Below are 57,299 nucleotides of genomic sequence, written 5' to 3' on the forward strand. Positions count from 1 at the left end.
GCAGCTTGGGTACCGCAGGACGTTGCCGGCCTCGTCGATGAAGCAGCCCAGGGCCTTGGCCAGCGGCTTGCCGGTCTTCTCGAACCGGTCCTCTGCTGCGTGGATGATCGAGGCGATGATCGAGGTGAACAGGGGACCGTACCGCGCCGCGTTCGACGGCGAGGCGACCAGGCAGACGGTGCCGTTCTCGTCCAGGAGCTGCTCGGGGCTGAAGTCCGTGCGCTCCGCGACGACCCGGACGTCCCTGTTGCGGTAAACGGCGGCGACCACATTCAACGTGAACTGGACACTGCCGGCGCCGTCTTCATGGAGCTTCAGCCACGGCTGGGCGTAGTCCATGGCGACCTCGGGGTAGTCCGGTTCGAGGATCGCGCGGACGTGGTCGACGGCGTCCCGGCCGAGCGCGAGCCACTCCCGGAATGCGCGGATGCCGCCCTTGGAGATGTTCGCTGCGAGAAGCAGGCCCGCGAGGATGGCGCGGGCCTGCGCGATCCAGGGTTCGGAGCGCGGGTCGTAGTGCTGCTGGGCGGCGTCCGCCATCCACTCCGCCATGCGCTCGGCGGAATCGGCGTCACACGCGTAGTCCACCGGCGACCAGTGGGCGGTCGTCCGCCCGCCGGGCAGGCCGGCGGGCGCGATGACCCAGACTGGGCCGAGAGTCCGGCGGCTGTTGTAGATGGCCTCCAGGTCGGCGGCCTTGGTGGTGGTGAGAACGCACGGCCCCTGCCACTCGGCTGCGTTGCCGAGCAGGAGTCCGGTCGTTTTCGCCGAGCCGGGCGGGCCGAAGGCGATGGCCGACCCGCTGCGCTCGATCACGGCTACGATTTTGTTGGTGTGCTGGCCGCGGCCGGCCGTGATGCGGTCTGGCCGCTCCTGCGGGTTCTCCGGCACGGCCATCTCCAGCTCGGTTTTCCTGCCGCCCCACCGGGCGCCGCCCGCCGGGGGCTTGCGGCCGCCGAAGGCCCGGAGCACGACGGCCACCGCACTGATCAGCAGGATGAGGAGCAGGACGGCCACGATCCAGAATGCCCATGTCGGCGGCGCGGGATCGTAGGCGGCGCCGGGTCCCCGGCTGATGGTCAGGAGGATCGTCTCGGGCACGCTTCTCGTGGGACTTGCCCACCCACGGCCGGTCATCAGCCCGGCCAGCGGCGCGGCCGCGAGCAGGATGGCGCTCGTTCCGATGACGACGCCGGCGCCGATCGCGGCCAGGAGGGTGTTGTCGTCCACGCCCTTGCTGTCGGCCATCTAGAGCACCATCCTCTCGTCAGTCTCGAACAGTGTCTTTTCGGTGCTGGACAACAGGAGCTGGACGGCGTGCGAACCACCGCCGCGGCCCACTTTCCACAGGGCGCGACCACGCTGGCCGGCGCCCCAGCTGCCGATCAGCTCGCACTCGGCGTCGGTGAGGCCGATCGCCTCGCGTGTGATAGCCAGCGGACGGGTGTCCTGCGCCAGTTGGATCCGTGTCTCGCAGGAGGCGATGAGGTCCTTGGCGATGGACACGGCTTCCGACCCGGCCGCGCCGACGCTCTCGAAGTCGCTCAGGCGATGGGTGGCCAGCAGCTGGATGGTGCCGGTCGCACGGGACAGGCGCAGGTCCGCGTCGATCTTCTTGACCATTGCGGCGCCGCCGGATCGCATCTGCCGCCACAGTTCATCCCGGACCACGATCCACGGCCGCTCTCCCGGCCGGTCGATCGCCGACTGCGCCCAGGAGGAGACACACGTGAGCACCATGGCCACGGTTTCGTCGCCGTACTGCTCCAGCGCCGAGATGTCGACGCTCTGGATCGGGGCGTTCCAGTCCAGACCGATGCTCGTGGTCTCATCGAACAGGCCGCCCAGATGCCCGGTGATCATTCCGCCGAGAGCGCTGCGCAGGGACTCCATGCGCTCCCGGGCCAGCTGGATGTCTCCGTCCCGTACGCGCAGTTCCCGCGCCATGGCCTCGGTGGGGTCGCGCAGCTTGTCGTAGACCAGGGGGAGAGTGGGCACGCTCAGATGCGTCTGCCCATGCAACTGGCCGGTGACCTCGCGGACAGCGACATCGAGGCACTCTTCCTCCTGCGGCCGCAGGTTGCGGCGGAGCTGGAGTTCGAGCAGGGCCTTCAGCAGTGTCAGCCGCCTGCGGTGGATCTCCTTGAGCCGGGCCTGAAGGACGGCGTGGTTGCGGATCTTTTCCAGGTCGTAACCGAGCGGACCGGCATCCAGGGGGTTGAGCCGGCCCGGCAGGCCGGGGCCGAGCCGGACCGGCTCGACCCCGAGGTGCTCGCACAAAGCACGGTACTCGCCCTTCACATCGCCTGCGACGAGCGTGCGGTGTCCCAGCGCCATCATGCGAAAGCACAGTGCCTTGATGTGCGCCGACTTTCCGGAGCCGGGGATGCCGGTCACCATCACGTTCGGGTTCGTGCACAGGCCCTCGCTCACCCAGACGGCCGGGTGCGCGGAAAATGCCTGCATGGTCAGTGTGTTCCAGCCGATGTAGACGCCGACCGGCGGCAGGGACGACGCGTGCAGGAACGGGTAGATGCCCGAGGCCCGGTCGGTGTCGGCCCGGAAGACCTCCGCCTTCGCCAGGGAGGCGACCCGTCCCGCGAACGGCTGGCTCCAGCCCTTGCGGGGCGCGATCCGCATCGCCGCCTCGGGGCTTTCCAGCAGGCGCAAGCGCCGCTGCTCGCGGGCGGACAGCTGTTTGGGCTTCGGCCGGTCCTGTGCTTCGTCGAGGAAGTCGGTCAGCCGGGAAGACCGCAGTCTGGTGTCGTCGGTGTCCTTGCGGCCGAAGGGGAGTGCCATCAGATCCCCACCCGCCGGTTGGGCAGACCCTGCCCCAGCGGCAGGGCCGCGATGGCGAAGGCATCGTCCTGGGCACCCCAGGCCCGGCGGATCTCCAGGCCGGCGGACGAGGCGTCCGCCTGGAGTTCCGCACAGGCGGTCTCCAGCTCCCCCAGATCGGTTACGGTTACGGCGATCAGGGCCGTGAACCGGACGACGCCGTGGCCGCTCGCGCGAGCGACGTCCTGCGCCCGTGCGGTCATCGCCTCGCGGCGCTCGTCTTCACTCTCCGCCCGGCCCGTCTTGGCCCGCAGCTTCCTCTGCGCTTCCCGCTTGGTCTTCTCCCGCGCCAGTTCCTGGCGGGCCTTTGCGGGGCCGATCGGCTCGTAGACGAGGGTCAGCGACCGCCGCGCGTTCGCCCGGGGCCGCAGCAGGGGTTGGAGGAAGGTCGCGTAAACCTCCGACTGCGGGAATCTCCGGACCTGGTAGCTGACGGTCCAGGCGCCGTCATGGCGGTACAGGCCCCATCCTGCTTCCGTGGCGGCCGGGCCGGCGAGTTCGGGGTCGACCCCCTTGGGGGCGCCCTGCCAGTTGGGGGCTTCCGCCGCGGTGTTGCGGGCGGAGAGGGCCAGCTGGGCTTCCGGGTCGAAGGCCGTGCGGATCACCTGGGCGACACCCCGCGGGGTGAGCCACTCCACGACCTGGAGCCCGGCGCTGGACAGCGAGCTCGACATCGCGTTGATCTCCCGTACGAGAACGGCGGCCGCTCCGATCTGTCCGCCGCCGGCGCCTTTGATGGCGAGCCGGGCGCGTGCTGCCGACAGCGTGATGGCCAGGTAGGTTTCGCGTTTGGTCGCGGCCGGCCCTGCTCCTTCCATCAGGTCGTCGAGGGCCTGCACGGCCGCGGGCGGGGCGTCGGGGGAGATGTGACGCTCAGTCCATGAGCGCAGGGCCGCTCCGTCGTCCGGGAGGGAGCGCTGGTGGACGGAGATACGGGTGATCGCGCCGTCTTCCTTGCAGTGGCTGCGCAGGAATGCGGCCCAGCCCTGGACGCGCGCGTTCTGCCGCTCGGTGTCGATCAGAGCCAGGCCGGGGAACGTCACCCGGCAGATGGCCGTGTAGGTGTTCTCGGCCGGTGCGGGGTTGTGCATGATGCCGATCTGACCGCCCAGCCCGTCGGGAGCCTCCAGCAGGTGCAGCCGGGCCAGTCGGCCAGGCAGGTCCATGGGCTGGCTGCCGTCCTTGGCCCGGGGCGCGAACAGCCCGCTGAAGAACAGGTTGCGCTGGGTTGCCACTGCGATCTGATGCCTAACTGCGAGGATGATCCACTCGTCTGCCGACAGGCCGAGGACCCGGCCGTATGCCAGCGCGAGCAGGAGGAACGACACGGGCAAGGCGATGAACGCCGAGCTCCAGGAGTGGGTGTAGAAGGGGCTGACCGCGATGATCGCGGCGGCTGCCACGAGGGCGAAGCCGAGACCGCTCAGGTTGCCGATGAAACCCGAGCGCTCCGATTGCCATCCGCTGTAGAGAGCGGGTTCGGTCTGGGACACAGGTCATCAACTTTTCGATGGGGGCTGGGCGGGGGGCTGCTGTGGCGGCCGGGCCGCTGTCTGCTGTGGCGGTCGGGCCGGTACCTGTGGCGGGGGTTCGCTCTCCTGCGTGGGGGACGGATCGGCCGGCCGGGAAGGCGGCGACGCAGGGGTGTCGCTGCCAGTGCGGGGCGGTACCACCACGTGACGGCCGCCCTGGGCGCCGTGGCCCAGGCCCGCGTTCGCCGCAGCGTTCTGGAACGTGCCCTCGCTGATGTCCTTGCCGACGGCGGCGAGTTGCAGGCCGGTCCCGACGACGCCGCCGGCCTTGCTCATGAAGGAACCGCTTGCACGTCCTTTCATGGCCTTGGACCAGAAGCCGCCGCCTGCGGATCCGCCGTCGGCCGAGGCCGACGTCTCGCCTTCGAGCGCCTTGGTGTAGTTGGCGCCGCCGCCGACCATGCCTGCCCCGCTCAGGCTGGGCTGGTTGCCGCCGAAGAGGGTGCCGACCGAGCTGCCGATGCTGCTGATCATCCCGGAGGCCGCCGACGTTCCGTCGCCGTTGCTGGTGATCACGATGAACTTCGCCAGGACAGGCCAGCTGAACGCCGCGACGACGAACACGATCAGGCCGACGATCACGTTGCGGACGCCCTCACCGCTGGCCATGGCGGAGAACCCGATCGAGAAGCAGATGACGACCACCGGCTTCATGAGGATGAGCGAGATCAGGGCGTTGCGGGCCTTGGGCCACCACTCCTTGGTGGCGTCGGACATCTGTCCGGCCAGTGCCAGGGGCATCATCGTGACCAGGATCATGATTCCGGCCTGGCGGATCAGCATCTCCATCCACAGTGCACCGATCGCCAGGATGCACAGGATCGAGATCACGATGACAAAACCGACGGAAGCCGGAGCCATGCCGCTGCCCGTGATCAGCGCTGCCCCGGCGGTGCCGCCGGCTCCCGTTCCGACCAGTCCTGAGAAGAGGGTGCCGAGCTGGGTCTCCATCGCCTTGCTGGCGTCACCGGACGTGGTTCCGCCGCCGTCGAAGGAGTAGTTGATCAGCGCTGTCGACAGGCTGTCGCTCCAGTTGAGCGCCACCTGCGTTGCGAAAAGGTAGACGCTCAGGATCGCCGCCCACTTGGCCAGGCCGACGATGGCGGTGGCAGCGGGGCCGCCGCGATGAGACACGGCCACCTTTGCGAACTGCACCAGGAGCAGGAAGGTGGCGACGACGAGCGACAGCCCCCAGCTGATGCCCAGTACGGGGCTGATGCCCGCTTCCGCCAGGTTGATGCTGGAAATGGCGTTGAACGCTTCAGCGAACTGCTTCAGTAGCCAGACCACTGAGTGGCCGAGGGCTGCGGCCGCCTCCTGCAGAGCGTTCGCCGCCGCCTCGCTGATCTTGCCCATCACCCAGTCGATGGGTGTCTTCGCAGGAGGCGGCCACTTGCCGTTCGCCTCCTCCTTGCACTGGGCGAAGGACTTACCGTCCTTTTTGACACACTTGGTGAGGTAATCCTTGATCTTCTCGTAATTGGGCTGGTTCTTGTCGGCCTTCGCCAGCCACCGGTTCAGCTCGTTGAGCTCGAACTTCTCTGCTTCCTCGGGCACGCCCTCGCTGACGCAGCTCGTCGTGCCGTCCTGCGGGAAGTCCTCGCAGTCGACCGGCGCGCGGCAGTTCTTCCGCGTCGCCGCGTTCGGGTCGTCCTGGTCGCAGTATTCGCCCGTCTTGGTGTTGATCCCCCAGCGGTGGTCATTCAGGTTCGCGGGCAAGGGGTCCGGCGGCTTGGCGCCGGCGAGGGCTATCGACGTCCCCGACGCCATGAGGACGAGCACCGCCGCGAGCAGAGTCGCCAGCCGGGCCAGTGCCCTAGCCATCGGAGACCTCCCGCCAGCCTGCCGCCCAGGCGTACTCGCTCGCGGGGTCGTAGGCGACCGGGCCCTTGACCCTGGAGGCGTACTTCGCCTCGGTGGTGACTTTCCAGTCGCCGCTGTCCCACTTCAGGATCAGGTGCGTGGTCTCGTCCCGCAGGGGGCTGTCGTCGGCGCCCTTGTCACGGACCGAGGCATAGCGGTCGTAGACCATCCACACGTCGACCACGTCGCCGGTCCGCTCCAGCGATCTCGTCAGGACGGCCTTGACGGAGGTGGTGAAGGTGACGTTGTCCGGGCTTCCGCCCGAGGGCGGAAGCCCGACTGCCTCCCTGAGCTTGCGGACGTCGCTGACGCCCTGGTCGACGGTCGCCGGCGAGTCCTTGGCGGCGATGGCGCTCCACTGTCTGCGGGCGGTCACGTCGTCCAGGAGATCGAGGTCCTCCCAGTACGACACGGCGGCCGACGTCGCACCGAGCGAGGAGTGCTCGAACCCGGTGCCGATGCCGTCGGTGTGCTTGGCCGCCTTCAGCAACGGCACCCGGCGACTGGTAGCCGGTGTGTACTTCTTGTCCCGCGGAGCCGCCGAGGAAGTCCCGGGTGCGGCACTGGGCGAGGCCTTCCCCTCTGCCCGTCCGGAGGTGTCGCCGTCATCGAAGGCCGTGACGGCGAGAACGCCACCGACGGCCAGGGCCGCGACGATCGCGGCCCCGCCAACCGCCAGCCGGAGCTTGGCCCGGCGGGCCTTGCTCTCGTAGTCCGCCATCACGAGCCCTTCGCCATGCTGTAGAGGCCCAAGACCAGACCCGAGGTCACGGCGATGCCGATCGCGGCGAGTCCGGACGAGACGATGGCGGCCTTGCCGCGCGCGGCGAGTGTTGGCCGCTCGGAGTTGTGGCCGATCGCGATCATGGCCCAGCCGGACAGACCGCCCAGCACGCACCCGGACAGGCCGCCGCCTGCGGTGTACCCGAGGATCTCGCCGGTGGGCGTCTTCAGCGCGTCCGGCAGAGTCGGTGTGAAGTCGGGGACGGCCGGCCCGCCAGCGGCGAGGGTCAGGACGTCATGCATGGACTGGAGCAGCTGGCTCATGTGAGTACCCCTTCAGGAGCGGGTTGGTTGGGGGAAACAGAAGCTGCGGGGGCATCGGGCAGGGCCGCAGGCACCGGAGCGGCGGGCAGGGGGTGACCCCAGGCGCGGTGAGCGGCGTCCAGCACGGCCGCGGCCAGCGCGGCGCCCGCTTCGTAGGTGCGACGGCCAAGGCGGTCGGCCTGGGCCATCCCGTGGCCGCGTACATGCGAGTCGAACGGCACCGTCACCACGGCGGACACCTGGGGCTGGAGCATCGTCGCGGCCGCCTTCACCGGCGGAGGCAGACGTCCCTCTCCCGGCACCGACAGGGCTACCACGGTGCGCTGGAGCGGGAGGCCCTCGGCGGAGGCGGCCTTCACGGCCGTCTGGAGAGCAGCCACGCCCGGGCCGGTCGCCAGCGCGCACAGCACCGGCACCGCGAAGGGCAGGGAACACCAGGCAGCGGTCTGGCCGGTGCGTCGGCCGGCGCGCGCGGTGACGATGTCGTGAGCGACCGGATGGGTGGTGTCGGCCACCACCGCTTGCCAGCCTCCCCCTGAGGCGAGCTGGTACCAAGCGGCCGGGGCCGAGGGAAGGGACAACTGCCCGTGATGCCATTCCTGATGGTCGGTCAGCACGTGCCAGTTCCCGCCGGGCCCAGGCAGTTCCGAGGCGGCAGCCTGCACCTGAGCCCGGGTGAACGGCTCGTCCGGAGGGAGCGAGGCGAGCCCGGCACCCGGCTTGGCCGGCCAGGCGGGCCAGGGCGAGGCGAGCCGCGGGGCGGTGTCGAGCACGATGGCGCTGCCCGCCGTGCTCAGCGAGGCCGCCAGAAGACCGGAGACCGTCGACCGCCCGCTGCCGCCGGACGCCCCCAACACCGGAACGAGCACTCGTGATTGGCCGGGCAACGTCACGGCCGGTTGGAATTTCGTAGCCAACGCTCCCCCGCATTGCAACTGTAATCACTGCGACGGTCACACGATGTGAACACGTGTTTGAGAGTCTATGCCGGGCAGACGACACTCCAGTGGTGCCCCTGAGGTGGGGGTTCTGTCAATTCCTTTATGTACCGAGCCAGTTGTGTAGTACGTGCGGCTTAGCGACCTTTTATCCTGTTCTGTTGCGCCTCGGGTGGGTGACGTCCATGTGATCGCCCTTACTTCCTTCGGGACCGGAAATGGCATGTGGCAAGGTGGCGTTCAGTCGTCCGGGGGGACGTCGGCCGCTTGCTGAGCGCAACGGACCCATGCGCGCACAGCAAGACGACGGCCACAGCGGAACACGGGCTCATGGGGGAATGGCTTGAACGTCAAACGGGGGATCGCACTCCTGGCGGCGGTCTTCATCATGAGCCCCGTGGCCCTCGGCCTCGGGATCGTCCTGCTCGTCGCGTCCGTCGGAAACGACGGCAACGGTGGCGGCGGCGACTTCGCCCTGAGCAGCGGCGCCCTCCGCGTGGGCAAGGACTTCGTCCCCGCCCGGTACGCGGGCCTGATAGAGAAGGCCGCCTCCAGTTGCGATGCTGGCCTGCCCGCTGGTGTCCTCGCCGCTCAGCTGATGCAGGAGAGCCACTTCAACCCCGAGGCTGTCTCCAGGGACCCGCGTACCGGACGGCCCATCGCCTACGGCATCGCGCAGTTCATACCCAGCACCTGGGCCGACGAAGGGGTCGACGGCAACGGTGACGGCGTGAAGAACGTCAAGGATCCCGAGGACGCCATCCCGGCGCAGGGACGGATGATGTGCAAGCTGCTCAAGAAGGCCAAGAAGCACCCCGGTTACAACGGCTCCCCGATCGAACTGGCCTTGGCGGGATACAACGCCGGCTGGGGAGCGGTCGACAGGTACAAGGGCGTCCCCCCGCCCTCCTTCGCCGACCGCCAGACCTACGACTACGTCCGCATCATCATGTCGAACGTCGAGAAGCTCACCGCGCCGGACACCTCCGGCGACCCGGAGACCTCGGGCCAATGGAGCCTGCCAGTGAACGCCTCCCTCGGCACGCCTTACCACCAGCAGGGCGGCGCCTGGTCCAGCGGTTACCACACCGGCGTCGACTTCCTGGCCTCCAGCGGGACACCGGTCCATGCCATAGGGCCCGGCAAGGTGGTGACGGCCGGATGGGGCGGTGCCTACGGCAACCAGGTCGTCATCCGGCACCCCGACGGCATGTACAGCCAGTACGCCCACCTGAGCAAAGTCCGGATCTCCGCCGGCGATACCGTCAGCGGCGGTCAGGTCATCGGCCTCTCAGGCGCCACAGGCAACGCGTTCGGCCCGCATCTGCACTTCGAGATCCGCACCGGCCCCGAGTACGGCAGCGACGTGAACCCGCTGCCCTACCTGCGGAAAAAGGGCCTCGGCGTGTGAGGCCGCCTACCTCTGACAGCGCCAACGAACAAGGAACGCCCATGCACGAGGAGCACTTCCGCCCCTGGGGACACGTGTCCCCGGACTTCTGGGCCACCGTCGACAGCACCCGTGGGGGCGGCGAGCGCCCCGAGGCCGCCCCGCGGCAGGCCGTTCCCGCCGAGAGCCAACCGCCTCCCTCGCCGGAGCCCGGCGACCACGGCCAGGACCAGGACGTTCCCGAGGCCGCCAAGCCGGCCGCTCAGAAGTCCGGCCAGGCCGTGGCGGCAGACCTCCCGCCGGGATTCCACGAGCGTATCTTTGCGGTCACCTCCGCGTTCAACCGCCCGGAGGACCGCCACGGACTCGCTCTCGCCGGCATCGAGGCGGAAAAGCTGGACGAGGAGCTAACCGAGCTGTACGGGCAGCACCACACCTACACGATCAACGTGCGCGAACTGCGCGGCTGGCTCGCGTACCTGTCAGGTGACGCGGGCACCGCCGCACGCTGGTACCTGCACACCACCGGGCTCCAGATCCAGGTGCACGGACCGGCTCATGCCCAGACGCAGGGCTCCGTCCGGCGTGCCGTTCACACCTGGCAGCAGGTCACCAACCCCGCCGACATCGTCGGGATCGGCACTGGGCTCGTCCAGGTCGTTGCCGCAGTTCTCGGCCCCGAGAGCGAGGCCGCCCGGTTCGTACAGAACCGGCTCAAGCAGACACCGCAGCCTCAGCGGTAGCCCACCCCCTGCTGAACTCCACGAGAGCCCCCGGCTTGCCGGGGGCTCTCTGCCGTGTGGCGCGAATCTGCTGTCATGCCACACGAGCCCTTGACGCTTGTTGGGAAACCCCTACATGATTTGTTGGGAAACCCCGACAAGAGTGAGGAGTGATTGTGACGACGTACGACCCCAGCTACCAGGGGGACCAGTGGGAGACCAAGAGGATCTCGCTGGACCCGGAGACGATGACGCCCGCGACGGTCGTGATGGAGCCGGACAGCGTCGCCGGCCCCACCGCCTACTGGCCCGACGGCGCCACCTCCTACATCCTGGCCTTCAAGGGCGGCCTTCCCTCCTGGACGATCGCCGACGAGGCCGAGACCGCAATCGCCGCCCTCGAAGCGCTCCAGAGCGGCCAGGAGATCGACAAGGAACTGCTCCAGGCGTACCTCCGAGGCGTGCGCCGTCTGGAGATGCGACTGACCGCGATCAAGGAAGAACTGCTGCTCTACGCCCGGGAAACCGGCCCGGACGGCAAGGCCCGGCTGACCTTCCGAGAACTCGGGGAAGAGCTCAGCCAGCACTACAGCACCGTTGCCGAGCGCCACCAGCGCATCGTCGACGGCGACTCCGCCGACTGGCGACACTGGGTCACCCAGCACACCGAGCGCGCAACCTTCTACACCAACGGAGGAGAACCGCCCCAACCCCCGCAGTCGCAGCGCGCGCACGAGACCGGCGTCTTCGACAGCGAAGAACCGGGCAAGGTCAAAGCGCGCTGCCGGTGCGGCTGGTCGGGACCGGCCGGAACCAGCACCGTGACCGCCTCCCGCCAGGGCAAGGACCACGAGCTGAACCCGCTCGGTGTATGAAACCCCGGGGCAGCCGACGGCTCGGCAGCATGGCGGCGCCCCGGGGACTCCCGATCCGCATCAACGAAACCGAGGAGCCCCACCATCATGACCCACCGCTCGCCTGGCGCACAGGGCCAGGCACTGAGCACAGCACCATCCGCCACCTGGGACAGACCGTGCGTGCTGTTCGCCCACCAGGCCCGCCGGCGCCCTACCTCCGGCTGGCCGCGGCCACGAGGGATGGACACGCCGATCACCGCACCCTCCCACTGCGTCGGCATCCGTCCGGCAGTTCCCGGAAGTATCCCGATGACCTGGCATCTCAACGACGACGGTGCCTTCACCCGCCACGCGCAGCAGCCCGGGTTCACGCTCATGCGCGATCTGGGCCTGGAGCCGGCGGACCTGCTTCAGCACGACGCTCATCACGAAGCCGGACATGCCGTCCTCGCCCTTGTCCACGGCATCCCGGTCACGCGCGTGACGACGATCCCGAACCACCAGCACGCGGCTCACGTGCAGTTCGCCGCCTGGTCCGGCATGTGGTGGTCCTTCGCCGTGACGATGGCGGCCGGCGAGCGTGCCGGCGAGCGGTGGATGCGTGAGGTCGGGCTGGCAACGCCGGAGCGGCTGTGGAACGCCGAGCGGCACTGCGCCTCCGACCGCCATCAGATCGTGGAGACCGCTCCCGAGCCGCATGCCGTTGTCTTCGGGCAGATGGACGCGCCTGATGGGCGGCAGGCGCTCGACTACCTGAGTCTGTGCGAGGCCGCGGACGCGTTGCTGACGGGCTTCTGGCCGCATGTACGCACCCTCGCCGCCGAGCTGGTCGAGCACCGGGAACTCACCGGTCGGCAGGTTGCCGACATCAGCGGTCTGCCCCTTCCCGCACCCCCTCCCGTCACCATCCGCCGAAGCCCCCGAGCAGCGACAGGAGACACCCGATGACGCCCCTGGAGCAGGCGACTACCCTCGCGACGTTCGGCTCGGTCTGGGCGGTGCTCGCAGTCGGCCACAACCTCGCAGACCACGTCTTCGGCCAGAACGACTGGCAGGCAACAAACAAGGAGGCGCCGTCGGCTGACGAGGTCGCCGCCGGCACGAATCCGCGGCAGGGCTGGGACGCCTGCCTGGCGCATGTCGCCCAGTACCACCTCGTCATGGCCGTCATGCTGGTCCTGGTCTGGGCTGTCCTGCCCCTCCAGCTGTCCTGGACCGGCCTGGCGGCGGGGCTCGCCGTCTCGGCCATCACGCACGCGTTCTTCGATCGTCGATGGCCAGTGCGCTGGCTTCTGCAGAACACCGGCTCTCCGGACTTCGCCGATCCGGAGAAGACCGGGCTGAACGGCGTGTACCTGACGGACCAGGCTCTGCACCAGACGGCGCTTCTGGTGTCCGCGCTGCTGATCGTCCGATTGTGAGGCGGTCGCGGAGACCGAGGAGAGCAGGCAGAAACCATCTGCCCCCCACCAGCCAGAAGACGAACGGATCACAGAAAGGCGCCAGTCGCGATGACCGATGAACTGTGGGACCTGATGCGCGAGACCATGGCACTGCGCCAGCTCAGCGACGCTCTGTATCAGAGCGATCTGGCCGGCACCACCGCACCGAGCCAGGAACGGGAGTACCGACTGCGACGGGCAGCAGCCGACCAACGCCACGTGGCCCTGTACCCGGACGACGAGAAAGGACGGGCAGAAGCCCAGCGGTCAGCCGTGATGTTGCGCGAACACGACGCCATCCACGCGAGCCACCGCGGGGCTGTTCCGGCAACTGCATCCCAGTGGGTGAGTCTGGACGGTGCCGCCGCCTACGTGCGCCAGGAAGCCGCAGCTGCCGGCCTGACCGGCCCCAGCTGAAACCTGCGGCCCCGAAAGCCACCAGAGCCTCCCCGCCGGTGATGCGGCCTGGACGCCGCGCAGGGAGTCGGGTGACCGTAGCGCACCGTCCCTGAAGAACTGGCGGACCACCGCACGAGAAGGGCCCGACGGCTGTCGCCGTCGGGCCCTTCCTCCTCCCGACCTTCTTCCCGAGCCATCCGGCTACGCGAGCGCAGCCTCCTTCTCCACGCGGCTTACGCCAGCTTCCTCACTGTGCTGGTGCCCGATGCCGGGGACGTCCTGCCGATGGCGCTCTCCCGGCTCGTCCATGCCGTTTGCCCCGCCATGCGCAGCATCCTGATGGTCCGGCACGGCCTCAGGCACCTTCTGCTGCACCGCGGCCGCAGCAAGCCGAGCCCGCTCCAGTTCTTCAGCGATCTGCCGCAGATCCGGCAGGAGTTGCTTCACCGCCGTACGGACAGCTCCCTCGGCCATGAGTCCCTCTTGCCTGCCGTTTTTCGTTCCCTTTCCGGCCGCTTTCCCCAGCTGCCTGTTCGCCTGGTAGGCGGCGCCATTACTGACGTGCGAGTTGTCGTCCAGGACGCGCAGGTCCCCGGCCTGGATCTGCGCCACCAAGGCGTCGCGGAGCATGTCCTTCTTCGACTTGCCGGCGGGGGCCAGGGGAGGCGGTACCGACTGGGCCTGGACAGGCGGCTGCGGTGCCGGTGTCGCCGGTTGAGGGGTCGGGCTCGGCAGCGACGGCGCCGCGACGGCCGCGGTACCTATCGGAGGGGGTGCCCCCTTCGGCAAGGCGGACGCAGCGGGCGGCTGCTGGCGGGAGACGGGACGAGGCACCGGCGCTGGTGCTGCCTGCACAGGTGCCGTAACGGAGGCTTCGGCTGGCTGCCAGCTCGGCTCAACGCCTCCCTGCGGGCGAGGAGGTTCCACCGTCTGCGGCGCTGAAGGCGCGGGTGCCGTCCTCGGAAGGGGCCTTCGGGAGCCCGGAGCACGGACGTTCTCCATGGTGCTGTGCAGGTCGTTACGCCACAGCTTCCACATCTGCCGGGGGTAACCGACGAACGGCACCCACAGGAGCAGGCTGTAGCCCCGTTCGGCGTTCTTCTTGACCTTCCGCTTCGGGTACTTGCCGAGGACCAGCTGCTCGACCTTCTTGAGCAGGGTCTCCAGAAACACCGCGTACACAAGCGGCGGGATCACCGCGACGAGCCGCCCACCGATTGAATGCGACGGTGCGTGCAGCAGGTTCATGGTGGCACTGGCAACGACAAAGGCAACCAGGTAGAAGCGCGTCAGCTGACTGGAGCGGGCCGTGAGCGCCTCGAACAGCCGCAGCAGCGACAGGCCGAGCGCGCCCGCGTCCAGGAGGAGAGCGAATCCCGTGGCGGCATCCCACGAGCCTCCGTTGCGGTCGAACGCGTATGCCTTCTGGGCGCCGAAGCTCAGCCAGGCCGCGATGCCGGCGATGCAGAAGATGATCAGGAAGGCGACCGAGAGACTGATGACCGCCAGACGCCGCCGCCACGACTTCCGCCGCTCGTCGGCCAGCCGCTCTCGTTCCTCGGCGGACAGCTTGTCCTGCTCGCGATTGCGGCGCGAGCGCAGGACGAGCGCGACGACACCCAGAACGCAGAGCGCCGCGAAGCCGATACCGGCTGGCAGCACCAGTTTGTCGACGCTCATCAACGTGTCACCTTCCCCCGGCGAAAGACCACACCTTCAGCCCCGGCGGGCCTGCGGATGGCGATCGTCGCCTGGTGATGCATGGACTCTCCGATCAACGGTTGCCAGGGGGTTGGGAGCCCCAACACTAAAAGGTTGCGCTGACATCCCCCGTCGCCACGCCATCCTCCCCCAGCACCGTCGTCACGGTGGCACCGTTTATCGCGTCCCGGACGCCGACCGGCTATGACAAGAGCGGCGGTCTGCCCGAGTTGCTGACGGCGCCTCGATTCCCCCGATGCGCGTGGTGATCAGGCAGGGTGGAGATGGGCCTCCGTACGCACCATTGACGATGCACGCATAAGCGCCCCGCCCGGTCGTGGGACCAGACGAGGCGCACCTTGTGCCTCACCCGCTACCGTTGCGGGCTATGCGCGAAACACAAACAGAGACCGTACAGGTACCGCGGCTAAGTGACGACCTGGCATTCCTCGACATCGTCACCGAATGGGACATGTCGACGGCCTATCAGGACTGGAAGACGGCCATCGTCGTCCCGCCAACGTTTCTGCCGGCGTCCCTGCCCCGCATCATCGCCATCTGCAACCAGAAGGGCGGTGCCGGCAAGACGGTGACGACCCTGGAACTCGCGATGGCTCTGGTCGCTCGGGGCCGGCGTGTGCGGATCATCGACGCGGACCCGCAGCACGCGTCTATGAGCGCCTGGCTCCAGTTCTCCTACCCCGAGGGCCTGCCTGCGGAAGACCGCAAGAACCTGAAGGACCTGTACTTCGACGACGATGTCACCCTGCGCGACATCACCTATGGGACGCCGTACGAGGGCCTGTACTTCGTCCCGTCGTTCCCAGACCTGACCGACGTGGAGAGCAAACAGCCGACAGGCACGGACACACTCCTCCGCTTCCAGCTACGGGAGAAGAACGACGACGTTGACGTCACGCTCATCGACTGCGGCCCCAGACTGGGCCCGCTCACGGCCTCCGCGCTCGTGGCAGCGCATGACGTCATCATTCCCGTCCAGGCCGCCAGCGGCCTGGACGTGATGGGCGCCGCTGCACTGGACCGGACCATCGCCACCGTCAAGAAGCGGCTCAATCCCGAACTGCGGATCGCCGGTGTCGTCCTGACCGACTTCACTCGGTCCACTCTGGCACGAAAAATCGGCGGTGGCCTCGCCAAGCGATACCCCGACGCCGTCGTGGTCCCAGCCCGCCAGAACGTCCGTATCGGTGACGCTCAGTTGGCTCGGCAACCTCTACGCATCTTCGAATCCGCCGCGACGACGGTTCTCGATTACGACCGCGCAGCCGACATCCTCTTCACGCGGGGGCGGTAATCGTGGCGTACGACGCAGGCCAAGCGCTGGATGAGCTGTTCGAAACCGACACCGAGACAGACACCGGCGGCGATCCGGAAGAGCTGGTAATCGCCCAAACGGAGGCGATCCTCGACGGCCCGGCGCTGAGCGACAGTGTGGATGAGGTGCTTCGGCTCGCCCAAGGGCTGCCGAGCCTGGAGGAAGTCCGTGAGGTCCCCGACGGCGATCTCTCAGAGCTGACTGATCTGGAACAGCAGCAGAAGGAGCAGACCGAGAGGATCATGGCCACTGCGGTGGCGGCCGGCAATGCGGCCCTCTGGGTCGTGGCTCAATGCCTGGATCGCGCCGCCAAAGGCAGGTGGTGGCGTAGGACACACAGCACGCTCGGCGCGTACTGCGAGGAAAAGATCGGCCGGTCCCCGGTGTATGCCCGCCAGCTGCGAAGCAATGCCCCACTGGCGTTGGAGACGGCCCAGCGGACCGGCACAGTCCCGCCTCCGAGCCACATCAAGGAGACCCGCAAGACCGAGCAGCTCCACGGCAGGGAGGCCGCTCTCAGCCTGTACGAGATCGTCCTGGACATCAGCGCCGAGCTCGGGGAAAAGCCGACTGCCGCGAGCCTGGCCGCCGTTCATGTGCGTCTGCCCGCCGAGCTCCCCGCAGCCACGGAACAGCAGCGCGCTGCGATCGAAGAGACCGTGCGCCGGACACTCGGAGCGGAAGACGCTTCAAATGAAGCGCCTACGTTCGATTCGGAATCGAACAAGGACGCTTCAAATGAAGCGCCTCGCAGGGAGGCAGCCGCAGACGCTGGATCTGGCGCCGATGACGGTGACGACATCGAAGACGCTGAGATCGTTCCCGAGTACATGGCTACGCTGCAGGACGCTTTGAAGAAGCTGAAGGCGATCGATCGCGCCCTCACCAAGGCTGTCTTCGTCGCGGCCGCGGCGGAACCTGCAGATGGGAGTGACTACGCCACCGTGCGTGAGGAAATTCTGAAGAAGGCCACGGCCATCAGGAACAAGGCCTTGCATGCCCCGATGGGACGGCCGATCGCTGTCAAAGATGAGCAGTCGGCCCACTAGGCCGGCGCACCGTACACGGTCTGTCACGTGCTCGGTATGACGGAGGCCCCGCCGTGGCGGGGCCTCCGTCATACCAGGGGAGCATTCGTACAGTGCTGTCGTCGGCACGAGCAACGAAATCGCGCGCTGGTGGGCGAATCCGTTGGTCCAAGTCAACGACCTCCGCTACGATCCCCCATGCTGTTGGCTCAGCTGGCCCGGCCAGAAGCCCGACATACTCAGCATCGGTCGCCTGGTCGGCGTCCAGGACGAACCTGTTGCCGTGCCGCCCCCACGGCTAAGCCTCTGCGGCCTGGCAGGGGAGAACCGGCCTGGTGGGGGATCCCGCTACGCGGGAACAGATCGCTGCCGCTTGCCTAAGCCGAGACGTCGTCTACCGGCAGCAAACACATGGCACCGCGCTGGCGTGGCCGCGGCGCGACGGCGGTGTGCACAACGGGCGAACGGCAGGCCAGCGCGAAGGCCCACCAGGACGATTCAGCAAGGCCCGGAAGAGAGAGGGGGACGGGTGAACGAAGACGAGATTGCCCGAGGAGTTGCCCGCGGACTTCAAGAACATGAACGGCGCAGAGCTGAAGGAAATGCCCGCTCGCTCCTGGCGGGTGTGGCTCTCCTGGGCCTCGGGATGATCTTCTTCATCTGGCTGGTCACGTACGCCTGACGCGACGAGGCCCGGACCGTACTGTCGGGTCCGGACCTCCAGCACTTCCCGAAGCACAAGAGGGAGAGGCCCTCCGTCGCAAGTGTCACCTTGCCTCGGCCAGTTCCACCAGCCGTACAGCTGCCTCCAGGGCCGCCCTGGCCTGATCGGTGGCTGCCGCCGGCTCTCCCAGCCGCTTCGCGTACGCCCGTGTTTCCCGCACCACCCCACGCACGTACGTGACCAGGTTGGCCCGCTCCCGTGCATCGCGCCGATCATCCACTGCCTCCGCGAGTTCGCCCCACCAGAACCCGTCATCGTCGGGGTTCTCCAAGATCTCCCCGGCCGCATGATGCCGAAGTAGCACCCGCGCCGCCGCGTCCAACTGCCTGTAAACCGACTCTCCGGCTGCGATCCGCCGCTGCTCCGCGAGCCGTACCTCGGTAGCCCGTTGGTCGACCAGGTGCGCGACCTCCGGCTGCCTCCGGTCGTCTGGATTGCCGTTGACAGCGACATGCAGACGCTTGCGCAGGTTCACCACGCTGCCCGGGTTCGGCTGGCCCGCCCGATCGAGATACCTCAGCGCGAGGGCCATCTCCCTCCACGGCACACCACCGGTACGGGCGTCGTCGATCGCAGAGAGCTGGAACGGATCGGCGGCAAGGCGCAACCACTCAGCCAGCTGGATCCGCAGCACCGCCGCCTCCCGGTACGCGTCGCCAGTGAGACGGCGAGCGTGCTCCTGGGCGAAGGCGAGGACACCGAACAGCTCCGTGTCGCCGGGCCAGCGCTCCAGATACGGCTCGTCCCTGCTGGCCTCGCGATGAAGCTCGTACAACCGGGAGGCCAGCAGGAGCGGAGGGGTCTCGGGCGCGGGCCGGGCGGGCCGGACATCGCGGGCTGTGGGGGGAGGGGGCTTGCGCGCGCGTTGCATCACTCGCCTCTGAGGTGCGGGAGGTTGTGTGGAGCGGACCATTTCCGCAGGTCAAAGTGCATTTGGGTAGTTTTCCTGCTGGTGTGGAAGCCAACGCCCCAACTGCGGCGTGGAGCGCAGTCTAGTAGGGGGCAAACCCTCGTTTTCCTACTAGGAAAAGTCCCCGGAGGTCGGGCGGCATCGGCAGGGTTGGCGGGAGCGCCGGGGCCCAGGTGAGGCTGAGCACGATAGATGTCGCGCCCTCCAGGTCGCGAGCAGGCACAGGTTGGGGCTCACCGTCGCCAGGGGCACTCATCGGCCGGCGCCCTTCTCGTCGAGGAACACCTCGCTCTGAGGCGTCTCGTGAACGGGTCGGAAGGAAGCCATGCTTTCACGGATCACTCCGCTGCTGGCCCGAAGCGCGTCGACCAACCTGACGGCCGAGGCCGGAGGTAGCTCTCCTTCGTCCAGCCCGCACGCGTGGACGAGGTCGCGGGCAGCGTTCGCTTTCCCGGAGGAGACCAGGTCGGTGAAGCGGGGGTTGGCCAGGCACTCGCGGGCGGCGTAGCCGTCGGTCGCGGCCATGGTCCGACGGTGCAGTTCCTCGGCGACGAGGTGTGCTTCGGGGCTGTCGGACTGGTCGAGGAGGTCCAGGACGGTCAGCCCGAGGCGTGTGTCGAAGACGGTCGTACCGATGTCGGGTTCGCGCTGCACGTAGCTGTTTACCAGCTCGGGGAGCAGGTCGTCGGCGGGGTGGTGGGCGGCTCGGCGGCACATTACGGCCAAGCAGGTGGTGACGGCGTTTTCCCAGGGTTCGCCGGGTGTCGTCTGGGCGACGAGACTGGTGGCGTGGTCGGGGTCGCCGTGGAGGGCGGCGAGTACGGCGACCTGTCGGCCGTCCAGCATCCGCAGTCCGAGGCCGTGGTGTTTCTCGATGTGGGCCAGGGCCTCGGTCCAGCGGCCGGCGGTGGTCAGGGTGCGGGTGCCGTCGGCGAGGATCACCCGCCACAGCCAGGCGCGTACCTCGTCGCGGTCGGTGTCGCTGGTGGTCAGCTTTGCGGGGATGCGGACGCCTTCGAACTCGGCGGGGGCGGCGTTGCTGACGGCGTCGAAGAGGTTGAGGAGTCGGTGGCGGCCGTCGTCGGTGTTGCCGGCGCGGATCTGGAGGCGGGCGAGGTTGACGACGGGTTCGAGGGCTCGGATCGCGGTCATGCCGGGGAGGGGGGTGGCGTGGAGGTAGGCGGCGGCGTGCTGGTGGCACCACTTTCGGGCGAGGTCGGGCAGGCCGAGGTCGGAGGCGAGGAGCGCGGCCTGGTTGTAGACCGCGGACGCCAGGCCCTGGTCCGCCTTCGTCTGGGCCGTGGCGGAGAGCTTGACCAGGGCGCGGACGCGCTGCGGGAGCGGCAGGCAGGCGGGGCGGAAGCGGGAGGTGAGGGGGAAGCGCCGGGCTATGGAGGCGTACGGGTCCATGGGGACTCCCGGGTAAGGCAACGGCGATTGGGTGCGTGGGCCCGCCGTCGGGTCGGCGGGCCCGCGCAGGGGGCTACTGCCAGGTGACGAGGACGCGGTTGAACGGGGTGTCGAGGACGAACGTGCCGGGTCGCTGGTCGATGGGGGGCGCGTCGAGGGGCAGGAGCTCGAAGGCGGCTTCCCGGCCGCGGTACTCGCGGTCCCAGGTGCGGATGGCGTCGGCGACCTGGGAGGCGAGGTCCTCGCTGCCGGGGCCGTGGCCGACGACGCCGAACTCCCAGAGCTTGCCGCCCTCGGGGGTCTTCTCGTCCAGCAGGCGCCGGGTGAGGTAGGTGAGCGCGCCCTTTTCCACGGCGGCCGTGGAGGAGGGGTAGGGGTCCTCGGTGAGCACGGTGCCCTTGGCGGTCTGGGGGAACAGCATGCGGATCAGGCCGGAGGGCAGGGAGCAGGAGACGAAGAGCTCCATCCACTCCGGGCTCTCCATGGCGCGGACCTTCATCCCGGTCCACTGCTCGGTCCGCGGCTGTTCCAGGACGCCGGCCAGGGAGTCGGCGTCGATCTGCTGTCCGGCGGGGGCCTGGAGGCGCACGGTGCTCTGTGTGGAGAGAGGGATGACGCGGCGGTCGTCGTCGGCGATGCCGCGTCGCAGCGGCATGAAGGTGTTCATGTGCGAGCCGGACGAGACCCAGCGGCCGTCGTGCTCTTGGTAGACGATGGAGCGCGAGACGCTGCCCTTGAGGCGCTGGGGGATGACGAGCCGGCCGCCGGGGGCGAGCTGTTCGAGCCAGGCGGTGGGGATGCCGTGTGCGCCGACGGTGGCGATGATCCGGTCGTAGGGTGCGCCTTCGGCGTGGCCGAGGGCGCCGTCGCGGGTGAGGGCTTGGACGTTGGTGAAGCCGGTGTCGGCGAGGTGGGCGCGGGCGCCTTCGACGAGGTCGTCGTCGACGTCGATGGTGGTGACGTGTCCGTCGGGGCCGACGAGATGTGCGATGAGGGCGGCGTTGTAGCCGGTGCCGGCGCCGAGTTCGAGGATGCGCTCGCCGGGCTGGGCCTGGAGCTGGTCGAGCATGAGGGCGACGACGCTGGGCTGGGAGGCGCAGGAGATCGACGTGCCGTCGGTGTCGTACTTGATGTTCACCGGCGCGTTGGCGTAGGCGTCGGTGAGCGGCGCGTCGGGGACGAACCGGTGCCTTGGGACCGTGCGCAGGGCGTTTTCGACCTCGGGGGTGCGGGCGTGGCCTTCGGCCTTGATCTGGTCGACCAGGGCGTTACGCAGACGTTCGGCGTCGGCGTCGGGTGTGGCGAGCGTGTCGGTGTTCACCGCGCTGACGCTAGCGGCGGCGGAGTCGTTCGCCGCTGCGGACGCGGTGTTGTCACTCGATCCCATGACTACCTCTCGTGCGATGTGGAACAGGGCGTGCTGGTCTGCGGCAGGCAGGCCGGCACGGTTGGCGTGGAAGATCACGTGGTGGGTGATGACGGCACGCAGACCGCGGGTCAGTTCACCCTGCGCGGCGAGGTGGGCGAGGGCCGCACCCGCCCGTTCGAACGCGGCGATCCACTGCGTGTGGCCGTCCAACGGCCCGCCCGCCCGGCCCAGGCTGCGCGCCTCGGTGGTCATCAGCTTCCGCATCGCCGGCAGAAGACTCTTGGACAGGCCGGGTAACGGGGCGTCGGTGCCGGGGCGCAGGGCGGCGGCCTTGCTCCACACGTCGCCCTGCTCGAACCAGTCGAGGTTCGCGGCGCGCATCATGCTGCTCAGCAGCAGGACGGCCATCTCCGCACGGCCCAGGTGACCGGGGCCCGGCTGGTAGGCGAGGAGGTGTCGGCTGTCCTCGTGGAAGAGGCCGTGCGCGGCCGCCATGGCAGGCCGGCCACCGAAGGCGTCGGTCTCCGGCTCGTAGATCCCACTCGTCCAGGAGGACGCGATGCCGTCCGCGACCAGGTCGTCCAGCAGCGCCGTTACGGCCGGGGCAGGGCGTTCGGCCAGGTACCGCAGCGGCCAGGGCTGCTTGTTCATGAACCACCAGCCGCTGAGCTGCCGGGTGGCTTCCGCCTCGCGCAGGATGGGGGAGAGACGGTCGGCGATGGCGGCGCGCGCCGTCTGCCGGTCGGGGAAGGTGATTTGGTGCTGCTGCCAGTGGTCGACGGGCATCAGGGTCCTCTCGGGTTCAGGCGACGAGCAGGAAGGCGTCCCAGTGGGTGTGGGGCGGGGCGGTACCGGAAGCGGCGAGGAGGCCGAGCCCGATGCCGGTGGCGCCGTCGAGGAGCCCGGCGCCGGCGGGGCCATCGACGAGTGCCGCGCCGGCTTCCTCGGGTGTCGAGCCGAGTGGTAGCAGGGTGGCCAGCAGGTCGGGCAGAACGGCGCGGAGCTGGTGCGCGGTCTCGGGTGCGGCGTCGGCGGCGGCACGGACGGTGAGGTGGGCGAGTCCGGCGAAGCCGTGGCACAGGCCGGAGTCCGTGGTGGCCCCCAGCTGCTCGGGGTCGGTGAGAGCGTCCAGGAGCACGCTCTCGGCGACCGCTCGGCGGGCGGCATCGCCGAGCGCGAGGGCAGCGAGCTGCTGGGCGCGCGCCACGCCGGCGGTGCCGTAGCACCACGAGGGGCGCCGGGGACCGGCGGGCGCGAGCCGGCCGGTGCGCAGCTCGTCGCGGGTGACCCAGTACGGCCAGGTCCGGTTCAGTGATGTGGTCGTGGCCCAGCGGTCGAGCCAGGCCAGGATAGTGCGCAGGGCCTGGCGGTGGCCGCTGACCGTGGTGCCGCGGCGGGCGCAGAGCGCGAGCAGGGCCAGGACGGAGCCGATGCCGTGGGCCATGCCGGTGTTGCCGTGGCCGCCGGGGAAACGGTCGTCCGGCCGCCCGGAGGGCCCGGTGAGCGTCCACCACCCCGGCAGGGTGTCCCCTTCGTGGGTGATCGGTTCGGTCAGGCGTACGCAGTAGTCGAGGACTGATCGCAGGGCCGGGCCCGCCGGGTCCCGGCGGAGGAGATAGCCGCCGAAGCCGGTCAGCCCGCGGATCGCGTCGAACTCGGCGAGCGCCGGGAGCTGTCCGGCGTCGATCCGGCGGTGCGCGGCGTCCAGCCGGCGTTGGACGTCGTTGAGGATCTGCCGGTCCAGCAGGGAGAGGTCGCGTTCGTAGGCGCCGGGGAGTCCTTCGGCGGCGCATGCCAGGACGTGCGCGAGCGCGGGGGCGCCGTAGAAGGGGTGGCTGTCGGCGCCGCTGGTGAACGGCTGGCGGGCGGCGGCCGCGAGCCAGTCGTGGGCGCGCTGCCAGGGCCCGAGGCCGGCTGCGGCCCGCTCGATATGCAGCAGGGCGATGCCGATCGGCCCGTGAGCAAGGTGCTGCCGGGCGGTCTCCGCGCTCACCGTGGAGGGAGCGGTGCCGGGGTGGGCGAGGCGGTCGGCGATGCCCGCGGACAGGCCGAGGACGGTGGCGTGGTTCACCGTGTCCTCCCGGGGCGGGCGTTGAAGGCCAGGGCGGCGGCGCGGGCGAGGTGGAGACAGGTCTCCTCCTCGGGGAAGTTGACCGCGACGTGCCGCACGAAATGGGTGTGCAGCAAGGAGGTCAGGACGTCGTTCAGGGCGATGCCCTCGGTGTCCGGGCCCGGCAGGTGCTCGCGGTAGGCGGCAAGCGCGGCGGTACGGTCGGCCCAGCCCGTCACGATCGCCTCGCCGCCAGGGACCGCCCGGAGCGCGGCCCAGTCGTCGTGCGGGTCGGCCAGGCGGACGGCCTCGGTGAACTGCGGCCTTGGGATCGACTCCGGCGCCCGGTGCGGGATGTGGTCGATCAGCCAGCGCGCGCCGGCCTGCGGGCTGCCGAGGAACGCCGAGGTGATCGCGAAGCTGTGGGCGGCCACCAGCGTGCGCTGCTGCGGGCGCCGGAGCTGGGAGAGCTGGGTGATGACGGCATGTGAGTCCGCCCGGAACACCTCCTCGGCGGCATCCCACGCGAGCCCGGAGCCCCAGCGGCCCATCTCCCGGTAAGAAGTGGGGTACCGCAGATCCGCCAGAAGCCCGGCCGTGCGCAGCTCGTCGGCCCACGCGCTCACCGTACGGGCGGCGTCCGCGAAGCCATCCGGGTCCGGCAGGGCGATGCGCAGGCGAAGATGCTGGTCGGGGTCGCGGAAGCGGATGAACCACCACGGCGGAGAGCCGAGCCGGCCAAGGAGGTCGGGGACGTGCCGGGCCAGCACGGCGTCCTGACGGCGCAGGTCCCCGTACAGGGCGGCCAGCAGCACCGAGGACGCGCCCGGCGTCTGCATCTGCGCCCGCGTGAGGGTGCGGGCCGGGCTGGGCTGGGGCAGCGGCGGCCACGCGGCGGACCGGGTCGCCTTGAGGGGGACGATGATGTCGTGGGCCCGGCCCTGGCTCCAGCCGTACGCCTGCGGCCCTGGCGCTTCGGTGAGCACCACGGCCGAGGCGCGGTCGAGGTGCCGGCGCAGCAGACTGCGGTGGGCGGCCTGTGCGAGGTCGAGGGGGAAAAGCCGGTCGCCTTGGACGAGCTGCACGTGCTGCGGCAGGCGTCGGCGGCTGCGCCACTCACCGAGCGCCAGGTTCCATTCCGCTGTGGGACAGTCCCGGCCGGGCAGGTCGGCCGCTTCCAGCCGCCACCGAGCCGGGGAGAGCACGATGCGGCCGTAGCGCAGGCGCGGGAGGAACGGCGCTGTCGCGGTGACGCCCCAGTCGAAGATGGTCACCTGGGCGCACTGGCCGCGCGAGAGCTCGGTGAGCAGCCGGGCCAGCGGCGGGGTGTGCTCGGTGAGGTTGAGCGCGTGCATGCCCACGGCCTCGATGCGACGGCCGAGAGCCGGGGCGGCCAGGTACATCCGACGGCCGTCGCAGGCCACCGCGAGATCGGCCGGAGTGAGCACGTCCGGGGCGGGCGGCCGGTGCTCTTGCAGACTGATCAGCAGCGGCAGGACGCGGGGGGTCCGGGTGACGTGCGCGGCGTCGGCAAGGAGCGGGGGGAAGGAAAGCTGGGCGGGGTCGGTGCCGAAATCGGCGGTGGGCAGGTCGGCCAGCTCCCTGACCAGCGCCTTACGCGCAGCGGAATCCAGGACGCTGGTGAAGCGGCCGGTGCTCACCCCCGCGCCACGGGACACGCTCGTGACCTCCACGGTGAACCGACCGCGCTGTACCTCTTCGACGCTCGTCGCGTGCAGCCGTACGCCGATCTCCAGGTGCGGCGGCACCCGCGGGTCCTTCGGCCCCACGTCCAGGGCGTCCACTATCTCGTCGGTGAGCACCACCTCGTCGTGCCCGTCGAGCGCGGCGGCCTGGGCGAGGCGGACCAGGACGTCGTCGCGAGGGGAGATCCGCCGTCGGCGGGCGCCGGCCGGGGCCCCGGGGTAGCCGTCGGGGTAGCCGATGCCGCTGTCGGCGACGACATCGAGGAGGGGCACCATCGTGCCGATGCCGTACCGCTCGTAGAACCGCTGGTGGTACTCACCCAGCCCGCGCCCCCCGTACGGCCGGGCGCTGAGCCGGGTAAGGACAGTGGCGGCCCGCTCGACCTCGCGCGCCACTTCGTCGGTGAGCCGGAGGCATGCGTCGAGGCGGAGGTCGAGCGCCAGCGGGTGGCGGCGAAGGCCCGGCACCAGCCGCCGCATCCGGGCAGCCACCGCCTCCCGGTCATCCGCCGAGGCGCACTTCGCCAGCGCCGCGTGGACGGCGCGGAGGTCTCTAACCGTCCCGGCAAGCGGGGCGAGGCCGCTGGCCCCAGCCGCGTCGAGCTGGGCGAGGACGCAGCCGAGGGCATCGGTCTCGGTGGCCGGCGCCTGGAGGTTCGTGATCAGCACGCGTCGCCGGATCAGCCCTGCCAGCAGCCCGTGGACCCGCTCGGGCACCACGCCGGGAAACTCCGCGCCTAGCTTCTCGGCCAGGTCCTCGAACCGGATCGGTGTTCCCGCTGCGGCAAGGACACTGCGCACCGGGGCGGACAGCTCGATCGACGCCTCCACCGCCCGCCGGCCGTCGTCCTGGTACGGGACGATCAGGTGGCCGTCCCGTACGAACGCCGTGCCGTTCACAACGACGGACAGCAGCGGCAGCAGCTCCCCGCTCTTCTCCAGTTGCTCAACCAGCCGGGACAGCCACTCGGCGCCGGCCCGCGCGACGACCACATGGTCCGCGCCCCAGACGGCATCCGTCCGATCGCCGAAGGTGGCGGTGGTGACGCCGGCGAACAGGCCGAACGGCGTGGCCCGGTGCCCGGCCCTCAGTAGGTAGCGGGCCAAGGAGAGGCCGGTGCGCCGCACGTCCCGCCCCGAGGGAGCCCGGGACGCGCACAGGGCCTCGACCTTGGCAGCCAGGTCCGGGCTGGCGTGCCGCACGGCCTCGGCCAGAGCGGGATCGCTCCACACCGCGCGCACCCACGTCAGCCGGTCGGCGGTGATGTCTTCCTGACCGGCGGCACGCAGGGACCGGTCATCGAAGTCCGGGAAGGGGGCCTCGGCTGTGGCCGGTTGTGCGACGGCGCGAACGAGGGCGATCGCCCCGGCCCGGAATGCCGGTGGTGCAGTCACGAATGCCTCCTGGAGCCGAGAAGGGAAAGGGGGCTGGTGCCGCCACGCCATCGGCGTGGCGGCACCAGCCAGGGTCAGGCCGGATGGTCCAGGTCAGGCGACGTTGGTGACGCAGGCGCCGCAGGTGGTACCGCAGTTGTCGTCGGTCAGGTTGGTCAGCCCGGCGGCGTCGGAGACCTCCAGCAGGCTGACGTTCAAGGTGAACCCGTCCTCCTGGGCCACGGGCTCCTGGACCTGGGTGGTGCTCTGCGTGACGTTGTGCGTCATGTCAACTCCTGTTTGGTTGTGGGGTGTTGCTGACTTTGTGTCGCTGCCAAAGACTGCCGGCCGGAGCGTAGCCGGAGGGCTGGCCCCGTTCGCCGGGTTCTGGCCAACCCGACGCGAAGCCGCGGCGGGAAGTTTTTCCGGTCTCAGCTGGGCAGGCGGGCCGGGGCCGGGGAAGGCGCGGTCCGGTAGTGATGTGGTCAGCTCCCCGCGAGGGGCTGGTCGGTGATGGCGAATGCGAGGTGGGCCGAGTAGTCCGGGGTGGACACATCGTGCTCGACACCCTGGGGGATGAGCAGCACGTCGCCGGTCTGGGTGAGCACCTCACGGGGCTGGCCCGATGGGTCCTCCCACAGCTGCCACCTCTTCGTTCCGCGCATCTGTAGGATCACGCCGTCCCAGTGGTCCTGGTGCCGCCCCATCGTGGTGTCCTGCCGATGTGACTCGTACAGCGAGCAGACCACACGGCGTCGCACCATCCCGGCCAGCCGTAGGCTGATCAGTGACGGCCAGCCGTCCGATCGCGTCTCGATGCTCTCCATGACCCGCGTACGCGGCCGCGCCGCGTACCGCCGGGCGAGCGCCGCCTCATCGGTCTCCCGCTGGAAGTCGTCGCCGGCCACGAGAGTGACGCTCTGTTCGGGCCCCCGCGCGCCGGGATCACTGGGCAGCGGAAGCGACACCGCCTCCTCCTCCGGGATCACCGAAGGGAGGTGGGTGAGCGACATTCCATGGGGACGCCAACGCGGCACCACTACCGAGCTGAACGGCGTCCAGACGGCGGAGGCGATACGGCGGTGCTCGTCTTCTCGCGCGGTCACCGACTGATCACGCCGGGGGACATCAAGTGGTCTTTGCCGCTCTTGAACCAGACAGTGGCCTGTGGGGACTGTGCGTACGAGACGAGCTCCTGGTCGTTCGGGTCGATGACCCGGGCGGCGTGGAGCACGGCTCCGGTGTTCACCTCGGTCAGCTTGCGCCCACGCAGTTCCACGACGCCGCTGACCGGGTTGAACTCCTGGACGATAACCTCGCCTTCGCCAACGGGTACCTCGTCCTGGACCGCGAGAAGCCGGAATCCGCTTCCGGCGGGGTGGGCCGCGAGCAGGTCCCGCACTCGCGCGAGCAGGTCGGCTTCCTGGGATACGAGAGTCTCGGGAGTGGTGATGGTCATGTGGGTTGCCTCCTGGGTGGGTTGAAGGGTCAGGGTGTACTGGAACCGGGTGAGTGCCGGGCTCCAGCGGGGATCACGTCTTCGAGGGCGTCCCGGGCTTGGCGCCCCTGGGGCGCAGGGTGACGTTGCCCCTGACGAGGGTCCGGTGGATCGCCCCGTAGGAGCGGCCTGTCTTCTCGCAGATGCCGCGGATGGACGTGGTCTTGTAAGCCTCGGCAACCAGCTTGGTGAAGTCGGCCCGTTTCTGGCCCGTCAGCCGGCGGCCTTTCGGGATCGGGACCAGGTCGAGGCCGGCGTCCGTCGGTGGGGTGGGTCTGCCCGTCTGCTGGGGCGTGGGTTCGGTTTCGTCCACGGGTGCTCCTTTCGAAGGGGGTGGTGTCAGGTCTACGGGTGCATCAGCTGGGTGAGGTCATCCACTGCCGGTGCATGGCGTAAGGCCAGCCAGCCGGTGTGCGTTTGGGCCAGGTCAGGCCGTCCGCGGCGGTGACCGTGCCGCATTTGCAGTGCAGGGCGAGCGCGCCGACTTGTTCGCCGACCAGCCCGGCACCGTTACTTCCGGTGTTCCTTACTTTTCCTGCGCTCCTGCACCTTGTCTGCGATGTCCCAGGCGACCGCTGCGGGCCAGCAGATAATGGAAACGGCCGCAATGATCGCCGTAACAGTCCAGATGACGGCCGGACCGAGCACATGCCTGAACTGCTCGAAAAGATCGGCGTATTTTTTCTTTCCTTCGTTCCAGTCTTTGGCCAAGTAGGCCACGCCGATTCCTAGCCAAATAACCAGCCACTGCGAGAAACTCACGTGCTTTCCTGCCACTTTCTGGATCAGATGCGTAGAGCGCGTCAAGAGGACGCCGGGTAACTGAGCGCGGGGGTCATGCCAGCCTCTTGGCAGCCGAGGCGGACCGTGCCGGGCCGCAGCCTCCGCCCGTGGTCCGGATGCGTGGTCGGCTGGCGGCCTGCCGCAAGTGGTGAACGCTGTCCAGCGGTGTCCGCGCGCGGAGGGCGGCCAGCTCGATCATCTGCCGTTCCGGACGTGCCAGTTGACCGTTGCGCGCCCAGGGCTCTTGCCCCAGGGCGTGCATCACGTACAGCTGGCGACGCCGGCACTCTGCCGCGCTCGTCTCCGAGATCCCCGCCGTCAGCGACCACTCGGTCAACAGCCCGTCTGGAACGTTGAGGTCGCCGGGAACGAGACGAACGGTAAGAGCCCGGCGCCCGATCAGGGCAATCAGGCGGGCGAGATGCTGCACAGGTGTCCGGTCCAGTGCGGGCTCGTGCAGCAGCAGCATCGTCCGGCACCGGTACTGAGCGCGACCCGGAATGGGAGCGGCAGGAGCCGCGAGGTCGAACGCGAGCCGGAGCGGACCGGTGCTGAGCAGCACGGCTTCCTGGGCGGCCGCCTTCAACGCCATCATCCACGAACTGCGCTGGAAGACCTGATGGTGTGTCTCATGCACGTGCCCGCCCGACAGCAAGACCGTGACTGCCTGCGCTTCTTGTCCGGCTCCGTAGATGTCCAGCAGCGTCCGGGCGACATCCCTCTCCAGGGGGCGCCGCGCCAACTCGATGCCGTACAGCCGCCTGTCCGAGATGCCCGTGCGCTCCTGGACGCGCTGGTAGGACAGGTTCGCCTGGATGCGGTAGTAGCGCAGCAGGGCGCCCGTGGCCAGGTGCGGAACGGAAGGGATCGGGCATCGCTTGGGCGGACGGTCGTCCCCCGCTATCGGCTCGTGGGCGTGGGGATCAGGCGGGCAATGGTTCACGGAGGTTTTCCTGTCGGGTGAGGCGGTCAGCGGGTGGGCGCGGGCTCGCAGAGGGTGGCGAGGTCGAACACCGCGAAGAGGAGCGCGTGGTCACTGACCTGCTTGACCTTCTCGGTGGCCACCACCTCGAAGCGGATCAGAGCTCGTGCGATGTCGGGGGTGCCGAGAATCCAGTCGATCCGCTGCGGGGGGCCTTGGTCGAGACGTTTCAGGCTCGCAGTGGGCGCGAGGGCGCCGTGCTGGTCGAGGTCGGTGCCGCCGTGCTGGCCGAGGTCGGTGCCGGCGTGCAGGCCGAGGTCGACGTAGATCCCGTTACCGGTGAGGATCTCGCTCGGCCGTGTGTCCGAGACCCGCTCGCCGTTGGGCCCCGGGATGGTGCGGTGCTGGTAGTGGACGCGGTCCTTGACCTGGGTCCAGTCCGGGAGCGCTACGGCTTCCAGATCCGTGCGGTGTGGGTAGCTGTTGGCGTCCATTCCGATCATGACGCTGCGGCGGCGGTCGGCGAGGGTGGTGAGCCGCCTCGCCTCGGTCGCGCGCATGTCCGGGTCGAAGTGGCACAAGTGGGCCGAGGCCAGGTGCAACTTCTTGTTGCTGCCCTTGGGGCGGACGGTCAGATCGAGGATGGCCTTCCAGGGCAGGTCATGCTCGGTCTCCCGGACCATCTCGAACAGGTCGAGGTCGATCATCACGCCGACCGGCTTGAGGCTGCGTCCTTCCCGTGGCCGGGTCATGAACGGCATGAGCCCGCCGATGGCTCTCGCCTCGTCGTAGAGGTCGGCCTTCCCGTCGTGCCAGGCACGCCAGAGTTCCTGCCGGAACACGATGTGAGGGCGGAGGGAGCGGAGGATCCTGTGGAAGAGAGGACGGTTATCTTCGGTCCCGTTCCGGCCCCGGCCGTTTCTCTCAACGTTCCAGCAGACGACGCGCAGTTCGCCGGTCAAGGCCAAGGTGGCTTCCTTTCATCGTGTGTTCAGCGGGGGCGGTGAGCGGTGTAGGGGGTTCGGGCGGTCAGCGCTGGGGTCGCGCAGCCTTGAGCGGCGGGCGGTGCGGCAGGCCGGCAGAGTGCCGTGAGGGCTTTCCGTCCAGGGCCGCACGCAGCTGTTCGAGGGAAGTGAAGCCACGCTCCGGTGGGACGACCCAGCGCACGTCCCTGCGTGTCGTGGTGTGCGGCGGGGGGACGGCGATTGGTGTGCCGGGGCGTAGCAGCCGGATCCCGGGTGCCCACAGGCCGGGTTCGGCCGGGCCCGGCGGCAGCAGGACCCACCAGGCGCGGATGGTGTCGTGTGCCAGGACCGCACCGGCGTTGTCGCCGAGAAGCTGGAGCGCCGGTGCGCCGATGTCTGCGCGCATGCGGACCGCGTGGAAGAAGTCACCACACGCGACAGTGCGCGTCCAGGACTGTGGGACCCACTGGACGGTGGGGTCCGGCAGGGGCAGAGGCCAGGTGTAGGAGGGCGGGTCCTGTCGGAAGCGGCCGCCGCCGACGACGGGCCGCCTCGGTGTCACCGGGGTCACATCGGGTCCTTTCTGCCGCCGGGCCGGGGTGCGCGGCCGCGAGGAGCGGCCCTTCGGCGGCACAGGGGTGTCACTGGGGGGCGGGTGCTGCGGACAGGTCCGCTTCGGTGCTGCGCTGCGCCGGAAGGGACAGCGGTTCGGGGGTCGAGAACCGGCGCACGGCGACGAGGATCAGGCCGATGTGACTGAACGCCTGCGGGTAGTTCCCCACCTGGCGCTTGAGCCGCGGGTCCCATTCCTCGGCGAGCAGTCCGAGGTCGCCGCGCAGCGCGAGGAGCTTGTCGAACAGCTGGCGGGCTTCGTCCTCCCGGCCGATCATCGCCAGGTCGTCCGCCATCCAGAACGTGCATAGCAGGAAGGCGCCTTCGTCGCCGGGCAGGCCGTCGACGCCTGCGTCCTCGCCCTTGGTGGGGTAGCGCTCGATGAAGCCGTCCGGGGTGGACAGTTCGCGCTGGATCGCCTCGATGGTGCCGATCACCCGCTTGTCGTCCGGCGGCAGGAAGCCCATCTGCGGGATCAGCAGCAGCGAGGCGTCCAGTTCCTTGGAGCCGTAGGACTGGGTGAAGGTGTTGCGCACCGGGTCGTAGCCCTTCTCGCACACCTCCCGCCAGATGGTGTCGCGCAGCTTCCGCCAGCGCTCCAGCGGGCCGGTCGCGTCCCCCGACTGGATCAGCTTGATGACGCGGTCGAGGGCGACCCAGACCATGACCTTGGAGTGCACGAAGTGCCGGGCTGGGCCGCGCACCTCCCAGATTCCCGCGTCGGGCACGCTCCAGAGCTGCTCCAGCTGGGTGACGAGCCCCACCATCAGCCTGGTTGCCTCGGGGTCGGGTTCGAGGCCGGCCAGGTGAGCCTGGTACAGGGCGTCGATGACCTCGCCGTAGACGTCCAGCTGGAGCTGGGTGGCGGCGCCGTTGCCGAGACGGACGGGACCGGACTTCTCGTACCCCGGGAGCCAGCCCAGCTCGGTCTCGCTCAGGTCCCGCTCGCCACGGATGCCGTACATGATCTGCAGGTTCTGCAGGTCCGCGGCGATCACCCGCAGCAGCCACGCGCGCCAGGCGCGGGCCTCGTCCAGGTAGCCGAGGCACAGCAGGGCGATCATCGTCATGGCGGCGTCACGCAGCCATGTGTAGCGGTAGTCCCAGTTGCGGATCCCGCCGATCGTCTCGGGCAGGGAAGAAGTCAGTGCCGCCACGGGGGCGCCGGTCGGCGCGTGGGTGAGTGCCTTGAGCGTGATCGCCGAGCGGGTCACCGCTTCGGCGTAGGGGCCCCGGTAGGTCGACTGGGCCGCCCACGTGTGCCAGTACGCCTGCGTGCGCAGCAGGGCGTCGCGTGCGTCGGGCGGCTGCGGTGCCACGGCCGTGCCGGGCTGCCAGGTCAGGGCGAAGGTGACGCTGTCGCCCTCGCCGATCGTGAATTCCCCGCCGGCCCCGAGGGGGATGTCGGCGCTGGTGTCCAGCCAGAGCACGCCGGTGCTCACCGGGAAGACGGTGCGTCCGTCCCTCTCGCTGGGAGTGGCGGTGTGCTGCCCGTAGTTGACGGTCGCATGCAGCTCGGAGCGCATCCGTACCCGGCCGGTGATGCCCTCGACGAGCCGGATCAGCCGTGGTGCGCCCTCACCGGTGGGCATGAGGTCGGTGACACGCACGGTGCCGTGCCCGGGCAGGTGCCATTCCGTCTCCAGGATGAGTGACTGCGGCCGGTAGCGGCGGCTGCTGGCGACCGGGGGCAGGGTGCCCTCGGCGTGTGCGGGGCCGATGCGCCAGAAGCCGTGCTGCTCGGTTCCCAGCAGGCCGGCGAAGACGGCGGAGGAGTCGAAGTCGGGCAGGCACAGCCAGTCCGTTGTGCCGTCCGGGCCGACCAGGGCGCCGGTCTGCGTGTCTCCGATGAGTGCGTAGTCCTCGATGAGGTGTGGCATGGGTGGTGGATCCGTCTCTGGGGGTGGTGCGGCTCTTGTGTGCGGGCGCGCGGAACGGGTCAGGTTCCGGCGCTTCGGCGGGGGCGGGTGCTGGCCAGCGCGACGGCCCGGGCCAGGCGCCAGGCGGCCCCGTCGGCCGCTTCTCCGGCGAGGCGGAGGTGCGCGGCCGTCAGTTCCCGCAGGACGGCGTCCACGTCCAGGTGCGGGGCGGCGTCGAGTGCGGTCCGGTAGGTGTGCAGGGCGTTGTCCCGCACGGCCCACGGGCCGTCGATGAGGGCCTGCCCGCCGGGGGTTGCGCGGAGCGCGGACCAGTCGTCGTCCGGGGCGGCCAGGGTGCGGGCCTGCTCCAGCAGCGTCCTGGGAAGCCGGTCGGCAGCCGGTGGCTTCGGCTGGGCGGACAGCCAGCGCATGCCGGCCGTGGTGCCGTGGTGGAGGCCGGCCGCGATGGCCACGACGCTCGCTGCCGCCAGTACCGGCGAGGACGGCAGCGAGTACAGGTGGGCGTGCTGGTGGGCGATGACCGCCGAGTCGGCTGCCAGGACCTCTTCTGCGGCCCACAGCGTCTTGCCCGTCCCCCACAGGCCGGTGTGCGGCCGGTACGGGGCGAAGACGGCATCGCTGACGACACCGGCGTCCACCAGGTGTCCGGCCCATGCGCCGAGCGTCCTCATCGCCCGGCCCGCCTGGGCGGGGTCGGGCAGGCGGATGGTGAGCACGGTGTGCGGCAGCTCGTCCTTGTCCCGGGGCGTGAGCCACCAGATCGCACCAGGCAGGTGCGGAGCGAGCGCGGGCAGGTGATCGACGAGCAGGGCGTGCCGGGTCTGCCGCTGGCAGTACAGCCGGACAGCCATGTACGGGGAGGCGCCGGGCAGGTGGGCCTGGCCGCGGCCGGCGAGCGGTGCGGTACGCAGGGGCGGGGCCGGCCGGCGCGGCGCGGTGGAGGAGAGGTAGGTGATGAGTTCGTGGGGCCGGCCGGCGCACCAGCCGTAGGCGTCGTCCGGCTCGGCCTCGGTGAGCGTGAGCTGACCCAGGGGCAGGTCACGTTCCAGGCGTGAGCGCAGCAGCGCGCGGTGGGCCGCGTGGTCCAGGTCCAGGCGCAGCCAGGTGTCCCACAGTTCCAGGCGGACGTTCCGGGGCAGCCGCCACCGGGTGCGCAGGGCGGCGATGGCGGTCTCCCACTCCTTCTCCGTGGCGTGGGAGCCGGGCAGGCCGGTATGGGCCAGGCGCCAGGTGGCCGGGCTGAGAATGGTGCGGCCGACGCGTACGCGGGGCAGGACGGCCAGGTGCCGGGCGGCGCCCCAGTCCCAGGCGGACAGGTTGCCGATGCTGCCGATGAGGCGGCTGCTCTGGCCGCGCTGCATCTCGTCGAGGAACCGGGCGATGGCCGGGGTCTGGCACTCGATCTGCAGCGGGTGCGGGGTGGCGGCTTCCAGCACCTGCCGGCGGGAGAGGCAGACCAGGTGCAGGCGATCGTGGTGGCAGATCACCGCGAGGTCGTCGGGCGGGATCACGCTGGGGTCCGTGTCGCGGAACTCCGACAGGGAGATCAGCGGCGCGGTCAGGCGGGGCGTGTGCGTGATGCGGGTGGCCTTGGGCAGCAGCGGGGGAAAGGCCAGCTGCACGGGCAGGGCGCCGTGCACGCTGGTCGGGCGGCGGGCCAGCATGCCCAGCAGATCGCTGGGGCTGTCCTGGCTGGCGAGCAGGGCCGCGAACCGGCCGCCGCTGAGGTGTCCCCAGCCCCGGCTGACCCGGCGCACCGCGAGCGTGAACTCACCGGCGTTCAACCCGGCCGCGGTGGCCGCGTGCACGGAGACGGCCAGCTCCACATGCGGAGGTGCGTCGGCGGAGGTGGCCGGCTCGGGACCGGCGAGCTCCTCGACGAGGTCCTCGTCCAGCACGAGTTCGCGGTCCTCGGCGACCGCACGCTGCGCGAGCGCCATCAGCAGCCGGTCCCGGCGCACCGTGTTCGGCTGGGGTGCCCGCACGGTGCCGTGGAAATCCTCGGGCAGCCCCAGACCGGTGTGCGGGTCCAACAGGTCCATCAGCGGCACCAGCACGCCCTCGCCGTAGCGGTCACGGAACCGGGCGCGGTAGCGGATCCACGCCTGGGTGCCATGCGGCTCCGGTGTGACACGGGCCAGCACGCCGGCTGCCGCCTGCGCCTCCCAGGCCACCGCGTGGGGGACCGTCACCTCCGCGTCCAGGGCCACGTCCACGGCGAGCGGGGTGGGCTGGTCAACGATTGCACGCATCCGGTCGGTGACCGTGGCGCGCTGCCGCTCGGCCTGCGCCGGCACCTGAGGCTGCTGCTGGTTGAGACAGCCGAGCTGGGCGTCGATGTCCCGCAACGCCGCGATCACATCCGCCGCCGCGGCGGACGGACTGACCCTGGCGGCTTCCAGCTCGCGCACCACGTGCCCGAGGGCGTCCTTGCTGGTGCTCGGCGGCTGGAGACTGGTCAACAGCAGCCGCCGGCTGATCAGCAGGTCCAGCAGTTCCTCGCCGCCCGTCGTGCCGAGGTCGGGATGAGCGGCGGCGAGTTCGCCGGCCACCTTCCCGTACGGCACCGGTGTGCCCGTCATCCGCACGATCGTCTGGATGGCCGGGGTGTGCCGGAGGGTGACCTCGTGGACGGCGGTACTGGCCGCCTCCAGCGCACGCTGCTGCCAGGGAAGGACCAGCCGGTCGCCACGGGCCCGGACGCCGTTGTTGATCACGACCCGAAGACGCCGTCGCACGTCCGGGTCCGCCTCCAGCTGCTGCACGACGGCAGCGAGCCAGGCCCCGTCGGCCCGGGCGAGCGTGCGGTGGTCCTCACCCCACCGGGCACGGGCCTCGGCGGCGAAGCGTCCTTCGGCAATGCCGGCGAACAGTCCGAACGGGGTGGGGCGCCACGTCGCGCGCAGGACATAGCTGAGCAGGGACAGGCCAAGACGCCGTACCTCCTCCGCGCCGACGGGCTGCTCGGCCAGGTCGTCGATCTGCCGGCCAAGGCCCGGGCTCGCCCGGCGGACGGCGGCCGCGATCTGAGGGATGCTCCAGACCTGGCGCACCCAGTGCTGCCAGAGCGGCGGCTCGGTGAAACCGGATGTGGACAGGTCCGGGGCCGGAGGGATCGGCAGGTCGTGCAGGAGTACGGAGCGCACCAGGATGCCGCGCTCGGCGCGGAAAGCGGGTCGGGAGCTCATTCGCCAGGGCCTTCGTGCCGGAGGGACGGAAGAGAGAGGGGAGGGATGGGCCTGGGGGCCGGTCAGAGGTCAGCGAAGAAGTGCTCGAACGCGTCAGCGGTGCGCGGGACTTCGCTCATCTGCAGGTCCAGCTGCTCGGCAAGACTCTGGCCCCAGGACCGGTCAGGGCCCGGGCCGTCGCAGGACGCAGCGGCGGAAGAAGTGGTGGTGGGGGTGGCAGCAGTGGACACGGGTCAGGGCTCCGGTACGGGGGAAGGGCAGGTGGCGTCGCGAGCGAGGAGAGTGACGACGGGGTGCAGCAGCAGAGGCCGGCTGAGCGGGCCTCCGGTCAGGTCCACCCACCCCGACGTGCGGTCACCTTCGGTGAATCTCCAGGTGAGGGCGGCAGCGTCACGAGATCGCCGGCCGTGAGATAGGTGGTGCCGGACGGCCAGGCGGGGTCGTCGGACCGGGCGGGCAGGAAGATCCCCCACGCGCCGCCATGCGCAAAGATCCAGCCCACCGCGGACTCCGCCGCGGTTCCCGCGATCGTGGCCAGCACGGAACGCGCCAGCGGCTCGGGCATCAGCAGGACCTCCCAGCCCGGCCCGACCTGCTGCGACCGCAGACCCGGGGCGGGCCCGGACAGCAGGGCCGTCCCCGCGCCCGGCGTGAGCGTGGCGAGGGTCATGACGCGGCTCCCTGCCGACATGCCTGCGAGGAGCCGGTGTCGCGAGCGCAGGTGTGGGGGGAGAGTTCGACGGCGATCCAGGCCTCGCGGTAACCGCGCAGCAGGTTGTTCAGGGCCCGGGCGGGTTCGCCGTCGAGCGTGAGGTGCGTGCACCGCGCGGCAAGGGCGCGCAGGACGGCGCGGGCCTGGAGCTCGGCGAGCGGGATGCCGGCACACAGGTGCGATCCGCCACCGAAGGCCAGGTGCTCGTTGTTGCGGTAGCGCCGGATGTTGTACTCGTCGGCGGCGTCGCCCCAGCGGTGGGGGTCGCGGCCGGCCGACCCGTACAGCAGCCACACCTGCTCGCCCTCGTCCAGGCGCACGCCCCCGATGTCGGCCGCCCTCGTCAAAAGCCGGCCGTAGCCCTGGATCGGCGCCTCGAGACGCAGCGCCTCGTGGAAGGCGGGCACGGACCACCGGAGGGGATCCCCGCGCAGGATCTGCCACTGCCGCGGGTGCCGGGCGAGTTGCACGATGCAGTCGGCCAGACCCAGGACGGTGGTGTCGAGCGCCGCGACCGTGTACGCGCAGACCAGGGGGATCGCATCGGCCTCATCGATCCGTCCGGCGTCCACGGCGGCGAAGACCGCGCTGATCCACGAGCCGGGCTCGGCGGTCTCGCGGGTCAGCGTGTCACGCAGCACCTGGGCCATGCGGGAGGCGAGCGGCAGTGCCTGCTGATAGCGGGTGCCGTACGGGCCGAAGGCGTCGAAGACGGCTGCGGAGCCGGCCAGCAGAACGTCCCGGTCGCCGCTGGGCAGTCCCATCAGCTCCATCACCGTGTCGCACACCATGTGCCGGGCCAGGGCGACGGCGTCGAACCGGCCGGGCTGCGTGTACGTCGCCACGAGGCCGTCGGCGCGGTCCGCGATACGGGTGACCAGAGTCCTCATGGTGCGCAGGGCGAGATGCGGGGCCAGCACGTCGCGGAGCCTGCTGTGCCGGGCACCGTCCGAGGCGAAGACGCTCTCGGCGAGGACGTCCTGGTTGGCCAGGGCGGTGAGGGCGATGCCGTTCTCGGAGCCGAAGATCTCGGGCGCCTTGAGGACGGCGGCGATATCGGCGTGACGGGCGACCGCCCACACGCCGTATTCGTCCAGGTGCACGGCGGCCCCGGTGCGGCGCAGGGCGTCGTACGCGGGATACGGATCGGCCAGGACACGCTCGGCGAACAGCGGCAGGGAAGTCGAGGGGGCTAAGGCGGGCATGAGGAAACTCCGGGTGTTGGCGGTGACGGGCTCAGCGGCGCAAGGCGTGTGTCAGAGCGGCCCGCCGGCGCTGAGCAGGGGCAGGGTGGTCTCATCCAGCACGGCGTCGTGCAGCCGGATCACCAGCCGGTTCGCCACCACCTGATTCATCCGGCTGTCATGGAAGAGGACCAGCGTGTCGGCCTGCGGCGGCTGGTTGGGCGAGTACACGGTGCCCCGCACCCCGATGATTTCGACGTTTCGCGTCCGCACGGCGATGAACCCGCCGTCGGCGCGGCAGTTGTGCAGCGCCCAGCGTGCGTCGTCCAGGCACATCGGAGGGGTCACGGTGGTGATGTCGCAGGGCCATGTCCGCGGTGTCTGCGCGGTGGCGTGCAGCAGCCACAGCATCCCGTGCTTGTCCCGGTGTGCCTTCCCCGCGCAGCCGCCGCACCGTGGAGGGTGTCGCATGACGTCCGGCTGCCGGCCGGGGTGGTGGCCGGCCCACAGCTGGCCGCCGGTCTGGGACCCCTCCCACCGCTCCCACAGCCAGCCGTCGATACACCGGTCACTGGGCCGTTCGTCGACGTAACACACCCGGCCGGCGACGTCGAAGGCCACCTCGACATCGCACGGCGCCTCGTCGTTGTATGGGGCGATGTAGAGCCTGCGCTCCGCCCGCGCCTCATCGGCCGCGGGAGCGGGGGCGGGGGTGGCGGGGACAGCCAGGCCGTATACGGGAGGTGGGGCGGGTGGGAAGGTGGTGCTGGTTCGCTCCGGCCGGGCGTGCGTGCCGGTGCTGTGGGGGGAGCAGACGGCACCGCTGGGTTGAGGTGTCATGCTGCACTCGCCAGGGGGGTGAGAACGACGGTGTCACCGGTGTCGGGGTGGGCGGCTGCGAGCGCGAGGCGCCGGCGCAGTGCGGTGAACGCGTCGGCGGCGGGCGGGAGTCCGAGGCGTGAGCGCCGGGTGTCGAGGCCGTCTGGTTCCCGCACGGGATACCGCTCCACGGTGTCGGCGGTGAGCAGGTACTGGGTGCCGTACTCCTGCGGCTGGCCGGTGCTGATCAGGACCCGGTCGTGGAGGTGTGCCCACTGCACGGCCGGCGCGTCATCGTCCTGGACGGCACGGTGCAGGAGGCGGGCGGCGGCGCGCTGCACGGTGGGGTCGTCGTCGGCGTGGAGGGCGAGTTGCCAGGCGGCGCGGCAGCCCTTGCGGCCCACGAGCCGGTGCCCGGGCCAGCCGTGCTCGGCCAGGATCCGCCCCAGCACCTTGGCGTTGGCGTGATCGGCGTGACGGGCCTGGCCGACGTCGATGTCCGCCAGCTGGTGACGGATACGCCGCGACCAGTGCGTGCTCGCCTGCTCGGCGGCGGCGATCAGGTCCCGGGCAAGGTGCGGTCGCAGCGGCGGCTCGCTCACGCAAGGCTCCGCACCGGCCTGGAGCAGGCCTGCGGGCGACATGTCCGCCGTACGGTGTTCCACGGTGGGTCTCTCTCGTTCAGCGTCGGTGGTGGGCAGGGGAGGGATCTGGTGCCGCCGGCTCCCCGGAAAGGGCGGGAGCCTGGCGGCTGGGTCTGGCAGCGGTGCGCGGACGTGTGGGTTTTACGCCGGGGTCAAGGTGGCCGTCGTCCAGGCCGGTTCGACGGGGAGGCGTTCGGACCACTGGATGTGGTCCTCGCTCAAGGCGGTGTGGGCGAGCTGGATGCGCTGTACTTCGCCGGTGCCGGCGGGCGGGTAGGTGTACTGGATGTCGCGCCACAGCCGCTGGAGGTAGTCGGCGCTCAGGCTGTGTGCGCCGTGCAGTTCCATGGCGTCCTGGACGGAGCGGACCGCGTAGGCGTGGCCGCGGTACTTGGCGTTGATCAGTTCCGCGTCGCAGGACAGGCCGAGGTCGCGGAGGTGGACGGCCTGGTAGACCAGGGTGCGGGAGGCTCGCAGCCGGGACTCCATCTCACCGATGCGGTCGCGCACCACCGGCTGGTCGGACAGGGAACCACCATAGCGGGGGCGGCGCTTCAGGTAGGAGGTGGTGGTCTCCACGACTGCCTCGTGCACGCCCAGACTGACCGCCGCCAGGTTGGCGCGGCCGTAGAGGATGCTGCTGCTCTGGGCGACGGCGAGCCCCTGGCCGATCTCGCCGATCCGGTTGTCGTCCGGGACTCGGACCTGGTCGAGGCCGATGTGGCCGGCGGAGAAGCCGTGCATCCCCAGCCCGGGCTTGTGACCACCCACCCTGAGGCCCTTGCGGTCTCCTTCGACCAGGAACGCAGTCAGCGCCTGTGAGGGGGGCACGCCCGGCCCTGCGGTGCGGGCGATGACGAGGTGGGCCCGGGCCAGGTGGGAGTTGCCGATGTGGGCCTTGCTGCCGCTGATAACCCACTCGTCACCGCGGCGGTCGGCGGTGGTCTCGATCCCGCCGATGTGGCCGCCGGCGGCCGGCTCGGTGGTGGCGATCGTCAGCAGCAGCGTCCCGTCGGCGACCTGGGGCAGCCAGCGCTTTTTCTGGGTGTCGGTGGCCCAGTTCAGCAGCGCGCCGACGGGGATGAGTGTGGCCTGGAGGATGGCTGCGGCGGCGGCCGAGACGACGGCGGTCCGGTGGATCAGGATCGTCTTGGCGACGTGCCCGGCGCCCATGCCGCCGAACTCCTGGGGGATCGTCACCCCGAACCAGCCACGCTTCGCGAGATGCCCGGCAACGTGGTGTTCCACGTTGCGGGGTGCTGCCTCCATGCGGGCCACGCGCGGGGCGATGTGCTCGGCGGCGACGGAGTCGGCCTCCTGCCACAGCGCTGTGTGGCGGGCGGTGAGGTAGGGCTGGAGTGCTGGTGGTGGCGGGGTGGTGGACATGCTCGTCTCCCTCTGCCTGGATGGACGTCTTCTGGCTGGGGCATTGCGGAGCGGGGGGTGGCGAAAGGAGGGGCGGGTCAGCGGCCGGAGCTGCCGGCGGGGAGGGCGAGGATCTCGCGGGCGAGTTCCTTCACCGTGTTCTGCGTGCGGCGGGCGTCCTTCTGGGGGCGCTTTTCCGGGTCTATGACGCAGGCGGTGCCGATGCAGGTGCCGTCGTCGGTGATGAGCGGGACCCCGAAGTAGGCGCGGATACCGGCGGCGTCGACGACGGGGTTGCTGGCGAAGCGCGGGCTTGCGTAGACATCGGGCAGGGGAAGGGCTTTGCGGCGGTTCATGACCTCCGGGCACCAGCCGTGATCGAGCTCCATGGTGCGGCCGAGGATGACGTAACCGCTGCCGGGAGGGGGCTGGTGCAGACCGACGAGGTTCTGCCGCTCGAGGATCACGTTGACGATGCCGTACAGGAAGCCGGTCCGCTCCGACAGCTGGCGTGCGATCTCGTCGAATGCCGGGTGGGCCTCGGTGGGTAATCCGAGGCGGTCGATCACCCGGGAGCGCTGGGCCAGTTCGGTGGCCTGCGCGACGGGGGACAGGCTGACGGCGGTGTTGTGCGGGCTGCGGGCGTGCAGCGGGAGGGTGGGGGAGTCCGGCTGGCGGGCCGGCAGGGGCGGCAGGTTCATCGGGCGTCCTGGAAGGTGGTGAACGGGCGGGGTGCGGTGCTGGAAAGGGCGTGCTGGACGAGGGTGATCAGGGCGCCGGCCACGTGGTCGGGATTGCGTGCGTCGCAGGTCAGTACGGGCACGTGCGGGTCAAGGTCCAGCGCGGCGCGGATCTGCTCGGGATGGAAGCGGGCAGCGCCGTCGAAGACGTTGTTGGCGACGATGAACGGCAGATCGTTGTCCTCGAAGAAGCTGATCGCGTCGAAGCTGCTCTCCAGGCGGCGTGTGTCGACCAGGACGACGGCGCCGATCGCCCCGCGGGCGAGGTCATGCCACAGCCCGAGGAAGCGCTCCTGCCCGGGCGCGCCGAAGAGGTACAGCTCCAGGGGTACGGGGGCGTCGGGGAGGGTGAGCCTGCCGAAGTCGAAGGCCACCGTCGTGGTGGTCTTGGCCTCGACACCGTCCAGACTGTCCACCGGGACGCTGGACTCGGTCAGGTACTCCTCGGTCCGCAGGGGTGTGATCTCGCTGACGGCCCCCACCGCGGTGGTCTTGCCGACACCGAAACCTCCGGCGATCACAATCTTGACAGTGGCCAGCTGCTGGGGCGCCGTCCACCGGCCGGACGGCGTCGCCAGATCAGCCGGCTTGGCGGTAGGAGACCGCATCGGGAAATGCCTTTCGAAGACCGGCCATGGCGGCGACCAGCAACTGCGTGCTGGCCCTGGACTTGCCTTCCTCGGTGGTGAAGGCGGTGGAAATAGGCAGGGTGAGCGCGTCCGCGTCCAGGAGGTCGGAGACGAGGACCTTCACGGCGGTGACGGGCCGGCCGAGCCAGCCCGCCAGCTCCGCCACCGACCGCTGGTGCTCCCGGCACAGCGCGACAATCTCCTGGCACTCCGGCGGCAGACCGGGCCCGGGCCTGCCCGGACCGCCCTGCAGCACAGTGTCCACACTCAGCAGATGCCGCGCCCTGGTCCGCCCGCCCGTCAGGGTGTAGGTGCGGACGAACTCCGACTGCTCGCCGGTGTTTTCCGGCCGCTCGTCGCTGGTTTCGGGGCCGGTCACGGGGCTACATCGCTCGCGGCCGTCCGCACCGGGACCTCCATGAAGTCGCCGAACTTGGCGATCAGGCGGCTCATCTCGAACGCGACGGGGCCGACGTTGTTGGCGTCCGGCGTGGTGACGACGGCCAGGACGGTGTCCACCACCCCGTGGACGGCGCTGGGGTGGTTGTCGAACGCGCGGCTGCCACCGGCGTTCTGCACGAGGATCAGGCAGTCGTCCCGCTCGATCAGGATCTGCCGGGCCGGCCGCTTGTCGTCGGACGGGCCTTTCACGTTGTCCGCGATGGACGCCATCCCGCAGACCGCGGCGGCCAGCTGGTCCGCCCAGTCCTTGTCGACGCCGCTGTCCAGCAGCCGCAGGCCATCACGCGACAGCAGCACCGCGTGCGTCACACCCGGTACGTCCTCGGCGAACTGCTCCAGCAGCCAGGCCATTTTCTCCGGCACACTCTCGACTGCGCCGCGGCCGGTGTTTCCCGCGTCAGGGGTGATGCTCATAGCGAATCGCTCCAAAAACAGGGATTGGTGGGAGTTGGGGACCTGGCGCACCGATGGAGTGCGTCAGGGCTGCTCGGGCTCGGGCCGCTCGGGGAGGCCGCCTCGCCGGCTGCCGTCGAGGAAGGCGGCCGCCAGCGTGGGGGTCGCCCCAGCCGTCGGGGCCGGCCGCTGCCCGCCAGGGGCTCGCAGAGCCCCATGAGCGCGGCGACGCCGGGGAAGCTGCGATTCACCGCCCGGCCGGGGCTGCTCGCCCTCGACCGCGCGGGCAGCCGCCTGCACCGTGGACGTCTGCGACGATGCGTCCACCGGGTGCGGCCGGTGCTGCGGGGGCGTCGGCTTGTGCGCCGGCGGCATCCGCACCAGGAGCCGGGCCGGCACGACGACGAGTGCCGTGGTGCCACCGGTGGCGTTCGTCTGCAGCATGACGGAGCACTCGTGCCGCTGCGCGATCTTCGCGGCCACCAGCAGACCGATCTGCCCCGCGCGGACCTGACCGCTGACGTCCGCCTCATCGGGCGCGGCCAGCAACTGGTTCATCCGGTCACGGACCTCCGGTCGCATTCCCACGCCGCGGTCTTCCACCTCGACCGCCAGACCGGCCGCGACCCGCTGCGCCCGCACGACCACCTTCGTGGCCGGATCGGAATTCTCGCAGGAGTTCTCGATCAACTCGGCAACCAGATGCATCAAATTGAGAGCCACATGCCCGGGAAGGCCGAGTTCCGCCCCCAGAGAGCCCGCGACATGCGAGACACGCGCGTACTGCACCACCTCGGAAGCCGCCCCACGCAGCACCGTCTCCACGTTCAGCGGCTGGCGGCTGTCACGCAGCGACCGTCCGCCCAGCACGGCCGTGCTCTCCACCTGCCGACGCAGCCGGGTCGCCAGGTGATCGATCTTCCAGATGTACGACAGCAGATCCGGATCGTCCGTCGCCATGCCCAGATCGGAGACCGCTGCCAAGGTCCGCGTGACCAGGGCATGCTCGCGCTTGGCCAGCGCGCGCAGGACATCGAGCAGCACGACCGACCCGGACTCGTCGTTCACCCGCAGCAACGCCTCAACAATCAGGCGCTGCAGTTTGCGCAGCACGGCCTCGACAGCGGCGGTCGGTCCGTCCGGCAGCGCCTCAGGCACGGCCGGGAGCGGCGGGCGGACGCCGCGGCAGAGCTCATCGGCCGCCCACGACAACGTCGTCTCCACTGCCGCTACCGCATCCCCGAGCCGCCTCAGGTCCTCCTCCCGGGCCTTGAGCACCGCACCGTCCACCACGCCCACCGCCGTACGTACCTCCCGGACCGCGATGAACGCGACAGCGGCCAGCCCACACCCCACCCCGGCCAACACCAGGGAATGCGGCCAGATGTTCGTGCGCCAGACCACGAGGCCAGCGACAACGAGCACCGCCAGGAGCAGCAGCGGCACCATCACGGCGCGACGTATCCGGCGAAGAACGCTCCTGTCGGTCGGAGCGGGCCGTCGTCTACGGCCGCGCGGCCTGTCCGAGCGAGCGGGGGGCGCGCTGTGCGACATGACAATCCTCAACGGTCAAAGGGGAAAAGGCTGATAGCGATGGGAGGCAGGGATTGGACAGCAGGCGGTGGGCTCACTGCCTGCTGGTGGCTCGGCCGACGGCCCGTCGTCCCGAGCGGCCCGTCGGCCCGCCGGACCTCCGGCCTGCCGGCTCGCGATGAGCATCAGAGCGGCCATGGCGCCGACGATCACAGCGGTCACAACGAGGCCCGCGACGGTCACGTCAGCCACCCCGGGCGGTGACGACGGCTCCTCATGGGCGCGGGACCGATGCGGCGAGAATCAACGTGGCCAAGGCCACGGCGAACACCAGCAGGCGCACCGTGTTGCGGCTGGGCCCCACGGGGAGCCGAGTGGGAGACGATCCGACCGGATTGACTCGGCACACAGCCTCGATGAGGTTGCGCGTGGCCTCGGCCAGGCTCACCAGGTGAGCACGGCTGGCCACGTACCCGTCCGGGAGTGCGGCTGAGCTGAGTTCGCGCGCGAGCGTGGCCACAGGGTGCCCGGCAGGCAGGCAGGGCCGGAGCGAGCTGGCTGATGTGACCCTGCAGCAGGGCGGCGAGAGTCTCGACATCGGCGTAGGTCTCGGGCAGCGGCACGTGGTCGTCGAGTACCAAGGTGACCGTCTCGGCCGCTGCCACGGTGCGATCTCGCTGGGCGATCGGCGCCCGACGTACACGGCGGACGCGCAGAACGCTGGCCGGCGCCGTCGGAGAGTGCCCGAAGCGGTGAGTCAGTAACAGGGACAAGGCGGAACTCCGGTAGGTGAAGATGCGCCGAAGTTGCGCGCGCCTGCGGGACGTTGGCCCGCTGTGCTGCATCAGCGGCGCGGTGGTGTCGAGGGGCTGGGCGGAGGCTTTCACGAGGACGATGTCCTTCCAGGCAGGCTCACGGCGAACCAGACGCTCTTTCCAGCGTCCGCGTGGGGGGTGACTCCCCACTGCTCGGCGACCTCTGCGATGAGACGGAGACCGCGGCCGGACTCGCTGTCGACAGCCGGGCTGCAGGGCCGCGGCATGGAGCTGGAGGGATCACTGACGGAGACCTGCACGCGGTCCGCATCGCACTCGACCCTCATGGTGATCGTGTCCGCCGGGTTGCGGCAGCCGTGCAGGATGGCGTTGGCCAGCAATTCGTCGGTGAGCAGGCAGACATCGTCCACCACGGATGTGTCCGCCGCCCAGCCCCACATCGCCAGGCACTTCTCGACCAGGCCCCGGCCCAGTCGGACGCTGGACCGGACAGCGGCGTAGTCCTGAACCTGCTGTACGACGCGGCTGCTGGCTGCCAGAACCTGGCCGTCGCACGGCGTGCCGTCCCTCAGGGCGGCCCAGGAGGCGTCCGGGAACGAGGTCCCCAGCGTGACCAGCCGGGCGCCCGCCGTCTCCAGCCATCCCAGTATCGGGATCCGGTCGCACTGTTCGACAGCCAGGTCCGACATCGAACGGACGATCACCGCGTCGGCCAGGCCGGCCTCGACCGTGCCGACGACCGTGGCCCAGCCGCGCCGCTCGTGCAAGGGCGCGGTCACCGGGTCGGGGTCACAGACACGCGTGTGCACGGTGTGTCCCTGCCGCGTGGCATCCGCCACCAGCTGGTCCAGCCTCAGCGGGGCGGCCGTAACCGTGCTGGGGTCCGCGCACACGTACGCGACAGCGCGTTCGGACAGCAATCGTTGAGCGTTCACAGGAATCCGTCTTTCCGTCATCAAAGGGACGGGCCGGGTGAAGCGGAGAAGATGAAGCAAGACCAAGGCACGGGTAGCTCCAGCGAAGGGCCGCCAGGGGGGCTTACAGGCGAGGTGGGGTCTTTCGGCTCTGGTCGCCTGGGGCGGTGACGCTGCTGCCGGTCACGACCCGGAGAGCTTCCCGCAGAGGCGCCATCAACTGGGTCGCGTCCGGGCGAGCTTGGTACGCGGCGGGACAAGTGTCCCGTCGCAGGTTCCCGGACGGCGGCAGCGCCGGCTACGCGCTCGCGCCCCGCCGCCCGGATGCTGTCTGCGGAGGTGTCCCATCACCGGACTGGCGTGGGCATCCGGAGCCTTCCGTATCAGCAGTGGGTCCGCTGCGACGAGGACCTTACGGATCGTGGTCATGGGGCCACTGTTTCGGCAGTCTGACTTCTCTGCCAGGGGAAATCAGCGGGGGAAAATCCTGTCAAGGGGGAAACACAGGGGGGAAGTTGCCGTCATGATTGGTTTCCACCCGACGACGAGGTCACACTCAATGGCAACGGACCAGTTCGCTGAGCTCCTAGTCCGGCTTCGTAGGAAGACCGGGCGTACTCAGGAGGAGCAGGCAGACGCGATCAACGCGGTCTCAGGTCGAGAGACCATGACCCGGCGAGAGATCAACCGCTACGAGCACGGCCACAACATTCCGACAAACCACACGCTTGCGCACATTGCGGTGGCCTGCGGCTTACCCCCGGAATACCTGCAGCGGGAGGCCGCCGCAGCCCGAGCCAGGCGCAGGAAAGGCGCCCGGCCTGAAGGGGAGGACCAGGACGACGTGAAACGCCGCACGCTGCTTGGAGGCGCCGCCGTTGGCGCAGTCGCCGCCACAGAACCGTGGGAACGCCTCGCGCACGCCCTTACCAGAGGCAAGCAGATCGACTCCGAAGCAGTCGACAACCTCATCCGTCGCGCCTGCGACCTGCATGTACGCGAGGGTCACCTGACCGCCCTCGAACTACAGAGCGAAGTTGAGTCGCATCTGGAAGCGATCACGAACGTTCTGCCGCTAGCCGGTGAACACGAGCGGGCTCTGACGATTGCGGCCGGCGAAACGGCAGCCTTGGCCGGATGGGTCGCGTGGGATCTGGGGGATCACCCCAGGGCACAGGCCTACTACGAGGTCACCATGGACTGCGCCAGGCACATCGGCCACCCACCCCTGCGAGCCCTCGCGCTGGGGTACGCCAGCTACGGGGCGGCGACCCCTGAGAGGGCCGCGGAGTTGTTGATCCAAGCCACTAAGGACGTTCGAGGTCCGGGCAATGCGGCTGCCGCTGCCTGGCTCTACGGCAGGCTCGCGGAAGAGGCGGCGAGTGCCGGCGATCACACGAATGCTCTTCGTGCCCTGGACCGGGCCCGCTTCGCGTACGACTTCGCCGACTACACGGCCGAGCAGGCGTGGGTCCGCTTCGTCACCCCGTACCGAATGGATTCCCTGGCGTTGTCTGTGTATGGACAACTCGGTCGGCAGGAGCTGGCCGAAACAGCAGACCGGGCTGTAGACCGGCTGGGTAGGCAACTACCTGAATCAGGCGTCGTCGTGCTGGGCGACCTGGCGAATGCACTGTTGCGAGGGGGAGATCTTGAACAGGGCGTCTACGTCGCCCGCCAGTTCGCGGCGGCGAGTGACGCTCGCCCCACGACGATGGGGCGAGCTCGCGCTCAGGCCGTTGCGGTTCAGCTTCCGGCCAGGGAGCGGGAACTCGCCCGACACCTACAGCGATTCGCTGCGTGAACTGTTACTCGGCAGCCTGCCGCGAGGTCTCGTCGACCACCCACTTCAGGTACGCCTCGGAGCCACCGGTCACCGGAAGGGTGATCCATTCCGGTACCTCGTAGCTGTGATGCTCTGCGACCCAGGCCGCCAGCTCCGGGAGTCGCTCCATCGTCGTCTTGTACGAGATCCTCCACTCCTGTGCCGTCTCGATGGTGCCCTTCCACCAGTACGTCGCGGTGAACGGTTGGTCGATGTGAGCGCAGGCCGCCAACCGGCTCTCGACCGCACCGCGGGCGAGGGCTTTGGCCTGTTCCTCGTTGTCGATGGTCGTCTGCGCAATCAGGATGTCGCTGGCCATGCAACTGCCCTTTCAGGTCGGGGAACCGCGACGTTGACACTACTCAGTGCCCTGCGGGTTTCCGGCACGGGCGGTGGACCGGTGCATGGTTGGCCAGGCATCCCAAGGCAATGACGCTGGGCAGACGTCACTTCGAAGGGCCGGGAATTCAGGGAGCAGACGGCCCCGCGTTCGGGGCCGCCGAACCGCAGGCGTGGTCTGCTCTGATTCAGGAGGTTGACGTGATCGCGTACGTGAGCATGACGATTGCCCAGATCAGTGGGACGAGTGCGACGTACGCGAGTGGTCGGTGCAGGACGGGCCTGCCCAGGGGGACCTGACGTGTGCCGTGCAGGGGGACGGCGGGCTGGAGCCGCCGCAGCTTTCGGTAGGCGCGCAGGTTGGCCAGGAGCGCGAACGGGGCGCCGATGGTCAGGGAGCCAATGCCCCACCAGCCCTGCCACAGGGTCTTGGTACTCATCTCCCGTACCAGGGCGATGCCGCAGAGGCCGCACAGCGGACCGGTCACCCGCTGCCAGCGCATCACGACGATGAATCCCTGGTGGGCGCGGACGGTGACGGGGGCGGCGGGTGTCACTCCGCACACCGTGCAACTGGGTGCGGTCGCGGCCGGCTGCACGGCGGGGGTTGTCCAGGCGGGCGGCTGGTAGGCGGGATCGGGCGGTGACGGGTTGTGGACGTACCAGGCCGGTGGGTGGTAGACGGGCGTGAACTCCTCGTCGCCCGGGAGGCCGGGGTCCGGCAGTGCAGAGGGTGTCATGCGGTGTCCTTCAAAGCGGTGGGTTCACCCGGCGGTACGGCGGGCGCGCTGCACTCCGTCGGCGAAGTCGCGGGCGGCTGCTGCGGCGGCGGTGACGGGAGTCTCGGGCAGGGCCTGCATGCGGCGGATCACGGCGGAGCCGACCACCACGGCGTCGGCGAAACCGGAGACGTGCTCGGCCTGGGCCGGCGTGCTGATCCCGATCCCGACCGCGACCGGCAGACGGGTCGCGGTGCGCAGCCGGTGGACCAGGCGCGGCAGGTACGGGCTGAGCGGGCTCTGGTCTCCGGTCAGGCCAGGCGTTGCGGGCGCGTAGGCCATGCCCGTGGTGCTGGCACCGATGGCGGCGAGCTGGGCGGTGGAGGCGTGTGGCGGAATGAGCGTGATGGTGCGCAGGCCCGCCGCGCGCGTTGCCTCCTGCCAGCCGGCGGCCGCGGTCTCGGGCAGGTCGGGGACGAGAACAGCCGCTCCGCCCGCAGTGGCGAGTTCCTCGGCGAACGCGCGCGGTCCGTACTGTTCGATCGGCGTCCAGTAGGACATCACCGCCAGCGCGGCCGACGTTGAGGCGGTCAGCTCGGCGGCGGCCATGAAGACATCGCCCATCTGGAACCCGTTGGCCAGGGCCTCGGCGGTGGCCTGCTGGATGACCGGGCCGTCGAGGAAGGGCCGGGTGTACGGAATGCCGATTTCCAGGATGTCGGCGGCCTGGCCCATCAGGTGCAGGGCATCCAGGCTGGCCGAGAGCGTGGGGTAGCCGACCGGGAGGTACAGGCCGAGGGCGGCCCGCTTTTGGGCTCGGCTGAGGGTGAGGATCTGGTCGAGACGTGAGGCAGGCCGGGAGGAGGTGACGGACACGGCAGGAGGCTCCAGGACGAAGAGGGGTGTCACTCAGCGGGTGCAGCTGGTGGTGTGCACGGGTGCATCGGTGCGCGCGTCGACCTGCATCAGGACCTGGACCAGCCGCTGGTCGCACTCGGCCGCGTCGGCGCCCGTCACCACCCAGTGCGCCAGCCGGTCGGAGATCGAGGCGTTCGGCGGCGCCAGGACCTGGTCGCCGGGACGACGCGTCCACACCAGCCGCTCCAGCCACGGCTCGGCCAGCAGCGCCGACGGGGCGCCAAGGCGGGTCACCTCACCGCTGAAGGCCGGGTAGAGGAACTGGATGGCGGCCGCCTGACGGCGGTTCGGGGTCAGGTCGGGCACGGCGCCTGCGGCGAGCGCCGCCGTTGCCTGGGCAAGGTCGATGCCGGTGGCCCGCAGCACCAGCAGGGGGATGAGGTCGCCGCCAGGCCGGGCGTTGACCTCGATCAAGACCGGACCGCGCTCGGTCAGCCGCAGCTCGACGTGGAGCACGCCGCGCTCGATGCCCAGCGCGCGCACGGCCCGGGTGACGGCCTCGGTCACCGCGGCGTCCGTCAGGAGCGGGTCGCGGGCGTCCACTGAATGCCCCGTCTCCACAAAGCGCGGCTCCGCGCCCAGGCGCTTGCGGGTGACCGCGACGATCCGCACCTTACTGCCGCCGAGGACGACCGTCTCCGCGCTGATCTCCGGACCGGCCAGGTACTCCTCCACCAGCACCCCGGGCACGGCGTAGCCATCCAGGCCCGGCAACGTTTCCCGAGTGGCCCGCCGGTAGGCCCGGCGTACTTCGGCGTCGGCGTCGGCCCGCAGCACTCCCGCGCTGCCGGCCATCCCCCGGGGCTTGACGACGACCGGATACCCGATCCCGCGCGCACACTGCACGGCTGCATCCTCGTCGTCGACGGCGTGCGCGAGGGCCGAGGGCACGTTCTCGGCGGTGAAGCGCTGCCGGGTCTGCGCCTTGTCCCGGCAGGCCGCTACCGCAGCCGGTGAACTGCCCGGCAGGCCGAGCTGGGCGGCGAGCTGGGCGGCGAGTTCTACGTGGTTCTCCAGGTACGTCACCACCCCGCTCAGGGGAGACTGGGCTGCGAACCGCTTGACTGCGGCCGCGACGCTCTCCGCGTCAGCGAGATCCGTCACGAGCTGGTCATGGAGGTAGGGAGCCGCCCAGGCCGGGCACACCCTGTTGTCGGCGAGTACGACGGGGTGCCGGGCCGCTATGCGCTGAAGGAGGTGTTCTCGGTAGGCACGGACGCCGATGCCAAGGAGCAGAAGAGGACGGCTGGAGACGGCGGTTGCCGCGACGGGGACCTGCTGCACGATGTGCTCCAAGAGGCGGGGAGAAAGCGGAGGAGAAAGGCGAAGCCGCAGCCCGGCACGGTTCCTCATGCCGAGGCCGTGCAGACCGCTCCGGCTGTGAGGGCCTGGCAGGCGGGGTCAGACCGGGGCCTCGCGGTCCGGGCCCGCAGCGGTGCCGGGTCTCCGGCGCAGGAGCAGGCCCAGCGGCATGCATACGGTGGCGCCGGCGAGGCCGCAGGCGAGCGTGGTCAGGCCGACAAGACGGGGGCCGCCCTGTGTGAGTGACCAGCCGGCCAGCTCGGGGGCGCACATGATGGCGGTGGCGAGCGTCGTGCCCCAGATGCCGGCGTACAGGCCGCGGGCGTGGGGCGGGGCGATGCGGTCGATGATGGCTGTGGCCGCGACGAAGGCCGCGATCTCGCCCGGCACGGCCGCAGCCGCCGCGGCGGCGTACTGCGGCGTGGTGGAGGCCAGGCCCGCCGAGCCGATCCCGGCGCCCAGGATCAGGGAGCTGGCCGCGAGGATCCCCACCATCGAGGTCTTCTTGGCCTTGCGGGCGAGCCAGCGGTTCAGCGGCAGCGACAGCAGCAGAACAGCGGCCGCGCTGGCCGCCTGCGTCCATCCGTAGGCGCTCGCGGGAAGCCTCTGACGGTCCATGAGCAGCGGCATGACGCTGAACAGCCCGGCGATCGGGACGAAGGCGAGGACGCTGGCCAGCCAGAGCAGCCACAGCCGGGCGTCCTTGGCCAGCCGATGGCGTGCGGGCCCGGTGTGCGTTGTCGCGGCGGGCGGTTGGTCGGGCCTGACGCAGTACGTGACGATCACCGCGAAGGCCGCGCACGCCAGGGCGTTGATCCAGAAGAGGAACGGCAGCCCCGTACGGTCCGCGAGCAGACCACCGGCGGCGCCCGTGACCGCCGCGCCGACGTTTACCGCGAAGTGGCGCCAACCTGTGATGCTGGCGCGGGCGGACTCATCGGGTATCTCGTCCGCCACGGCGGCGGAGATGACCGGCCGTGGTGCGTCGTAGACGACTCCGGCGATGATGGCCGCGGCCCCAACGACGAGCGTGTTGGTGGCCTGGGCCAGCAGGGGCAGCGTCACGGCGGCAACGGTCATGGCGCTGATCAAAGTGGTGCGGCGGCCGAGAGCATCGGCCAGACGGCCCCACAGGATCTGACCGGCGAGCCATCCCAGGCCGTACAGCGCGAGTACCCCGCTGATGCCCGTGGTGGAGAAGCCGAGGTCGGAGAGCCGGTAGGGGAGGAAGGGGTAACTGAACCCGGCCGCGCGGACCGCGCCGGCCCCGACGACAAGGACCCAGATGCGTGTGTGGCTCTGGCGGTTGGCTGAGCGTGTGGCCGGTGCGGCAGCTGGTTGTTGAACAGGCACGGTCGCGGGCACGGCACTCCTTGTGCAGGGACGGCGTCTGACGGGGTCCGGCACCGGGGCTCTGGAAGCAGGCGTGGACGAGCCATTCGGGGTGCCGCCGGGTGGGGACGGCACCCCGCGGGGCCGAGGACCCGGCGCGGAGGTGGCGCACGGGTGCGGAGCCGGAGGCACGGCTCGGGACTCGGCCGGGCCCGGCCGACCGGAGGGGAACCGTCCCGGCCGGGTGTCAGCGATGCGAGCGGTAGGCCCGCCGGAGAGCGGGCCTCGGGGCTCGCGTGGCGGCAGCGGAGCGGCCGCGCCTACTTCCAGTCCACGTACTTGTCGTAGACCCAGCCGTAGGTGCCCTTGTGGGTGCCGGAGGCCACCTTGACGTAGTCCCAGCTGGTGGGCACCTTGCCCTTCCAGCACAGGATGTCGACGCTCGTCTTCCTGGCCAGCAGGCCCTTGGAGGAGGACTTGGTGCTCGGGCTGGTGCGCAGGTTCACGGAGCCGGTGTTCAGGTGGCCCCGGAAGGGGAAGTTGATGAACGACTGGCCGTCGGTGCAGGCGGAGGTGCCCACGGCCGAGGCACTGGGCGCGAGGGCGAAGGCCCCGCCGGCGAGGGTGAGGGTGGCCGCCGAGACGGCGGCGGTCTGCTTCATGCGCCGAGAGAGACGACGACGGAGTACGGGCACAGCAGCCTCCTGTACGAGGTGCTGGAAGCTCCGGCACAGGGCAACCAGCCGGTTTCCTGCCGAAGCAGGCGCGGGTCTATCCTGTCCGCGCGGCGTGTGCAAGACGCCGCTGGAGCACCCCAGCTTTCGGATGTGGGTTCGATCTTCTGGTGGTGCGCTGTTCACGGTGGCCGTTTCCCTGCGCCAACAGGGGGACGGCCACCGTGTCTGTATGGAGTTGTCAACGGTCCCGCGCGACTCGCGTCCCGAGGCGCGTGCGGCGGTCGGCTTTCCCCTGCGCCAACAGGGGGATCGCGCGCCGCGACGTGACCGACCGGTGATGGTGAAACGCTCTGGCCGAGGATCACATGTGCCCTGTGCCCGGCCGGCCCCTATCGCGTGGCCGGCTTGATGAGCACGGGGCGGTGGCTCCGTGTCAGGGAGCCCAGAGGCGCGGGGGAGCGGGCAGTCCGATGGCCTTCGCTGAATCCGAAGCCCACTGCGGCACCTGATCGTTCATGGTGTCCTCCACCCGTCCCCGTACGCCTCCTGGAGCGTTCGCCGTCGCCCGGCAACTTGGCCGGGCCGGTCCCGGCTGAGTTGCCGAGTCGGCGAGTTCGCTCACGGCCTCGCCGACTGCCGACCCCCGTAGCAGCCCCGACGGTGGAAACTGCCTGGCAGGCGAGGCGGCATCACTATGACTGGTTGAAAGGGCAATTGCAACCGCCATATTCATTTCTCGCACAGTGAGAAATTTGGCCCCCGCGCATTTCTCACTGGCTGAGAAAAGGGCGCCCACCCTTTTCTCAGCCAGTGAGAAATGCCCGATGCGCAAGTGGGCAGGTCATCGGGGGTAGTTGATGCCCTAGCCTGTAGTGGGTACACACCGGACCCCGTCGCTAGGAGTACCGTGCGCGCCATCGTCATCAGAGAGTTCGGCGGCCCCGAGGCATTGCAGTTGGAAGACGTTCCCGAGCCCGAACCGAGGCGCACGGAAACCGTCCTATCCGTGCGCCTCGCAGGCGTTAACTATGCAGATGTCCATGTTCGCGGCAATACATACCTTGCGCCGGTTGAGCTGCCGTACATCCCCGGCAACGAAGTCGTCGGCACAGCGGGGGGCAGACGGGTGGTGGCCCTGACCCAGGGCGGAGGCTACGCGGAGCGGGTCGCCGTCCGCCGCAGCCTGCAATGGGAGATCCCGGACGACGTCACCGACGAGCAGGCCGTGCCGCTCGCCCTCCAAGGCAACAGCGCCTACCACTTGCTGCTCACCGTGGCCCAGGTTACGAGGGGACAGACGGTGGTCATCCCCGCCGCGGCCGGCGGTGTCGGCTCCCTGGCTGTCCAACTCGCCGAGCAGCAGGGTGCCAGGGCCATCGCCCTCGCCAGTACCGAGGAGAAGCGCCGGCTCGCCCTGGACCTGGGCGCCGTCGCCGCAGTCGACTCCTCCGACGAGGACGGGCTGACCGAACGCATCCTCGAAGCGGCAGGCGGCCCGGTCGACGCAGCGCTGGAGATGACCGGCGGCCAGACCCTGCACCAGACACTGGCGGCGATCCGCCCGCGAGGCCGCCTCGCCGTATACGGCTTCGCCAGCGGACAGCTCGCCGACATCCCCGTGCACACGCTGCTCCAGAAGTCCATCACTGTCGGCGGCTTCTGGCTCCCGCACATGTACACCGATCGCACGCTCCCCCTGACAGCGTCCATGAAGACCCTGTTCAGCTGCGTCGCCAGCGGAAGGATCAAGGTGATCAGCGGCGGCACCTTCCCGCTGGCCGACGCCGCCAAAGCGCACCACGCGCTGCAGAGCCGGACCGGAACGGGCAAGTTCTGTCTCGATACCACCAAGTAGTAACCTGAGCCTTACGTAACGTGCGCGGCCGGCGCAGTCGGTCGCGCAACCCCGCGCCGCTGAAAGGGAGGCGCGGGCACGAGCAAGGGTGGGTATGGACGATGAGCGGAACCGGGACCAGCGTCGCTGAACGACTCTTCCGAGTGCAGAAAGCATTCGTCACGCTCGGGCCCGGCGCGCATCGGCTATCGGAAATCGCCGCCGAGGCCGGTCTCGACGACTCCACCACGGGCCGGATCCTGACCGTCGGCACCTACAACAAGACCTTCGTCCGCGTCGACCGCGGCAAGTACCAGCTCGGCAGCACGGTCGCCGAACTCGGCCTCCACGCCCTGGCCGCCGACAACCTCTCGGACAACGACGAGGCCCACCAGGTGCTGGAGCAGCTGCGGACCGCCACCGGCAACGGCCTGGTCTTCCTCTACATGCTGGCCCAGTTCGGCGGGGCCGGCCGGCAGTGCATCGACATGGCAGTGGGCGACTCGGACCTGGAGGAACTGGGAATGACGCATCGCGCCATTCTCCGTGTCACCCGCTCCCTGCGCACCGGCGCCTCGGGGCGGACGATCCTTGCCTACCTGCCGGAGGAGATCCAGAAGAAGACGGCCACCGGCCCGATACCGGACGAGGCCGGCCCGGGCGTCATCAAGGACCCCGACGAGCTACTTGTCTCCCTCGCCGAGGTCCGCGACCTCGGCTACGCCCTCGGCCGGCAGGAGTGCATGGCGGGGTGGAACAGCATCGCTGCCCCGGTCATCTGGGACGACACGATCTGGGGTGCCGTGCTGATGCTCAAGCCGATGGACGTCATGCCCGAAGCACCGCAGGAGTACATCACCGCCACCCTGAACGCGGCCGCCCGGCTCAGCCAGCTCGGCGGCTCCTGAAACGCAGATGCCGAAGGCCCCGCGACCGTATGCCGCGGGGCCTTCGGCATGCCGTCGGCGGCACGCCCGCGCAGGTGCTACGGAACCCGCTTGATGCGCGTGGCGAGCGCACGGAACTCCTCGCCGACACCGTTCTCGTCCATGTGCCGGGTAAGGAAGTCGTGGTCCTTCGCCAGCAGCTGTCCCATCTTGAGGCCCGAGGTGAGCAGGGCAGCGGCGAGCGTCGCCTTGACCACGCGCTCGGAACACATCTCGGTGAACAGGTGCCTGAACAGGGCTGCCGTCTCCGTGTCGCCGGCCGCCGAGGCGTCGACATGGGCCCGGAACAGAATTGCCCCACGCAGCTCGTCCCGCAGAGCCTCACGATCCTCCGGTCCGCTGGCCGCCTCCGCGAGCAGCTCCTCCTCGATCCGGCGGGCCTTGTCCGTGTCGCCTTCCTGGAGCGCCTCTAGGAAGGCACGTGCCTGCCGGGACACGTAGACATCGGGTAGCTGTGCCTTCAACGATGAGCCTCCTCGGCGTGGTTGCTTGCCGACGAGCGTAACCGGTCCGCGAGCCCGCGCAGACCGGGCTGCGGAAGATGACCGACACTGACCGTTCCGGTGCGGCACAATCACACGTGTCATGGGGATAATGAGTCCTAGAAAGGAAGTCCCGGCTTGTCCTCACCTGTCGCCGACGAAGAGAACTGCCCGGCAGCCGAACAGCTCTCCCAGCTGGTTCAGAGAGTGCTGGCCGATCCGGACATGACCAAGAGCGTGGCCAGCCACGTCCGGTGGGTCGAGGGCAC

55 protein-coding genes (1 of these 55 running past the window's edge) are annotated in these 57,299 nt (G+C 70.0%); 13 read left to right on the forward strand and 42 right to left on the reverse strand.

Annotated elements, in window-relative coordinates; all coding sequences use genetic code 11:
* The 7 genes from Srubr_RS12475 to Srubr_RS12505 form a co-directional block, all read right to left on the reverse strand.
* Window positions 1–1,248, reverse strand: a 1,248-nt coding sequence (locus Srubr_RS12475; RefSeq protein ID WP_230426656.1) for a type IV secretory system conjugative DNA transfer family protein, incomplete at its 3' end; no start/stop codon positions are given.
* On the reverse strand, window positions 1,249–2,799 hold the full coding sequence (locus Srubr_RS12480) for a type VI secretion protein (protein WP_189998206.1): 1,551 nt from the start codon (window positions 2,797–2,799) through the stop codon (window positions 1,249–1,251).
* Window positions 2,799–4,331, reverse strand: coding sequence for an SCO6880 family protein (locus tag Srubr_RS12485; protein ID WP_189998207.1), 1,533 nt, complete (start codon window positions 4,329–4,331; stop codon window positions 2,799–2,801). The genes Srubr_RS12480 and Srubr_RS12485 overlap by 1 nt, the downstream gene beginning before the upstream one ends.
* 6 nt (window positions 4,332–4,337) lie before the next feature.
* The gene (locus Srubr_RS12490) at window positions 4,338–6,194 is read right to left on the reverse strand and encodes a hypothetical protein (RefSeq protein WP_229926911.1); all 1,857 of its coding nucleotides are present in this window, start codon (window positions 6,192–6,194) and stop codon (window positions 4,338–4,340) included.
* Entirely contained in the window at window positions 6,187–6,954 is a 768-nt protein-coding gene (locus Srubr_RS40580) for a hypothetical protein (protein WP_229926912.1), read from the reverse strand. The genes Srubr_RS12490 and Srubr_RS40580 overlap by 8 nt, the downstream gene beginning before the upstream one ends.
* Window positions 6,954–7,280, reverse strand: a complete 327-nt coding sequence (locus Srubr_RS12500; RefSeq protein ID WP_189998208.1) for a hypothetical protein — start codon at window positions 7,278–7,280, stop codon at window positions 6,954–6,956. Before Srubr_RS12500 ends, Srubr_RS40580 begins: the two co-directional genes overlap by 1 nt.
* Window positions 7,277–8,137, reverse strand: coding sequence for a hypothetical protein (locus tag Srubr_RS12505; RefSeq protein ID WP_229926913.1), 861 nt, complete (start codon window positions 8,135–8,137; stop codon window positions 7,277–7,279). The genes Srubr_RS12500 and Srubr_RS12505 overlap by 4 nt, the downstream gene beginning before the upstream one ends.
* A 466-nt stretch (window positions 8,138–8,603) precedes the next feature.
* Here Srubr_RS12505 and Srubr_RS12510 point away from each other — a divergent pair, with 466 nt between their 5' ends.
* The 6 genes from Srubr_RS12510 (at window position 8,604) to Srubr_RS12535 (ending at window position 13,046) form a co-directional block, all read left to right on the forward strand.
* A complete protein-coding gene (locus Srubr_RS12510) occupies window positions 8,604–9,629 on the forward strand; it encodes a peptidoglycan DD-metalloendopeptidase family protein (protein ID WP_413790255.1) in 1,026 nt (341 codons plus the stop codon).
* A gap of 41 nt (window positions 9,630–9,670) precedes the next feature.
* Window positions 9,671–10,351, forward strand: a complete 681-nt coding sequence (locus Srubr_RS12515) for a hypothetical protein (protein ID WP_189998210.1) — start codon at window positions 9,671–9,673, stop codon at window positions 10,349–10,351.
* Between the two features lie 155 nt (window positions 10,352–10,506).
* Window positions 10,507–11,205, forward strand: a complete 699-nt coding sequence (locus tag Srubr_RS12520) for a hypothetical protein (RefSeq protein WP_189998211.1) — start codon at window positions 10,507–10,509, stop codon at window positions 11,203–11,205.
* A gap of 291 nt (window positions 11,206–11,496) precedes the next feature.
* Window positions 11,497–12,135 (forward strand): hypothetical protein, encoded by a 639-nt coding sequence (locus Srubr_RS12525; RefSeq protein WP_203854991.1) that lies wholly within the window; start codon window positions 11,497–11,499, stop codon window positions 12,133–12,135.
* Window positions 12,132–12,608, forward strand: a complete 477-nt coding sequence (locus Srubr_RS12530; protein WP_203854992.1) for a hypothetical protein — start codon at window positions 12,132–12,134, stop codon at window positions 12,606–12,608. Before Srubr_RS12525 ends, Srubr_RS12530 begins: the two co-directional genes overlap by 4 nt.
* A 90-nt stretch (window positions 12,609–12,698) precedes the next feature.
* On the forward strand, window positions 12,699–13,046 hold the full coding sequence (locus Srubr_RS12535; RefSeq protein WP_189998213.1) for a hypothetical protein: 348 nt from the start codon (window positions 12,699–12,701) through the stop codon (window positions 13,044–13,046).
* A 183-nt stretch (window positions 13,047–13,229) separates the two neighbouring features.
* On the opposite strand, the gene Srubr_RS12540 is transcribed toward Srubr_RS12535, so the two are convergent.
* A complete protein-coding gene (locus Srubr_RS12540; RefSeq protein WP_189998214.1) occupies window positions 13,230–14,708 on the reverse strand; it encodes a DUF2637 domain-containing protein in 1,479 nt (492 codons plus the stop codon).
* A gap of 409 nt (window positions 14,709–15,117) precedes the next feature.
* Between Srubr_RS12540 and Srubr_RS12545 the strand changes: the two genes are divergently transcribed.
* The 3 genes from Srubr_RS12545 (at window position 15,118) to Srubr_RS12555 (ending at window position 17,775) form a co-directional block, all read left to right on the forward strand.
* Window positions 15,118–16,044: a ParA family protein gene (locus Srubr_RS12545; protein WP_189998215.1), complete on the forward strand. Its 927-nt coding sequence runs from the start codon at window positions 15,118–15,120 to the stop codon at window positions 16,042–16,044.
* A 2-nt stretch (window positions 16,045–16,046) separates the two neighbouring features.
* A complete protein-coding gene (locus Srubr_RS12550; protein ID WP_189998216.1) occupies window positions 16,047–17,114 on the forward strand; it encodes a hypothetical protein in 1,068 nt (355 codons plus the stop codon).
* Window positions 17,115–17,622: 508 nt separating this feature from the next.
* Window positions 17,623–17,775, forward strand: a complete 153-nt coding sequence (locus Srubr_RS12555) for a hypothetical protein (protein WP_203854993.1) — start codon at window positions 17,623–17,625, stop codon at window positions 17,773–17,775.
* An 85-nt stretch (window positions 17,776–17,860) separates the two neighbouring features.
* Here Srubr_RS12555 and Srubr_RS12560 read toward each other — a convergent pair whose 3' ends face one another.
* The 27 genes from Srubr_RS12560 to Srubr_RS12690 all read right to left on the reverse strand — a co-directional run bounded on the left by Srubr_RS12560 (window position 17,861) and on the right by Srubr_RS12690 (window position 46,661).
* On the reverse strand, window positions 17,861–18,592 hold the full coding sequence (locus Srubr_RS12560) for a hypothetical protein (RefSeq protein WP_229926914.1): 732 nt from the start codon (window positions 18,590–18,592) through the stop codon (window positions 17,861–17,863).
* 387 nt (window positions 18,593–18,979) lie between these two features.
* Window positions 18,980–20,137, reverse strand: a complete 1,158-nt coding sequence (locus Srubr_RS12565) for a hypothetical protein (RefSeq protein ID WP_229926915.1) — start codon at window positions 20,135–20,137, stop codon at window positions 18,980–18,982.
* Window positions 20,138–20,210: 73 nt separating this feature from the next.
* Window positions 20,211–22,292, reverse strand: a complete 2,082-nt coding sequence (gene fxlM, locus Srubr_RS12570; protein ID WP_189998218.1) for a methyltransferase, FxLD system — start codon at window positions 22,290–22,292, stop codon at window positions 20,211–20,213.
* Between the two features lie 16 nt (window positions 22,293–22,308).
* Entirely contained in the window at window positions 22,309–23,577 is a 1,269-nt protein-coding gene (locus Srubr_RS12575; RefSeq protein WP_189998219.1) for a lanthionine synthetase C family protein, read from the reverse strand.
* Window positions 23,574–26,513 (reverse strand): lantibiotic dehydratase, encoded by a 2,940-nt coding sequence (locus tag Srubr_RS12580; RefSeq protein WP_229926929.1) that lies wholly within the window; start codon window positions 26,511–26,513, stop codon window positions 23,574–23,576. The genes Srubr_RS12575 and Srubr_RS12580 overlap by 4 nt, the downstream gene beginning before the upstream one ends.
* 237 nt (window positions 26,514–26,750) lie before the next feature.
* Window positions 26,751–26,924 carry an FxLD family lanthipeptide gene (locus tag Srubr_RS12585; protein ID WP_189998221.1) on the reverse strand — a complete coding sequence of 58 codons (174 nt, stop codon included), beginning with the start codon at window positions 26,922–26,924 and terminating at the stop codon, window positions 26,751–26,753.
* 197 nt (window positions 26,925–27,121) lie between these two features.
* Window positions 27,122–27,742, reverse strand: coding sequence for a JmjC domain-containing protein (locus Srubr_RS12590; RefSeq protein WP_189998222.1), 621 nt, complete (start codon window positions 27,740–27,742; stop codon window positions 27,122–27,124).
* The gene (locus Srubr_RS12595) at window positions 27,739–28,095 is read right to left on the reverse strand and encodes a hypothetical protein (protein ID WP_189998223.1); all 357 of its coding nucleotides are present in this window, start codon (window positions 28,093–28,095) and stop codon (window positions 27,739–27,741) included. Before Srubr_RS12595 ends, Srubr_RS12590 begins: the two co-directional genes overlap by 4 nt.
* A gap of 73 nt (window positions 28,096–28,168) precedes the next feature.
* Window positions 28,169–28,447, reverse strand: a complete 279-nt coding sequence (locus Srubr_RS12600) for a helix-turn-helix domain-containing protein (RefSeq protein ID WP_189998224.1) — start codon at window positions 28,445–28,447, stop codon at window positions 28,169–28,171.
* Between the two features lie 197 nt (window positions 28,448–28,644).
* The gene (locus Srubr_RS12605) at window positions 28,645–28,896 is read right to left on the reverse strand and encodes a hypothetical protein (protein ID WP_189998225.1); all 252 of its coding nucleotides are present in this window, start codon (window positions 28,894–28,896) and stop codon (window positions 28,645–28,647) included.
* A 73-nt stretch (window positions 28,897–28,969) separates the two neighbouring features.
* On the reverse strand, window positions 28,970–29,860 hold the full coding sequence (locus Srubr_RS12610; protein ID WP_189998226.1) for a helix-turn-helix domain-containing protein: 891 nt from the start codon (window positions 29,858–29,860) through the stop codon (window positions 28,970–28,972).
* 26 nt (window positions 29,861–29,886) lie between these two features.
* Entirely contained in the window at window positions 29,887–30,681 is a 795-nt protein-coding gene (locus tag Srubr_RS12615; protein ID WP_229926916.1) for an endonuclease/exonuclease/phosphatase family protein, read from the reverse strand.
* A gap of 187 nt (window positions 30,682–30,868) precedes the next feature.
* Window positions 30,869–31,210 (reverse strand): hypothetical protein, encoded by a 342-nt coding sequence (locus tag Srubr_RS12620; protein ID WP_189998228.1) that lies wholly within the window; start codon window positions 31,208–31,210, stop codon window positions 30,869–30,871.
* A 235-nt stretch (window positions 31,211–31,445) separates the two neighbouring features.
* On the reverse strand, window positions 31,446–33,296 hold the full coding sequence (locus Srubr_RS12625) for a glycoside hydrolase family 15 protein (protein WP_189998229.1): 1,851 nt from the start codon (window positions 33,294–33,296) through the stop codon (window positions 31,446–31,448).
* A gap of 59 nt (window positions 33,297–33,355) precedes the next feature.
* Window positions 33,356–36,484 carry a lantibiotic dehydratase gene (locus Srubr_RS12630; protein ID WP_189998230.1) on the reverse strand — a complete coding sequence of 1,043 codons (3,129 nt, stop codon included), beginning with the start codon at window positions 36,482–36,484 and terminating at the stop codon, window positions 33,356–33,358.
* Window positions 36,485–36,546: 62 nt separating this feature from the next.
* Window positions 36,547–36,714: a hypothetical protein gene (locus Srubr_RS12635; RefSeq protein ID WP_203854994.1), complete on the reverse strand. Its 168-nt coding sequence runs from the start codon at window positions 36,712–36,714 to the stop codon at window positions 36,547–36,549.
* 98 nt (window positions 36,715–36,812) lie between these two features.
* Window positions 36,813–37,154, reverse strand: coding sequence for a hypothetical protein (locus tag Srubr_RS12640; RefSeq protein WP_189998231.1), 342 nt, complete (start codon window positions 37,152–37,154; stop codon window positions 36,813–36,815).
* Complete coding sequence (locus tag Srubr_RS12645; RefSeq protein WP_189998232.1) at window positions 37,151–38,401, reverse strand: cytochrome P450; 1,251 nt, start codon at window positions 38,399–38,401, stop codon at window positions 37,151–37,153. The genes Srubr_RS12640 and Srubr_RS12645 overlap by 4 nt, the downstream gene beginning before the upstream one ends.
* A 51-nt stretch (window positions 38,402–38,452) precedes the next feature.
* The gene (locus tag Srubr_RS12650) at window positions 38,453–39,220 is read right to left on the reverse strand and encodes a hypothetical protein (RefSeq protein ID WP_229926917.1); all 768 of its coding nucleotides are present in this window, start codon (window positions 39,218–39,220) and stop codon (window positions 38,453–38,455) included.
* Window positions 39,217–39,801 (reverse strand): DUF6624 domain-containing protein, encoded by a 585-nt coding sequence (locus Srubr_RS12655; protein ID WP_229926918.1) that lies wholly within the window; start codon window positions 39,799–39,801, stop codon window positions 39,217–39,219. Before Srubr_RS12655 ends, Srubr_RS12650 begins: the two co-directional genes overlap by 4 nt.
* Window positions 39,802–39,984: 183 nt before the next feature.
* Window positions 39,985–41,229, reverse strand: a complete 1,245-nt coding sequence (locus tag Srubr_RS12660; protein WP_189998234.1) for an acyl-CoA dehydrogenase family protein — start codon at window positions 41,227–41,229, stop codon at window positions 39,985–39,987.
* 77 nt (window positions 41,230–41,306) lie between these two features.
* On the reverse strand, window positions 41,307–41,909 hold the full coding sequence (locus Srubr_RS12665; protein WP_189998235.1) for a GAF domain-containing protein: 603 nt from the start codon (window positions 41,907–41,909) through the stop codon (window positions 41,307–41,309).
* On the reverse strand, window positions 41,906–42,469 hold the full coding sequence (locus Srubr_RS12670; RefSeq protein ID WP_229926919.1) for a GTP-binding protein: 564 nt from the start codon (window positions 42,467–42,469) through the stop codon (window positions 41,906–41,908). Before Srubr_RS12670 ends, Srubr_RS12665 begins: the two co-directional genes overlap by 4 nt.
* 58 nt (window positions 42,470–42,527) lie before the next feature.
* Window positions 42,528–42,956 (reverse strand): DUF742 domain-containing protein, encoded by a 429-nt coding sequence (locus tag Srubr_RS12675; RefSeq protein WP_189998237.1) that lies wholly within the window; start codon window positions 42,954–42,956, stop codon window positions 42,528–42,530.
* Window positions 42,953–43,453: a roadblock/LC7 domain-containing protein gene (locus tag Srubr_RS12680; protein WP_189998238.1), complete on the reverse strand. Its 501-nt coding sequence runs from the start codon at window positions 43,451–43,453 to the stop codon at window positions 42,953–42,955. The genes Srubr_RS12675 and Srubr_RS12680 overlap by 4 nt, the downstream gene beginning before the upstream one ends.
* A gap of 63 nt (window positions 43,454–43,516) precedes the next feature.
* The gene (locus tag Srubr_RS12685) at window positions 43,517–44,881 is read right to left on the reverse strand and encodes a sensor histidine kinase (RefSeq protein ID WP_229926930.1); all 1,365 of its coding nucleotides are present in this window, start codon (window positions 44,879–44,881) and stop codon (window positions 43,517–43,519) included.
* Window positions 44,882–45,848: 967 nt separating this feature from the next.
* A complete protein-coding gene (locus tag Srubr_RS12690; protein WP_203854995.1) occupies window positions 45,849–46,661 on the reverse strand; it encodes an ATP-binding protein in 813 nt (270 codons plus the stop codon).
* 553 nt (window positions 46,662–47,214) lie between these two features.
* Between Srubr_RS12690 and Srubr_RS12695 the strand changes: the two genes are divergently transcribed.
* Window positions 47,215–48,459, forward strand: coding sequence for a helix-turn-helix domain-containing protein (locus tag Srubr_RS12695; RefSeq protein ID WP_189998241.1), 1,245 nt, complete (start codon window positions 47,215–47,217; stop codon window positions 48,457–48,459).
* 4 nt (window positions 48,460–48,463) lie between these two features.
* Here Srubr_RS12695 and cutA read toward each other — a convergent pair whose 3' ends face one another.
* From cutA to Srubr_RS12725, 6 genes are all read right to left on the reverse strand, one after another.
* Complete coding sequence (gene cutA / locus Srubr_RS12700; protein ID WP_189998242.1) at window positions 48,464–48,799, reverse strand: divalent-cation tolerance protein CutA; 336 nt, start codon at window positions 48,797–48,799, stop codon at window positions 48,464–48,466.
* A 208-nt stretch (window positions 48,800–49,007) separates the two neighbouring features.
* Window positions 49,008–49,559, reverse strand: coding sequence for a hypothetical protein (locus Srubr_RS12705; RefSeq protein ID WP_229926920.1), 552 nt, complete (start codon window positions 49,557–49,559; stop codon window positions 49,008–49,010).
* Window positions 49,560–49,583: 24 nt separating this feature from the next.
* Window positions 49,584–50,414, reverse strand: coding sequence for a tryptophan synthase subunit alpha (gene trpA, locus Srubr_RS12710; RefSeq protein ID WP_189998243.1), 831 nt, complete (start codon window positions 50,412–50,414; stop codon window positions 49,584–49,586).
* Between the two features lie 33 nt (window positions 50,415–50,447).
* A complete protein-coding gene (locus tag Srubr_RS12715) occupies window positions 50,448–51,740 on the reverse strand; it encodes an ATP-grasp domain-containing protein (RefSeq protein ID WP_189998244.1) in 1,293 nt (430 codons plus the stop codon).
* 117 nt (window positions 51,741–51,857) lie between these two features.
* Complete coding sequence (locus Srubr_RS12720; protein ID WP_189998245.1) at window positions 51,858–53,123, reverse strand: MFS transporter; 1,266 nt, start codon at window positions 53,121–53,123, stop codon at window positions 51,858–51,860.
* 287 nt (window positions 53,124–53,410) lie between these two features.
* Window positions 53,411–53,752 (reverse strand): SH3 domain-containing protein, encoded by a 342-nt coding sequence (locus Srubr_RS12725; protein ID WP_189998246.1) that lies wholly within the window; start codon window positions 53,750–53,752, stop codon window positions 53,411–53,413.
* A 922-nt stretch (window positions 53,753–54,674) separates the two neighbouring features.
* Between Srubr_RS12725 and Srubr_RS12730 the strand changes: the two genes are divergently transcribed.
* Window positions 54,675–55,622: a quinone oxidoreductase family protein gene (locus Srubr_RS12730; protein ID WP_189998247.1), complete on the forward strand. Its 948-nt coding sequence runs from the start codon at window positions 54,675–54,677 to the stop codon at window positions 55,620–55,622.
* A 143-nt stretch (window positions 55,623–55,765) separates the two neighbouring features.
* On the forward strand, window positions 55,766–56,509 hold the full coding sequence (locus tag Srubr_RS12735; protein ID WP_229926921.1) for an IclR family transcriptional regulator: 744 nt from the start codon (window positions 55,766–55,768) through the stop codon (window positions 56,507–56,509).
* 77 nt (window positions 56,510–56,586) lie between these two features.
* Here the strand turns inward: Srubr_RS12735 and Srubr_RS12740 are convergent, their stop codons facing one another.
* Window positions 56,587–57,012, reverse strand: coding sequence for a hypothetical protein (locus tag Srubr_RS12740; RefSeq protein WP_189998249.1), 426 nt, complete (start codon window positions 57,010–57,012; stop codon window positions 56,587–56,589).
* A 156-nt stretch (window positions 57,013–57,168) separates the two neighbouring features.
* On the opposite strand from Srubr_RS12740, the gene Srubr_RS12745 reads away from it, so the two are divergent.
* A protein-coding gene (locus tag Srubr_RS12745) for a hypothetical protein (protein WP_229926922.1) crosses the window boundary here: on the forward strand, window positions 57,169–57,299 show its 5' portion. It continues 1,150 nt past the right edge of the window; only the first 131 of its 1,281 coding nucleotides appear in the window; it begins with the start codon at window positions 57,169–57,171; the stop codon falls past the right edge of the window.

Source organism: Streptomyces rubradiris (genome assembly GCF_016860525.1).
In the GTDB taxonomy this organism is placed as follows: Bacteria; Actinomycetota; Actinomycetes; order Streptomycetales; family Streptomycetaceae; genus Streptomyces; species Streptomyces rubradiris.

What these genes read in the sequence shown, in the direction of transcription:
- Srubr_RS12480 (WP_189998206.1), bottom strand. Translation starts at nt 2,799, where the DNA reads ATGGCACTCCCCTTCGGCCGCAAGGACACCGACGACACCAGACTGCGG.
- Srubr_RS12490 (WP_229926911.1), bottom strand. Translation starts at nt 6,194, where the DNA reads ATGGCTAGGGCACTGGCCCGGCTGGCGACTCTGCTCGCGGCGGTGCTC.
- Srubr_RS40580 (WP_229926912.1), bottom strand. Translation starts at nt 6,954, where the DNA reads ATGGCGGACTACGAGAGCAAGGCCCGCCGGGCCAAGCTCCGGCTGGCG.
- Srubr_RS12500 (WP_189998208.1), bottom strand. Translation starts at nt 7,280, where the DNA reads ATGAGCCAGCTGCTCCAGTCCATGCATGACGTCCTGACCCTCGCCGCT.
- Srubr_RS12515 (WP_189998210.1), top strand. Translation starts at nt 9,671, where the DNA reads ATGCACGAGGAGCACTTCCGCCCCTGGGGACACGTGTCCCCGGACTTC.
- Srubr_RS12525 (WP_203854991.1), top strand. Translation starts at nt 11,497, where the DNA reads ATGACCTGGCATCTCAACGACGACGGTGCCTTCACCCGCCACGCGCAG.
- Srubr_RS12530 (WP_203854992.1), top strand. Translation starts at nt 12,132, where the DNA reads ATGACGCCCCTGGAGCAGGCGACTACCCTCGCGACGTTCGGCTCGGTC.
- Srubr_RS12535 (WP_189998213.1), top strand. Translation starts at nt 12,699, where the DNA reads ATGACCGATGAACTGTGGGACCTGATGCGCGAGACCATGGCACTGCGC.
- Srubr_RS12540 (WP_189998214.1), bottom strand. Translation starts at nt 14,708, where the DNA reads ATGAGCGTCGACAAACTGGTGCTGCCAGCCGGTATCGGCTTCGCGGCG.
- Srubr_RS12545 (WP_189998215.1), top strand. Translation starts at nt 15,118, where the DNA reads ATGCGCGAAACACAAACAGAGACCGTACAGGTACCGCGGCTAAGTGAC.
- Srubr_RS12565 (WP_229926915.1), bottom strand. Translation starts at nt 20,137, where the DNA reads ATGGACCCGTACGCCTCCATAGCCCGGCGCTTCCCCCTCACCTCCCGC.
- fxlM (WP_189998218.1), bottom strand. Translation starts at nt 22,292, where the DNA reads ATGCCCGTCGACCACTGGCAGCAGCACCAAATCACCTTCCCCGACCGG.
- Srubr_RS12585 (WP_189998221.1), bottom strand. Translation starts at nt 26,924, where the DNA reads ATGACGCACAACGTCACGCAGAGCACCACCCAGGTCCAGGAGCCCGTG.
- Srubr_RS12595 (WP_189998223.1), bottom strand. Translation starts at nt 28,095, where the DNA reads ATGACCATCACCACTCCCGAGACTCTCGTATCCCAGGAAGCCGACCTG.
- Srubr_RS12620 (WP_189998228.1), bottom strand. Translation starts at nt 31,210, where the DNA reads ATGCGCGCAGACATCGGCGCACCGGCGCTCCAGCTTCTCGGCGACAAC.
- Srubr_RS12625 (WP_189998229.1), bottom strand. Translation starts at nt 33,296, where the DNA reads ATGCCACACCTCATCGAGGACTACGCACTCATCGGAGACACGCAGACC.
- Srubr_RS12630 (WP_189998230.1), bottom strand. Translation starts at nt 36,484, where the DNA reads ATGAGCTCCCGACCCGCTTTCCGCGCCGAGCGCGGCATCCTGGTGCGC.
- Srubr_RS12640 (WP_189998231.1), bottom strand. Translation starts at nt 37,154, where the DNA reads ATGACCCTCGCCACGCTCACGCCGGGCGCGGGGACGGCCCTGCTGTCC.
- Srubr_RS12645 (WP_189998232.1), bottom strand. Translation starts at nt 38,401, where the DNA reads ATGCCCGCCTTAGCCCCCTCGACTTCCCTGCCGCTGTTCGCCGAGCGT.
- Srubr_RS12650 (WP_229926917.1), bottom strand. Translation starts at nt 39,220, where the DNA reads ATGACACCTCAACCCAGCGGTGCCGTCTGCTCCCCCCACAGCACCGGC.
- Srubr_RS12660 (WP_189998234.1), bottom strand. Translation starts at nt 41,229, where the DNA reads ATGTCCACCACCCCGCCACCACCAGCACTCCAGCCCTACCTCACCGCC.
- Srubr_RS12665 (WP_189998235.1), bottom strand. Translation starts at nt 41,909, where the DNA reads ATGAACCTGCCGCCCCTGCCGGCCCGCCAGCCGGACTCCCCCACCCTC.
- Srubr_RS12680 (WP_189998238.1), bottom strand. Translation starts at nt 43,453, where the DNA reads ATGAGCATCACCCCTGACGCGGGAAACACCGGCCGCGGCGCAGTCGAG.
- Srubr_RS12685 (WP_229926930.1), bottom strand. Translation starts at nt 44,881, where the DNA reads ATGGTGCCGCTGCTGCTCCTGGCGGTGCTCGTTGTCGCTGGCCTCGTG.
- Srubr_RS12695 (WP_189998241.1), top strand. Translation starts at nt 47,215, where the DNA reads ATGGCAACGGACCAGTTCGCTGAGCTCCTAGTCCGGCTTCGTAGGAAG.
- cutA (WP_189998242.1), bottom strand. Translation starts at nt 48,799, where the DNA reads ATGGCCAGCGACATCCTGATTGCGCAGACGACCATCGACAACGAGGAA.
- Srubr_RS12705 (WP_229926920.1), bottom strand. Translation starts at nt 49,559, where the DNA reads ATGACACCCTCTGCACTGCCGGACCCCGGCCTCCCGGGCGACGAGGAG.
- Srubr_RS12725 (WP_189998246.1), bottom strand. Translation starts at nt 53,752, where the DNA reads ATGAAGCAGACCGCCGCCGTCTCGGCGGCCACCCTCACCCTCGCCGGC.